The organism is Pseudomonas sp. PS1(2021) (genome assembly GCF_020405165.1).
Taxonomy (GTDB): domain Bacteria; phylum Pseudomonadota; class Gammaproteobacteria; order Pseudomonadales; family Pseudomonadaceae; genus Pseudomonas; species Pseudomonas aeruginosa.
In genome coordinates this window covers 2,655,787-2,707,592 of record NZ_CP084484.1, presented here as the reverse complement: position 1 = coordinate 2,707,592, position 51,806 = coordinate 2,655,787, and the positions used below count along the sequence as shown (strand labels likewise).

Annotated in this window: 68 protein-coding genes and 3 tRNA genes (1 of these 71 running past the window's edge); 62 read left to right on the top strand and 9 right to left on the bottom strand. The window is 59.0% G+C overall.

All coding sequences use genetic code 11. From position 1 onward, the window contains the following. Nucleotides 1-742: 742 nt before the first annotated feature. Nucleotides 743-1,069 carry a DUF1654 domain-containing protein gene (locus tag LE197_RS12870; RefSeq protein WP_023120648.1) on the top strand — a complete coding sequence of 109 codons (327 nt, stop codon included), beginning with the start codon at nt 743-745 and terminating at the stop codon, nt 1,067-1,069. Between the two features lie 52 nt (nt 1,070-1,121). On the opposite strand, the gene LE197_RS12865 is transcribed toward LE197_RS12870, so the two are convergent. The 4 genes from LE197_RS12865 to LE197_RS12850 all read right to left on the bottom strand — a co-directional run bounded on the left by LE197_RS12865 (nt 1,122) and on the right by LE197_RS12850 (nt 4,413). Then, a complete protein-coding gene (locus LE197_RS12865; protein ID WP_033945903.1) occupies nt 1,122-1,700 on the bottom strand; it encodes a hypothetical protein in 579 nt (192 codons plus the stop codon). A 396-nt stretch (nt 1,701-2,096) separates the two neighbouring features. Beyond that, complete coding sequence (locus LE197_RS12860) at nt 2,097-2,630, bottom strand: type II toxin-antitoxin system VapC family toxin (RefSeq protein ID WP_071536824.1); 534 nt, start codon at nt 2,628-2,630, stop codon at nt 2,097-2,099. Then, entirely contained in the window at nt 2,620-3,456 is an 837-nt protein-coding gene (locus LE197_RS12855; protein WP_033950304.1) for a hypothetical protein, read from the bottom strand. The genes LE197_RS12860 and LE197_RS12855 overlap by 11 nt, the downstream gene beginning before the upstream one ends. Nucleotides 3,457-3,579: 123 nt before the next feature. Then, nucleotides 3,580-4,413 (bottom strand): XRE family transcriptional regulator, encoded by an 834-nt coding sequence (locus LE197_RS12850; protein ID WP_031657199.1) that lies wholly within the window; start codon nt 4,411-4,413, stop codon nt 3,580-3,582. An 89-nt stretch (nt 4,414-4,502) separates the two neighbouring features. Between LE197_RS12850 and LE197_RS12845 the strand changes: the two genes are divergently transcribed. The 46 genes from LE197_RS12845 to LE197_RS12620 all read left to right on the top strand — a co-directional run bounded on the left by LE197_RS12845 (nt 4,503) and on the right by LE197_RS12620 (nt 32,972). Beyond that, on the top strand, nt 4,503-4,682 hold the full coding sequence (locus LE197_RS12845) for a Cro/CI family transcriptional regulator (RefSeq protein ID WP_023082532.1): 180 nt from the start codon (nt 4,503-4,505) through the stop codon (nt 4,680-4,682). Between the two features lie 32 nt (nt 4,683-4,714). Then, nucleotides 4,715-5,059, top strand: a complete 345-nt coding sequence (locus tag LE197_RS12840) for a hypothetical protein (RefSeq protein WP_034049497.1) — start codon at nt 4,715-4,717, stop codon at nt 5,057-5,059. A gap of 128 nt (nt 5,060-5,187) precedes the next feature. Beyond that, a complete protein-coding gene (locus LE197_RS12835; RefSeq protein ID WP_023464591.1) occupies nt 5,188-5,358 on the top strand; it encodes a hypothetical protein in 171 nt (56 codons plus the stop codon). A gap of 37 nt (nt 5,359-5,395) precedes the next feature. Further along, a complete protein-coding gene (locus tag LE197_RS12830; protein WP_012614004.1) occupies nt 5,396-5,860 on the top strand; it encodes a YmfL family putative regulatory protein in 465 nt (154 codons plus the stop codon). Nucleotides 5,861-6,053: 193 nt separating this feature from the next. Further along, nucleotides 6,054-7,043: a replication protein gene (locus LE197_RS12825; protein WP_096247743.1), complete on the top strand. Its 990-nt coding sequence runs from the start codon at nt 6,054-6,056 to the stop codon at nt 7,041-7,043. After that, the gene (dnaB, locus tag LE197_RS12820) at nt 7,040-8,380 is read left to right on the top strand and encodes a replicative DNA helicase (RefSeq protein WP_033946923.1); all 1,341 of its coding nucleotides are present in this window, start codon (nt 7,040-7,042) and stop codon (nt 8,378-8,380) included. The genes LE197_RS12825 and dnaB overlap by 4 nt, the downstream gene beginning before the upstream one ends. Further along, the gene (locus LE197_RS12815; RefSeq protein WP_034010407.1) at nt 8,380-9,066 is read left to right on the top strand and encodes a hypothetical protein; all 687 of its coding nucleotides are present in this window, start codon (nt 8,380-8,382) and stop codon (nt 9,064-9,066) included. The genes dnaB and LE197_RS12815 overlap by 1 nt, the downstream gene beginning before the upstream one ends. Before the next feature lie 139 nt (nt 9,067-9,205). Then, the gene (locus tag LE197_RS12810) at nt 9,206-9,688 is read left to right on the top strand and encodes a hypothetical protein (RefSeq protein ID WP_010792323.1); all 483 of its coding nucleotides are present in this window, start codon (nt 9,206-9,208) and stop codon (nt 9,686-9,688) included. 1 nt (nt 9,689) lies between these two features. After that, nucleotides 9,690-9,890, top strand: a complete 201-nt coding sequence (locus tag LE197_RS12805) for a TraR/DksA C4-type zinc finger protein (protein WP_003140691.1) — start codon at nt 9,690-9,692, stop codon at nt 9,888-9,890. Next, nucleotides 9,890-10,087: a ClpX C4-type zinc finger protein gene (locus tag LE197_RS37130; protein ID WP_003140689.1), complete on the top strand. Its 198-nt coding sequence runs from the start codon at nt 9,890-9,892 to the stop codon at nt 10,085-10,087. The genes LE197_RS12805 and LE197_RS37130 overlap by 1 nt, the downstream gene beginning before the upstream one ends. Next, nucleotides 10,087-10,338, top strand: a complete 252-nt coding sequence (locus LE197_RS12795) for a hypothetical protein (RefSeq protein WP_003140687.1) — start codon at nt 10,087-10,089, stop codon at nt 10,336-10,338. Before LE197_RS37130 ends, LE197_RS12795 begins: the two co-directional genes overlap by 1 nt. Continuing rightward, complete coding sequence (locus LE197_RS12790) at nt 10,331-10,918, top strand: DUF1367 family protein (protein ID WP_003101074.1); 588 nt, start codon at nt 10,331-10,333, stop codon at nt 10,916-10,918. The genes LE197_RS12795 and LE197_RS12790 overlap by 8 nt, the downstream gene beginning before the upstream one ends. Beyond that, a complete protein-coding gene (locus LE197_RS12785) occupies nt 10,915-11,184 on the top strand; it encodes a hypothetical protein (protein WP_034049883.1) in 270 nt (89 codons plus the stop codon). Before LE197_RS12790 ends, LE197_RS12785 begins: the two co-directional genes overlap by 4 nt. Then, on the top strand, nt 11,181-11,444 hold the full coding sequence (locus LE197_RS12780; RefSeq protein WP_226034064.1) for a hypothetical protein: 264 nt from the start codon (nt 11,181-11,183) through the stop codon (nt 11,442-11,444). Before LE197_RS12785 ends, LE197_RS12780 begins: the two co-directional genes overlap by 4 nt. Beyond that, nucleotides 11,441-11,665, top strand: a complete 225-nt coding sequence (locus tag LE197_RS12775) for a hypothetical protein (protein WP_042854107.1) — start codon at nt 11,441-11,443, stop codon at nt 11,663-11,665. Before LE197_RS12780 ends, LE197_RS12775 begins: the two co-directional genes overlap by 4 nt. Then, complete coding sequence (locus LE197_RS12770) at nt 11,662-12,306, top strand: recombination protein NinG (RefSeq protein WP_226034063.1); 645 nt, start codon at nt 11,662-11,664, stop codon at nt 12,304-12,306. The genes LE197_RS12775 and LE197_RS12770 overlap by 4 nt, the downstream gene beginning before the upstream one ends. Continuing rightward, the gene (locus LE197_RS12765; protein ID WP_010792327.1) at nt 12,306-12,623 is read left to right on the top strand and encodes a hypothetical protein; all 318 of its coding nucleotides are present in this window, start codon (nt 12,306-12,308) and stop codon (nt 12,621-12,623) included. Before LE197_RS12770 ends, LE197_RS12765 begins: the two co-directional genes overlap by 1 nt. A 70-nt stretch (nt 12,624-12,693) precedes the next feature. Continuing rightward, complete coding sequence (locus tag LE197_RS12760) at nt 12,694-13,380, top strand: hypothetical protein (protein ID WP_003140680.1); 687 nt, start codon at nt 12,694-12,696, stop codon at nt 13,378-13,380. Nucleotides 13,381-14,284: 904 nt separating this feature from the next. Continuing rightward, nucleotides 14,285-14,791: a hypothetical protein gene (locus tag LE197_RS12755; RefSeq protein WP_033942789.1), complete on the top strand. Its 507-nt coding sequence runs from the start codon at nt 14,285-14,287 to the stop codon at nt 14,789-14,791. 89 nt (nt 14,792-14,880) lie between these two features. After that, nucleotides 14,881-14,956, top strand: a tRNA-Gly gene (locus LE197_RS12750). A 27-nt stretch (nt 14,957-14,983) separates the two neighbouring features. Next, nucleotides 14,984-15,505 carry a hypothetical protein gene (locus LE197_RS12745; RefSeq protein ID WP_057386052.1) on the top strand — a complete coding sequence of 174 codons (522 nt, stop codon included), beginning with the start codon at nt 14,984-14,986 and terminating at the stop codon, nt 15,503-15,505. A 65-nt stretch (nt 15,506-15,570) separates the two neighbouring features. Then, nucleotides 15,571-15,939, top strand: a complete 369-nt coding sequence (locus tag LE197_RS12740; protein WP_010792329.1) for a putative holin — start codon at nt 15,571-15,573, stop codon at nt 15,937-15,939. Next, nucleotides 15,932-16,216, top strand: a complete 285-nt coding sequence (locus LE197_RS12735) for a phage holin family protein (RefSeq protein ID WP_003101053.1) — start codon at nt 15,932-15,934, stop codon at nt 16,214-16,216. Before LE197_RS12740 ends, LE197_RS12735 begins: the two co-directional genes overlap by 8 nt. A gap of 350 nt (nt 16,217-16,566) precedes the next feature. Beyond that, complete coding sequence (locus LE197_RS12730; protein ID WP_010792332.1) at nt 16,567-16,728, top strand: hypothetical protein; 162 nt, start codon at nt 16,567-16,569, stop codon at nt 16,726-16,728. After that, nucleotides 16,728-16,979, top strand: coding sequence for a hypothetical protein (locus LE197_RS12725; protein ID WP_010792333.1), 252 nt, complete (start codon nt 16,728-16,730; stop codon nt 16,977-16,979). Before LE197_RS12730 ends, LE197_RS12725 begins: the two co-directional genes overlap by 1 nt. Further along, on the top strand, nt 16,976-17,221 hold the full coding sequence (locus LE197_RS12720) for a hypothetical protein (protein ID WP_016046819.1): 246 nt from the start codon (nt 16,976-16,978) through the stop codon (nt 17,219-17,221). Before LE197_RS12725 ends, LE197_RS12720 begins: the two co-directional genes overlap by 4 nt. After that, entirely contained in the window at nt 17,214-17,528 is a 315-nt protein-coding gene (locus LE197_RS12715; RefSeq protein ID WP_016046820.1) for an HNH endonuclease, read from the top strand. Before LE197_RS12720 ends, LE197_RS12715 begins: the two co-directional genes overlap by 8 nt. A 212-nt stretch (nt 17,529-17,740) precedes the next feature. After that, on the top strand, nt 17,741-18,121 hold the full coding sequence (locus LE197_RS12710; protein ID WP_119537196.1) for a hypothetical protein: 381 nt from the start codon (nt 17,741-17,743) through the stop codon (nt 18,119-18,121). Between the two features lies 1 nt (nt 18,122). Next, nucleotides 18,123-19,814: a terminase large subunit gene (locus LE197_RS12705; protein WP_226034062.1), complete on the top strand. Its 1,692-nt coding sequence runs from the start codon at nt 18,123-18,125 to the stop codon at nt 19,812-19,814. Beyond that, nucleotides 19,811-19,975, top strand: a complete 165-nt coding sequence (locus LE197_RS12700) for a hypothetical protein (protein ID WP_003088450.1) — start codon at nt 19,811-19,813, stop codon at nt 19,973-19,975. The genes LE197_RS12705 and LE197_RS12700 overlap by 4 nt, the downstream gene beginning before the upstream one ends. Continuing rightward, on the top strand, nt 19,968-21,230 hold the full coding sequence (locus tag LE197_RS12695; protein WP_226034061.1) for a phage portal protein: 1,263 nt from the start codon (nt 19,968-19,970) through the stop codon (nt 21,228-21,230). Before LE197_RS12700 ends, LE197_RS12695 begins: the two co-directional genes overlap by 8 nt. A 131-nt stretch (nt 21,231-21,361) precedes the next feature. Beyond that, nucleotides 21,362-22,252 carry a head maturation protease, ClpP-related gene (locus LE197_RS12690; RefSeq protein ID WP_181129404.1) on the top strand — a complete coding sequence of 297 codons (891 nt, stop codon included), beginning with the start codon at nt 21,362-21,364 and terminating at the stop codon, nt 22,250-22,252. Beyond that, nucleotides 22,249-23,436 (top strand): phage major capsid protein, encoded by a 1,188-nt coding sequence (locus tag LE197_RS12685; protein WP_226034060.1) that lies wholly within the window; start codon nt 22,249-22,251, stop codon nt 23,434-23,436. The genes LE197_RS12690 and LE197_RS12685 overlap by 4 nt, the downstream gene beginning before the upstream one ends. Before the next feature lie 358 nt (nt 23,437-23,794). Further along, complete coding sequence (locus LE197_RS12680; RefSeq protein ID WP_169309829.1) at nt 23,795-24,199, top strand: hypothetical protein; 405 nt, start codon at nt 23,795-23,797, stop codon at nt 24,197-24,199. Continuing rightward, entirely contained in the window at nt 24,180-24,500 is a 321-nt protein-coding gene (locus tag LE197_RS12675; protein WP_012614021.1) for a head-tail connector protein, read from the top strand. Before LE197_RS12680 ends, LE197_RS12675 begins: the two co-directional genes overlap by 20 nt. Next, nucleotides 24,501-24,857 (top strand): phage head closure protein, encoded by a 357-nt coding sequence (locus tag LE197_RS12670; RefSeq protein WP_003158975.1) that lies wholly within the window; start codon nt 24,501-24,503, stop codon nt 24,855-24,857. 23 nt (nt 24,858-24,880) lie between these two features. After that, nucleotides 24,881-25,693: a hypothetical protein gene (locus tag LE197_RS12665; protein WP_058332117.1), complete on the top strand. Its 813-nt coding sequence runs from the start codon at nt 24,881-24,883 to the stop codon at nt 25,691-25,693. Beyond that, entirely contained in the window at nt 25,644-26,264 is a 621-nt protein-coding gene (locus LE197_RS12660; protein WP_226034058.1) for a class I SAM-dependent methyltransferase, read from the top strand. The genes LE197_RS12665 and LE197_RS12660 overlap by 50 nt, the downstream gene beginning before the upstream one ends. After that, nucleotides 26,257-26,730 (top strand): HK97-gp10 family putative phage morphogenesis protein, encoded by a 474-nt coding sequence (locus LE197_RS12655; RefSeq protein WP_023110743.1) that lies wholly within the window; start codon nt 26,257-26,259, stop codon nt 26,728-26,730. The genes LE197_RS12660 and LE197_RS12655 overlap by 8 nt, the downstream gene beginning before the upstream one ends. Further along, nucleotides 26,730-27,095, top strand: coding sequence for a DUF3168 domain-containing protein (locus LE197_RS12650; RefSeq protein WP_226034057.1), 366 nt, complete (start codon nt 26,730-26,732; stop codon nt 27,093-27,095). The genes LE197_RS12655 and LE197_RS12650 overlap by 1 nt, the downstream gene beginning before the upstream one ends. Before the next feature lie 63 nt (nt 27,096-27,158). Next, nucleotides 27,159-27,662, top strand: a complete 504-nt coding sequence (locus LE197_RS12645; protein WP_023110742.1) for a phage tail tube protein — start codon at nt 27,159-27,161, stop codon at nt 27,660-27,662. Between the two features lie 9 nt (nt 27,663-27,671). Further along, complete coding sequence (locus tag LE197_RS12640; protein ID WP_003088469.1) at nt 27,672-28,022, top strand: phage tail assembly chaperone family protein, TAC; 351 nt, start codon at nt 27,672-27,674, stop codon at nt 28,020-28,022. Between the two features lie 29 nt (nt 28,023-28,051). After that, complete coding sequence (locus tag LE197_RS12635) at nt 28,052-28,318, top strand: hypothetical protein (RefSeq protein WP_003088470.1); 267 nt, start codon at nt 28,052-28,054, stop codon at nt 28,316-28,318. 97 nt (nt 28,319-28,415) lie between these two features. Further along, a complete protein-coding gene (locus LE197_RS12630; protein WP_125477933.1) occupies nt 28,416-28,745 on the top strand; it encodes a hypothetical protein in 330 nt (109 codons plus the stop codon). Nucleotides 28,746-29,234: 489 nt separating this feature from the next. Then, nucleotides 29,235-32,624, top strand: coding sequence for a tape measure protein (locus LE197_RS12625; protein WP_226034056.1), 3,390 nt, complete (start codon nt 29,235-29,237; stop codon nt 32,622-32,624). After that, nucleotides 32,625-32,972 (top strand): phage tail protein, encoded by a 348-nt coding sequence (locus tag LE197_RS12620; RefSeq protein WP_033993154.1) that lies wholly within the window; start codon nt 32,625-32,627, stop codon nt 32,970-32,972. It abuts the gene before it with no gap. 140 nt (nt 32,973-33,112) lie between these two features. Here the strand turns inward: LE197_RS12620 and LE197_RS12615 are convergent, their stop codons facing one another. Then, on the bottom strand, nt 33,113-33,349 hold the full coding sequence (locus tag LE197_RS12615; protein ID WP_226034055.1) for a hypothetical protein: 237 nt from the start codon (nt 33,347-33,349) through the stop codon (nt 33,113-33,115). Nucleotides 33,350-33,543: 194 nt separating this feature from the next. Between LE197_RS12615 and LE197_RS12610 the strand changes: the two genes are divergently transcribed. The 14 genes from LE197_RS12610 (at nt 33,544) to LE197_RS12545 (ending at nt 43,880) form a co-directional block, all read left to right on the top strand. After that, nucleotides 33,544-34,245 carry a phage minor tail protein L gene (locus LE197_RS12610; protein ID WP_058332113.1) on the top strand — a complete coding sequence of 234 codons (702 nt, stop codon included), beginning with the start codon at nt 33,544-33,546 and terminating at the stop codon, nt 34,243-34,245. 2 nt (nt 34,246-34,247) lie between these two features. Next, nucleotides 34,248-35,030, top strand: coding sequence for a C40 family peptidase (locus tag LE197_RS12605; RefSeq protein ID WP_034050696.1), 783 nt, complete (start codon nt 34,248-34,250; stop codon nt 35,028-35,030). Next, nucleotides 35,027-35,605 carry a tail assembly protein gene (locus LE197_RS12600; protein ID WP_023110737.1) on the top strand — a complete coding sequence of 193 codons (579 nt, stop codon included), beginning with the start codon at nt 35,027-35,029 and terminating at the stop codon, nt 35,603-35,605. Before LE197_RS12605 ends, LE197_RS12600 begins: the two co-directional genes overlap by 4 nt. Nucleotides 35,606-35,660: 55 nt before the next feature. Further along, complete coding sequence (locus LE197_RS12595; RefSeq protein WP_226034054.1) at nt 35,661-39,368, top strand: phage tail protein; 3,708 nt, start codon at nt 35,661-35,663, stop codon at nt 39,366-39,368. A 958-nt stretch (nt 39,369-40,326) separates the two neighbouring features. After that, nucleotides 40,327-41,118 (top strand): hypothetical protein, encoded by a 792-nt coding sequence (locus tag LE197_RS12590; RefSeq protein WP_226034053.1) that lies wholly within the window; start codon nt 40,327-40,329, stop codon nt 41,116-41,118. Next, nucleotides 41,118-41,420 (top strand): hypothetical protein, encoded by a 303-nt coding sequence (locus tag LE197_RS12585; protein ID WP_043547159.1) that lies wholly within the window; start codon nt 41,118-41,120, stop codon nt 41,418-41,420. The genes LE197_RS12590 and LE197_RS12585 overlap by 1 nt, the downstream gene beginning before the upstream one ends. Then, nucleotides 41,417-41,656 (top strand): hypothetical protein, encoded by a 240-nt coding sequence (locus LE197_RS12580; RefSeq protein ID WP_055327995.1) that lies wholly within the window; start codon nt 41,417-41,419, stop codon nt 41,654-41,656. Before LE197_RS12585 ends, LE197_RS12580 begins: the two co-directional genes overlap by 4 nt. Before the next feature lie 126 nt (nt 41,657-41,782). Further along, nucleotides 41,783-42,217, top strand: coding sequence for a lysozyme (locus LE197_RS12575; protein ID WP_033988066.1), 435 nt, complete (start codon nt 41,783-41,785; stop codon nt 42,215-42,217). Continuing rightward, nucleotides 42,214-42,582 carry a hypothetical protein gene (locus tag LE197_RS12570; RefSeq protein ID WP_226034052.1) on the top strand — a complete coding sequence of 123 codons (369 nt, stop codon included), beginning with the start codon at nt 42,214-42,216 and terminating at the stop codon, nt 42,580-42,582. The genes LE197_RS12575 and LE197_RS12570 overlap by 4 nt, the downstream gene beginning before the upstream one ends. Further along, a complete protein-coding gene (locus LE197_RS12565) occupies nt 42,579-42,842 on the top strand; it encodes a hypothetical protein (protein ID WP_047712927.1) in 264 nt (87 codons plus the stop codon). The genes LE197_RS12570 and LE197_RS12565 overlap by 4 nt, the downstream gene beginning before the upstream one ends. Before the next feature lie 35 nt (nt 42,843-42,877). Further along, on the top strand, nt 42,878-43,141 hold the full coding sequence (locus LE197_RS12560; protein ID WP_003098120.1) for a hypothetical protein: 264 nt from the start codon (nt 42,878-42,880) through the stop codon (nt 43,139-43,141). An 81-nt stretch (nt 43,142-43,222) separates the two neighbouring features. Next, nucleotides 43,223-43,327: transfer RNA gene (locus LE197_RS12555), tRNA-OTHER, on the top strand. A 66-nt stretch (nt 43,328-43,393) separates the two neighbouring features. Next, a tRNA-His gene (locus tag LE197_RS12550) sits at nt 43,394-43,469 on the top strand. A gap of 189 nt (nt 43,470-43,658) precedes the next feature. Next, nucleotides 43,659-43,880: a hypothetical protein gene (locus LE197_RS12545; RefSeq protein ID WP_003087901.1), complete on the top strand. Its 222-nt coding sequence runs from the start codon at nt 43,659-43,661 to the stop codon at nt 43,878-43,880. Between the two features lie 286 nt (nt 43,881-44,166). On the opposite strand, the gene LE197_RS12540 is transcribed toward LE197_RS12545, so the two are convergent. The 4 genes from LE197_RS12540 to LE197_RS12525 all read right to left on the bottom strand — a co-directional run bounded on the left by LE197_RS12540 (nt 44,167) and on the right by LE197_RS12525 (nt 49,227). Next, nucleotides 44,167-45,999, bottom strand: a complete 1,833-nt coding sequence (locus tag LE197_RS12540; protein ID WP_023108915.1) for a serine hydrolase domain-containing protein — start codon at nt 45,997-45,999, stop codon at nt 44,167-44,169. 104 nt (nt 46,000-46,103) lie between these two features. After that, nucleotides 46,104-47,390: a sensor histidine kinase ParS gene (gene parS / locus LE197_RS12535; RefSeq protein WP_003087912.1), complete on the bottom strand. Its 1,287-nt coding sequence runs from the start codon at nt 47,388-47,390 to the stop codon at nt 46,104-46,106. Next, the gene (gene parR, locus LE197_RS12530; protein WP_023108914.1) at nt 47,391-48,098 is read right to left on the bottom strand and encodes a response regulator transcription factor ParR; all 708 of its coding nucleotides are present in this window, start codon (nt 48,096-48,098) and stop codon (nt 47,391-47,393) included. A gap of 148 nt (nt 48,099-48,246) precedes the next feature. After that, a complete protein-coding gene (locus LE197_RS12525) occupies nt 48,247-49,227 on the bottom strand; it encodes an IS5-like element ISPpu21 family transposase (RefSeq protein ID WP_019437692.1) in 981 nt (326 codons plus the stop codon). A gap of 1,319 nt (nt 49,228-50,546) precedes the next feature. Here LE197_RS12525 and ltrA point away from each other — a divergent pair. Next, nucleotides 50,547-51,806 carry the 5' portion of a group II intron reverse transcriptase/maturase gene (ltrA, locus tag LE197_RS12520; protein ID WP_034004593.1) on the top strand. 444 nt of this gene lie beyond the right edge of the window, so 1,260 of the gene's 1,704 nt are visible here — the first part of the coding sequence; the start codon lies at nt 50,547-50,549; its stop codon lies beyond the right edge, outside the window.

The window sequence follows — 51,806 nt, the reverse complement described above, 5'->3', positions numbered from 1 at the left end:
GGTTCCTCCTATTGGTGTCATCTCGGTCGCTTCTCCTTGTCGGGGTTCGTTCCCACTCCTGCGTTCGCCTGCTGGGCTTCTACAACCCGCGGGTGGTGCTGTCCTCACCACTGCCGATAGCAGCTCGGACTTGATGTGTTTGGCCTTGGGCTTCCCTCGCAACGCCTTCAATCGGCATACAGCGCTGGTCGTCGGGGACGGTGTTTCACTCCACGCTTGACTACAGCCCGGTGGCCTGGTGAGTAGGGCAGGTATGCGTGGGTTGCCGATCCGAACATCGGCTGGGCTTAGTGCTTCATGGGCTGTTTCCTCCTATTGGTTGTGTTCACCGCAAGCCTTTGCGAGGCCTGTCCGCTGTGCCCAGGAATGCGCCAATTCATGGCCCGAGCAGGGAGCGTTAGCAGTGCAACCCTCAGCCCGCTTTGCGCTATCTGCTCGATGTTCTGAGCTGAGGGAGCGCGACGCCTGGCGTTGAGTTGGCCGGGATTACCCGGCATCAGCAGTCGTGTTTATCCACCGTCGCTCAGTCGCGGTGACCTGCGGCTGTCGGGACTGCGGTGGGGTCTGACTTGTTAAAGAGCGGTCGGCTCGGTGGCCTGGCCAGCGGTGTTGCGCCTTCGCTGTATTGCTTGTGCTGTTCGCAAGCCGGCTTGCATTTATAAAAGCATGCTTGTTTTTAGAATGCAAGCAATCTTGTGATGATTTTTAATACTGTATGAATGAACAGTATAAGGAGGGGCTTATGGCCAAGCAGAAGAAAGCGCAGCAACTCCAGCAGGAACTCACGGCTGCGGATCGCCTAGGACTGAGGGTATCGGCAATGATCAATGCGCCGAAGGCGCAGCTAGAACGCGCGGTGACTGTTCACCGGCTAGATACTGATACGGACGAGGCGTGGGAGGCCGTGATGGAGCTGATTGCGGAGGAGGATGGAGTTGAGCTGATTTTCAACGATGATGGCTCAGTGACCTTGCGGTGGGCGCTTAGGAACGAGGGTGAGCATCAAGCTATCTGTCCCGAGGTTGAGCCTGTGGAAGAGGGCGCGGAAGAGGATGAGACCCCATTCTGATTCCATGAAAAAGCCCGCGCTAAGCGGGCTGCGCGATCACGTTCAGGGGAGGCTAGAGCTTGGAGGCATCACTCTTGGTTTTTTCAGCGGCGGCCCGAGAGTTGGCCTCTGCGGCCGGCTTGTTGAGCACTATTGCGCCGAAGGTATTTATGTCTGTCGAGAATCGCTCAAGCGTAATGCTGACGCGCGCACCATCCCATACCAGAGTGTCGTTGGTGAAGGATGCCCCGGCCTTGGTTTTCACTGATGGTGCGGTGCGGGATGTGGGCTTTCCGTATTTCTCGGTGAAAAGCTCGGTCACTTTATCGAAATCATCGGTATTACCCGTAAGCATGAAGTATTCCACCTGGCTTTCGTTCAGCTTGGCGGAAAGGTGGTAGTTGTATCGAAGACCGATCGAGGGCTTTCCCTCAATCGTGTAAAGATTGCCATATGGTTTTTCCCGGCAAAGCTGTGTCTGCTGGAAACCAATCACGCCTGGCGCGCACTGAGGGAGCGCCATGATGCTGCTACTTTCGAAGGTCAGACCAAGGAAACTTGATGGCTCATGGGTCCATGCCTTTGCGGATGGCTTTGCGGCAAAGGCCGAACCTGATGCGAGGATAACTGCAAGGATGACTGCTGACTTCATAGGTACCTCCCTGTGAATTGAACCGCCATCCTACCACCCTGGCTCGTCGCCATCACGCGGGCGCGGACCTGCTCAGGTAGGCTCAGGATTCGGTGTCAGGCGGGAGGGCAGCGCTGGGGCGAGTTCAGCGCCTGGGCATGGCTATCGTCAGCTCAGCGCAGAGCCGGGAGGGAAGGGCAGGAACGAAAAGGCCGCGCCGGGGAAGGTTCCGGCGCGGCCTGGTCGTTTCGGTGTTGTGCCTTCAAGGACGCCTGAATGTATCAAATGTGCGGATGATGTGAAAAGGCCGCACTGGAATCGAGGTGCGCCCCGTGCCGGACTGCTGCCTTGCCAGGGCGGCGGAGGGAATCTGTCAAAGGCTTCGGAGCCGTAAAGCCCCGCAGGTGCGAGGCTAAGTCAAAACATTGAAACCCCTGGGAGCCCAGTGGATGGGCGTTCGATTCGCACAGAATGCAGACCGGCTATTGGATAAAAATCACTAACAGCTGTCATTGCAAGTTCTTGCTTCCTCGCTTTATTCCTAGAGTCAAGAGTAATTAAAATATCTGACTTTACAACCATTGCAGATGTGACATGGATAGCGTCAGCAGGACTGATAATATATTTTTCTAGGCCGCGTGACTTTCCATTGGTGTAGCAATGCTTGCGCAGGATTGCTGCGCTCCTTGCAACTCCCTCATTCGCGTTAACGAGCTGGAAGTTGCTACGCTTGATCATGCTCTCAAAGCGATCTCTGACGGCGTCTGATATTTCTGCCGACAAGACCTCCATAATGCCGATTGTCGAAGTGACAAGCGTAATTTCAGCTCTGTCAAATGCGCCAGCTTGAGAAACCAGAGCGTCAAGTACTCCTGGTCCATGATTTTCAGACTTCAGAAGTGCTAAAAACGCCGATGAATCCCAGTACACGATCGACTGCTTACCAGCCACTACGCAGCTCCCTTACATAGTCTTCGGCGCTCTGATCACCTGTAGCATCAGGCGCGGATCCCTTCATTTCCGCGAGCGATGGCAGGTCGCAGTCTTTTGGATGGATCTTGATGTCCTTGACTTTTATTTCAAAAGGCCAGAAGTCGTCGTTATAATACTTAAGCTCGCCTTCAACGGTAGCATTATGCTCAACTGCTGCTGCCGCTTTTTCTAGAAGCTCTTGCGTAAATATGCACTTAATTTCGATACCGCCAATAGGCGGGACTATCTTGAAGTAGTATCTATTATTTATGGCGGAATATTGTTTTACTATGCCTTTTAGGCTTCCAGTCTCGCGCCTGGTATTTGGCATGGCATCTTCGAATGCTTGGGCGGTGTTCGCATCCAGATGTATAGTCTTAATGCCGATGCCATCAAGCCATATCCTTGTGAAGCGCTCACCGATACCGCTTGCAAGCTTCTTCAAGTGTGCAATTAGCTTGGCCTTTTCAGAAGTTACTATTTCTGTTCCAGACCTGACTCCGTCAATGAAGCGTGTTAGCTCATCAATGACGCTCTCTGCGTTTATGGCGCTATCTACTTCGCCAACCCCGCGCAGGCCTATCATGGCAGGGCTGTTATGGCTGAGTTCGCTCACAACAAAATCAAGCTTGCTTCGCTTACCGTGAGCTAGCAGGTGCTCGGTTTCGCTAAGCGCAGCCTTCAAGCATGCAAGCTTTTCGATGAACGAGCCAAGGCGGACGTCCCCGCTTAGGTCGTCAATTCCTTCCATGTGTAACCTGAGCACCTTTCCAGGGGCTGCTTGGTCAAGGCTGTTTCTGTCCATGTGCTGATTCTATCGCACCAAGCCCTTGGCTCCCATAGCTGGCTCATTCCCCCATGATCCGCCCATAGCTACAGATCCCCACCCCTCCAGATGACCTTGCCTATGATGCGGTGCCTCTGCCCATCACAGCCTTTTCGCGTTCCAGACCAGCAACACTCTGGCCTGGATGTAGGTTTCATCCACTCGAATATCCTCTGGAGGGTGGCTTGTATTGTCCGAGATCATCTTGAAGTGGTCTGACCCTTTCAACTGTAGGCGCTTGATATAGAAGAGTCCCTGCCAGGTGAACGCGTAGATACCGTCGCCGGTGAACTCGCGAATGCTGGCATCGACGATTAGCGGATCTAGGTTCTGGATGGTCGGGGCCATCGACTGTCCGTCGCCAGTGATTATCTTCAGATGTGATGGATCCTTGTACTTAACGCCAAGTTCGCGCAGATGCTGCTGGCTGACCGTGACATCGCGGAACATCTCTGGGAAATCTTGAACAACCTTTCCATTGCCCATCGCCCCCTGAACATCGTAATGAGCGATGCGAATCTCATCGCCCACCAGTGGCTTGCGGGAGAAGTCGGCGATGATCACATTGTCTGCGGCCTCCACCACGGGCTGATCATCCAGAGTGTCTAGCACTGCCTGCTCCAAGCGCTGCTGCTGATCGGGACGAAGCTTTTTGCCTTGCAACATTTGAAGGAACTTCTCTGCCGCACTGCTCGTTGCTTTTCGTCTAGGTGGCTCTCCTGAACCAGATAGAAGCCAGTCCACCGTCGTGTCATAGCCCTCGGCCAGAGCGGTCAAATTTTCATTTCTGATGTTTTCAGTGTCGCCGGCAAACCATTGCCTCACGGCCTCATAGCTGATGCCGCACGTGTTGGCGATATCTCGCTTTACCCCGCGGGGGCCGATCTCCGGCTTTCTGGCGAGTACGAGCTTGGTAATCCGGTCTGTGGTTTTCATGTTGAGAAATCTACAAGGTAGCTTGCCAAGCATGCTTGCTTTGTAATTGCAAGCATGCTTGAATTGGTGCGAGTGAACTGGAGTCGCCTATGACCAAGACCCAAGTGATCAGCCACTTCCGCGGCGTTTCGAAGGTAGCCAAAGCCCTCGGCATTACCTATGAGGCGGTGCGCCAGTGGCCAGAAGAAATTCCAAAACTCCGCCAGTACGAGATTGAGCGCATTACGAAAGGCGCCCTGAAGGTCGCTACTGAGCAGTCCGCCGCCTAACCCGATCCAATCTACCGGCCGGGAGGCCAGCCATGACCGAATTCATGCAAATCCTGATCTTTGGGACCTCGTTGGCGATGGCCTACTTCCTGGGCGCCACCTCGTCGAGGAAGAGCTCCAGTGAAATCCGGCTGATCGACAAGTGGCCAACGGCCTACATCCAGTTCGACTCAGGCATGAGCCAAGAGGATGCGCTGCGCTTCCTTGAGCTGGCCCGCGAAATGGTTCTGGCCGGGCCAGAGAAAGTGACTGCCGAGAATGCGCTGAAGGATGACGAGGAGAGCCGAGACGCTTTCTGGGCGCAGTCTCTCAAGACTGGTTTGGCCTCGTTCGAATCGCGTTCCAAGTCTTCACATAGCCCTCGAGACCCCCAATGACTTCGTCCGGCAGTTGCGAGTACGCCAAGAACGATCGCATGTGCGCAATTTCGTTATCGAACCCGTCGAGAACCCTCCCGAGTTCCGCAGGTGTTAGCGAGCGTGCCATTGCCATAAGGAAGGCGTTGATGCCCATCAGTTCGCCTTTCTGCGCGTTGATCGTCGCAACGATCTTGTCGATTTCGTCAGTCATGTCCGGCCTCCGCGGCCTTTTCGTGTGGAAGCAAAAAGCTACCACGGTTGCGCCGGACTCCACATTCGAAGCGCTGGCTTTCGCCGTCCCCTCAATTCACGGCTGACAGCGTATAGCACCGACCTCAAGGGAAGAACTAGAGCATGAAAACGCCCGTACTAGAGACCCGCAGAAAGGTAATGACCACGGTAGCCAATGCCTATCCGGGAGGTCGCGATTGCGCTGCTGCGCGTCTGGGGATTCCGCTCAAGCGCCTGGAAAACCAGATGTACGAAACGGCGGGCGTGAAGCCCCTGAGCGACGGCGACCTGCACGTCCTGGAGCAGGAGATGGGGACTTCCTATCTGCCGGACTACATCTGCGCGATGTACGGGGGAGTGTTTGTGCGGACGCCGGAAGCGGGCGATCTGGACAACGTAGACCTGCACCACCGTTCGCTGCGTACAGCGGTTAAGCGTGGCCGGGTTGATCAGATGATCGCTCTGGCCCTGGAGGACGGGGAGATCAGCGCTGACGAAGCGAAAGAGATTTTGGCCTTGCATGCCAAGCACATGGCCGCCAGGCATGAAGAGGTTCGGGCCGTGCTCGAACTGCACAGGGCGAAGTGACTATGCGCTCTCGTCTCACGAGCTCTGACTACGCCGCAATGGCTAACGCTGCTGAAGAGCTGGCGGATATGGGTTCGAGTGAGTGGAGGCGCAGATACAACAAAGCCCTGAGCGACTACTACAGGGCTTTGTCGGTGCGTGGATCGGTGGCAGCCGAATCACGCGTGGGAAATAGCAAACGGACGGACCGAGTATGAGCAATATCGTTTCTTTACGCAACACCGGGGGGTTTACCCGGATGGAAAACAGCTTGATGGAGTCGCTGGCCAAGGTTGACTTGCCTGCCCGCGAGTTCCGCGTACTTTTCGCGATATGCCGCCAGACGATTGGGTATCAAGTTGAGGCAAAGCGCCTAACCGCCGACGAGATTGGCGCGCTGACCAACATGCGCCGCGACGTTGTGTCCAAGGCGATCAGCCATCTGCTGGAGAGGCGCATCCTGTTCCGCATCGGAGGAAGCCGTGGCGAGCTTGGTGTTTCTCCTTCCAGCGAATGGGTATTCCACGAACAGAAGAAAGACAGTCTCAGTGAGACCAAATCATCTCACTCAGACAATGTGATCTCAATCGGCGGAAAGGTGAGTGAGACCAAAATTGCTCACTCCCTTCTCTATACAAAGAAAAAAGATCTACCCCCTGAAACTGTTCCTTCGGAACAGATTTCCGCCCCCCAGGGGGCCGATCACCAGCCCGTCGAGAAGTCCAATGGGGTTTCGTTCGATGGTGAGGACTTTCAAGTCGAACCAGCCCTGATTACCAAATGGGCTAAAGCGTATTCTCCGGTTGACGTTGAGGCGGAGATTGCTCGGGCTGCTGTGTGGGCCGCTGCAAATCCCCGCAAGGCCAAGAAGAACTGGCGCATGTTCCTGGTCAAATGGCTGGCAAGGAGCGCCGAAAAGGCCGTGAGCGAGGCTGGCGTTCCTGTCGACAAGATCATCGACCTGTACCACCGCTCCTGTCCGAACCTGCCGGCCGTTTCGGTGGCTGGTGACAAGGTTCTCCGCGCCCTGATCGTCGAGCGCTGGAACGAGAGCGATAAGCACCAGGCGAGCCCGCTGTGGAAGACCGTGTTCGAGCGGGCCAATCGCTTGAGCCAGGTCTGGTATCGCGGAGCCAATGTCATGCCGCGCCTTGAGGTGATCTGCTCGCGTGCCGTGTTCCGACAGTTGGAGGAGCAGGCATGATCGAACTTCACAGCCTGGAGGCGGAGCACGGCGTGCTTGGCGCCATGCTCAAGCAGCCTCATCTGATCAGCGTTTTGTCGGAAGAGCTTTCCCCTGATGCGTTCGCATACAGCGTCAACGCAGACCTGTACCGGCTGATTCTTGATCTCGAGTCCGCCGGCACGCCGATTGACATCATCACCCTCGCAGAGGCCAAAGAGTTCCTTTGCGACGACACGCGCACGATGGCTTACGTCGGAGAAATTCTAACCAACATCGTCAGCGTGGCGAATGCCAAAGAGTACGCGCGGATCGTTCGTGAGCGAGCTATCTCGCGCCAGATAGTTGATGTAGCCAGCGGGATCGAGGAGGTTGCCCATCAGAATTGCTCAATCGAAGACAAGATCGCTCAGGCTCAGGCCCTTGTACTCGGTTTGGATGCGGGTGGTACTACCGGTGAGTGCCAAATGGTTGGAGACATTCTGCGCGACCACGTAGAGGTACTTCAGGAGCGCCATGACCGAGCGCAGAAAGGCGATATGTTGGACGGTTTGAGCACTGGGATTCCCGACCTAGACCAATATACGCAAGGCCTGAAGTCTGGACAGATGATTGTCATTGCTGGCCGCCCTGCAATGGGTAAAACCACCCTGGCAATGAATATCGCAGCAGACGTGGCCATCAAGCAGGGAAGGCCTGTTCTGGTGGTCAGCCTTGAGATGACAAAGGCTCAATTGATGGATCGCCTGATCGCGGCTGTCGGAGGCATCTCTCTGCAAAACCTGAAAGATGGTTCCTGCACTCACAAAGATTACACCGAGCTCAACGCGGCAGTCCTCAAGCTCCGGGACGCAAAGATCGCCGTGAGCGACGTGCCTGTAATGACGATGCCACGCATACGGTCCATCGCCCGCCGACAGAAGCATCGCATGGGCGACCTGGGGCTGATCGTCATCGACTACCTAGGACTCGTAGAGGGCGATGGCAAGGGTCGTGTAGATGACGTAACCACCATGTCGCGTCAGATGAAGCTGTTGGCAAGGGAGATTGGGTGTCCTGTGCTTCCCCTCTGCCAGCTCAACCGAGGGTGCGAGTCTCGCCCCGACAAGCGTCCGGTCCTCAGCGACCTGCGCGAGTCCGGCGCCATTGAGCAAGACGCCGACATCGTCATGTTCGTGTACCGCGATGAAGTCTATTTCCCGAACAGCGACAGGAAGGGTATCGGCGAAATCCTGATCCGGAAGAACCGGGACGGAGAGATCGGCAGCGTATTCACCTCCTTCCAGGGTAGCAAATCCCGATTCGTCCCGCTTGCAAGCCACTACCGCGAACAGCCCGAGCAGAAGGAGGACTGGTGATGAAAGGTGATGAAAGGCGGCGGACTATCTATCAGCACCAGGGATACAAACTGCGCTCCTACACCGAGTTGATGTGGGCTCGACTCATGGACGCGGCGGACATCTTCTATCTCTACGAGCCGCATCTTATTCAAGTCGAGGGATGCAAGTACTTGCCGGATTTCTACCTTCCAGCGGCAGATATCTATCTCGAGGTCAAAGGCACGCGACCGACCGAGATTGAGGTGGCCAAAGCAGATCAGACGCGCAAGTCCACGGGGCGCCCAGTGGTATTTCTGGTTTCCAGGCCACAGAGCGACACGCGCGGGTTCATGAATTGTTACCTGCTGGTTCCGCGCAACGAGGAGTGGGTGGAAATGTCGCTTGATTGGTTAGGTCAGATATTTCTTACAGCCGCGGGGGAGGGCGCATGGCTCAAGGCAATTCTATCGGTCCGTGAAGACATTCTGGATTGCCTGCGTCCAGCTAGCGAAGTCGTTGATGAGGTCCTGCTCGAAATGATGGGCAGGAGTGAGGCGGAGGACTACCTCCGGCTTACCCATAGGCGAACCAACGATGATCGTTGCTCGGTTGATCGCGAGCTGTCTATGTCAGATCGAGGCATCGCTTGGTGGCGCAACCGTTACTTCCCGGCCGTTATGGAGTGCGCAGAGTCCGATCCAGAAGAGATGAGGGCCTCCAAATGAAACGCTCTTGGACCGTAATCGTAGGCGCCAAGCGCTTCACGATGATCTTGATGGAAGACTGCGACCCGGTTGATGTCGTGAAGAGCATTTGGCCGGAGGGGAGGGTTGAACAGTGACTCCCGCAAAACAGGAATCCCTCATGCAGGGCCAGACCGGAATCGCGAAGAAGGTCTACGAGTGCGTACCGATCTCTGAGCCCTGGCGTTCGTTCCAGGTGCTCACCGCACTTCGCAACATGACCGGAAGCACGCCGGACGTTCGGATTGTCCAGGGCTGCCTGCGCGATCTAGTCGATTCCGGACTGATCCGCCGCACTGGTACTGACCACTACCAACGAATCCAAGTCGAGAAAAAGACCAAGCATCAGGAGCCGAAGATGGCGGAGCCCGCGAAGAAGATCGAAACCCAGTCCGAGCCGAAGCGCTCCGCCTCCCCGCTGGAGATGCTAGGCGAACTGGCAAACGAGCTCGCCGGCATGGCCGAGCACATGAAGCGCCTGTCTGATCGCATCGAGGACGTCGCGCTGGCAGTCGAGCAGGAGCGCGAATCGAGCGCCAAGTCGATGGAAAGCTATCGCCAACTCAAGGCACTGCTGAAGAGCCTGCAAGGGGAGGGCGAGTGACATGGATATCGTAGACATCGCCAACGATTACGCCGAGCGTGAACTCGCTGAACGCCTGTACTCCCGAGTCAAGTACGTCGGCGAGAGCCTGTCCGAATGTGAAGACTGCGGCGAGGAGATCCCGGTAGCGCGGCGTTCGATCATCCCTGGCGTTCGTAAATGCCGGGACTGCGCTGAACGGGCTGAGCGGAGGGCTGTGTAATGAGCGAGAAAACTCACTATTGCTCGTTCTGCGGAGAGTCCGAGCACGACCTCAAGGCTCTCATCAAAGGCCCATCGGCGCTTATCTGCGATGCGTGCGTCGCGCTGTGCGTGGACCTGCTCGAGGACAAGGGGCACTGGCCGCCAGCTGCTTGCAGTTCTGAGGTTCCCGGCGCCAAGCCGGAGGAGGTCGAGTGATGCCGAACTATCGCAAGCCGGACATGTACTCGGACGCCGATTGGGAAATGGTTCAGGGCTACATGGCCGGCAAGGACGGCCTGCGCGCCCAGCGCTCGACGGCTGCCTACATGCATGGCTATCGCAACGGGGTTTCTGATCGGACCGGAGTCCCGCATGAGCGGGCAGAAGTTCTTCGCCGTCGCGCAGAGATGATCCCTGGCATCACGCCCGATAAAGTTTGGTTCCAGGGGAGGGTAGGCCGTGGCTGAACTCGCCCTTATCCGTACCGCCCAGGGATTGGTTCCGGCCACCGAGGCTGACCGTGAAACTGTCCAGAAGTGGAAGGCCGGCCAGGTCGTCCATGGAAAATTCACTCGGATGCGCAACGCCAAATTCCACGGGAAGTTCTTCGCGATGCTGGATTTGGCGTGGGAGTACTGGGAGCCGAAAGGCGGGCTGGTGCCGCGCCAGGAGATGCGCGGTATCCGCGGGCTTGCCAAGTACTTCGAGGATCTGAATGGCCGCCCTGGCCAGTTGCAGAACGCCGTCGCTGCGTATATCGCCAAGCTTGAGGCTGATCGCGCCGACCGCTTCCCCGCAGTCGAGAAGAGCCGAGAGGCTTTCCGGGAGTGGATCACCATCGAGGCCGGGCACTTCCACCTGATCCACACGCCTGACGGCGTTCGCAAGGAAGCCAAGTCGATCAGCTGGGCCAGCATGGACGATACGGCCTTTGAGCCTCTCTATCGGGATGTGTTCGCGGCCTGCTGGCGGCTGGTCCTTTCCTCTCACTTCGAAACCGAGGCTGACGCCATGGCGGCGGCTGATCAGATGGGGACTTTCGCATGAGCAAGTTCAAGGCAGGAGACCTGGCGCTTGTGATCAATCACACCTTCCCTCCGGTGGTTGGAACCTGCGTTGAACTGATCAGCCGCCATTTGGTTGGGCCGGTTGATCGTAGCGATCCGATGGACCCAGGAGTTTATGAAACCCCTGACGGCGAGCCGGTGTGGGTAGTGGACGATCAAGGCGCCATCGTTTGGGAGAAGTGGCTCATGCCGCTTCGGGGAGACTTCCAGCCCGAGCAGAAGAAGGCGAAGGAGGTGGAGGCATGAGCAAGTTCAAGCCTGGCGATCTCGCTCTTAATCTGCAAGACATCCCCAGCTGCATCAGTGCGGGAGTGGTAGTCGAGTTGATGTCTCGACTTGCCCCTGGTGATCTGTTTGCCGAAGACGGCCAGACCTTTCGGGTGATTCGGCCAGCTTGGTGGGTGCTCCATGAAGGAGACCGGCTCTACATACCTGAACGGTATCTCATGCCCCTGCGCGGCTACTTCCAGCCCGAGCAGCAGAAGGCGAAGGAGGAGGTGGCTTGAATACTTTCATCGGCATCTGCCTAGGCTTTTTCCTGTGCATGTTCTTGAACGCTGCCATGCGCAATGAACGTGACAGCACCGATGCGCCTGGTGGGCGCAGTGGAATGCGCCTGCACACCGACCACGCTACTGGCTTGCAGTATCTCAGCGTTCCAGGCGGCGGTATTACCCCTCGTCTCGGACTGGATGGGAAGCAGATGCGCGCGGATGGTGCCGAATGACGCCCTCCACCCGTCAGCGCAAGCCCAGGAAGTGCCAGAACCCTGCATGCAGCCAGGAGTTCACCCCTCGCTTCAGCAGCACGCAAAAGGTCTGCTCGCCAGCCTGCGCCCTGGCCATCAAGGACAAGCACGCCAAGCCGGCACGGAAGGCCATCGCTGACCGCGAGCGGAGGGAGATCAAGGTTCGGAAGGAGAGGCTGAAGACGCACAGCGACCACATCAAAGATGCAGAGAAGGCCGTTCGGGACTACCGGCGAACCTACGAACTTTCCATCGGCAGCGGCTGCATAAGCTGCGGCAAGTCTCAGGCCGAGGTACTGGCCGAACAAGGCTGGAAGACTGGAGGTGCATTCGACGCAGGGCATTTTCTCGGCAAGGGGGCAAGGCCCGAGCACCGCCTGGAGCCATCCAACATATGGCTTCAATGCAAGGCCTGTAACGCCGGCTCCAGCAAGTACGCCAGGAAGGGGCTTACCGTTTCCCAGGGCTTCCGTGAGGGCTTGATCGAACGCATCGGCCTGGAAGCTGTAGAGGCTCTGGAAACCGATCACCGTCCCCGCAAGTACACCAACGACGAACTGAAGGCGATCACCGCCGAGTACCGCGCCAAGCTGCGCGAGCTGAAAAAGAGGACTGCCTGATGAAAACCACCATCTCGATCATCATCAGCATGACGCTGAGCCTTTCCCTGCTGTCCGGCATCGGCCAGCTATCGCAGTTCGCCTTCTACGTCTGCGTCATCATGAACGTTCTTTCCTGGATCGGGATGCTCCTCGGCATGGTCAAGGACGAGGTCAGTGCGCGCATCCGCCGGACCTTCTGGATTCAGCTCCTACCATCCATCTTCTACGTCTATGCCCTGATCTTCAGCGGGCATCCAATGCTTGGCGCCTCCGCCTTCATGGTGCAGTTCCTGATCGTCGCCACCGCCTTCTGCAAGGAGGCAAAGCCGGCATGACGCTAGCCGAATACATCGCCCAGCAGTGGGCAATCCTTCGTGAATACGGGCTGATTAAGGGGGAAGGGAAATGAATCTGAACAGCGCACGCATTGCCTGGCACGATGCGTTCTATACCCCTTGGAACAGCGGCATGGCTGAGGCGGCGGAGCGAGCTGCTCTTGGAATTGTCGAGGCTGGCGGATATGTCCGGCGCCGTATCACCGAGATCGATGATGATGGGGAGGCTGTCTCCTACAGCCAGCACGCCTTCGTGCCAGGAATCCACCAGACCAGAACTGAGCGCGACATTAGCACTCCTCGGGCTGTTCATCAGGCGCTCGCCGGCGTGATTCAAAAGGCGATCGATACCCTCCCGGCGCATCTGAAGGTGTTCGGCAATCACATGTACAGCCCTATGGCTGGCGAAGACGACAAGGAGGCTGCGGAAGAGATCGTGTTCAGGGTCGCTTACGAAACCGGCCCAAGGATGTACACGAAGAAATTCGAGAAGGCGCGCTATGTCGCTGCGGGAGTCTTGTTCCGGTACCGTCGCATGCACCAAGGCGGCCAGAGCGAAGGCGTTGATCCCTGTCCAAGCCCTGAGTCGTTCCGCGCATGGCTGCTCCAGATTCACGGACTTGAGCTGTCGTCAGAGCAATGGACCAGGGAGTGGGAGGGATTCATTCAGTCCTGTTTTGATGCCTGCAATGACCTCGACAAGGCAGCGCTTGTGCCTGTCTCTTCGGCGATAAAAATGATGAAAAATGCTGCTTGACGACAAATGTCCGGCTGAGGCAGACTTATCTCCATCGTGACAAATTCGCCTCTGGCGAAAGTCACCACCGAAGCCCTGGCATCTGCCGGGGCTTTTTGTTTCGACGCAGGGTGGAGAAGCGGTAGATGGAGAAGGAGTGCACCAAGTGCGGCACCCTAAAACCATTGGCCCAATTCCCTCTCAGAGGTGAAGGTCGTCGGCATTCCCAATGCAACGCCTGTAAGGCTTTCGCTACAAAGCTGCACTACCAGAGAAATAAAGAGGCGTATGTGCGACGGGCGAAAGCCAGAAAGTCAGCACTCAAGGATGATTTTAGAAAGCTGGTTGACGACCTTAAAAGCCATCCGTGCGGCGATTGCGGCCATAGCTTCCCGCCATTCGTGATGGACTTCGATCACCGCGAAGGTGAGTTGAAGATTGATAATGTTGCGAATCTTGTTGCCAGCCCTCACAGCATGAAAAAGCTGTTAGAGGAAATAGCGAAATGCGATCTAGTCTGTGCAAACTGCCACCGAATCAGGACGCATGCGCGCCGCCACAAACCAGCACCTAGCGCATAAGTCAGCCCTTGCTACCAAATCCTTCTGGGTTGCGACTACGCGGCCGGGATCGCCTTGGACACGCAGGCGTTAAAGTGAAGTGGGAGCCGGTGGAAGCCCGGCACGGAGTGAATGCGCAGGCTGATGCGCAGCAAGGAATACCCGACTGGATACGATGCTATCCGACACCGCCTTAAGTGGGGGTGACAGCAGGGCCAGTCATGCCGGAGATCAGCACCGGCCACTCCAATAATTCAGAGCCCAGCCTAGCGCTGGGCTTTTCATTTCAGCGGCTAGGGTCATTCCCGAAAAGCAGACTGCTCCACTGCCTGCCGCACCTACCCTGGAGCATTTCGGAGCAAGACATGAGCGACAAGGTTGAAGAGGCCGTGAAGGCCGTTATCAATGGCGTTATCGGTGGTGATGCGGTTGCTTTCGCGCGCGGCTTGCGGAAGCTGTCGGAGGCAAGCCCACGCCGGTTCCTCGAGGTCGGCTCTAAGGTTCTCAATCCGTCACGGAATGAGTACGTTCACTTCCCGGAAGTTGACCCCCTGTTCGCATTCGACGATACGAAGGTATACGGAGCAGTGCTCACTCCCGTGCCGGATGACTCATTTATTTTATTTTCAATGAAGGTTCATCTCTCTGGCTCAGGCCTTGACCTGGACGTGGCCCAAGAGATGGTTCGCAAAGAGCGGGCCGAACTCGACGCGCGAGGCGCTGCCGTGATCGAGAATACGAAGGTGGCGATCGACTCGGCACTGGAAGTGCTATCGGGTCATTCCAATGTTGATCGCAAAGCGCTTGCATATGCGCGAGACGAACTCGAACGAGGTATTGTCATGCTGAGGGGCGCAGTCGCCGCGAAGTAACCCTAGAGCCCGCTCATGGGCGGGGCTTTTCGTTTCCGCCCGGCTCCTTGCTCTGCGGGCGTGACGCCGGCTAGTCCGGCACCTATTCCGCGGCTCTAGCTCAACTGGCAGAGCGCTGTCCTTCCAAGCCAGATGTTGCGGGTTCAAGTCCCGCGAGCCGCTCCATGCACATAGATGTCAGGGTGACATATCATGGCCATTCTCGTTGATCTGCTAGAGGATGGCGTGATGACTGATTTTCTCGAAATACGTGAGGCATACACGAAGTACAAGGCCGCTCAGGACGCCTACTGGTCTGACCTTCAGAAGAAGGCGTGGGCCATCTATATTGGATTCGAGCGGCATCTCCGTCTTGACCAGCACAAGGTGACGGTTCCCGGCGAGGATGCGCAGCCTTATGTCCAAGTCGGCAGCATGGATGGAGACCGCTTCGTAAGGGCTCTGGCCCCTCAGTTCAGCGGAGCGGATGGAAAGGTGGAATTCACGATCAGCCTGTTGGTTGACGAACACCCCAGCTCCTACCCCAAAAAGAGAATCCTTATTCAGGCCTCTATCGGAAAAGAGTCGGGCCGGTACATGGTGGAGATTAAAGGCAGGTCGGGGCCTATCACTGTTTCCATTGGGCCTGATTTCCCAAGCGATCAGCTTGGCGATTTGTACGAAATGATCGCTAGAGACGTGATCGCGTCGATGGACCCATCGGCATTCGCCTAGGTTACATCTGAAATTCTAAGGCCCAGGCAATGACCTGGGCTTTTCTGCATCTGGAGTACGTGAATATGGCCGAGCCGAGTGGTGCGGTAGCAGTCGCCGGCTTGGTCGGTATTGGTGCGTCCGCGTTGATCCCTGGCATTGATGCCAATGCAGTGATCGGGGCTTTTGCTGGGGCTATCTTCTTCGTGGTGTACGCCAAGGACATTTCGGCCTGGGCGCGCCTCGGTTACTTCGTCGTGTCCTGGATCGTTGGCTACTACGTCGCCGGCGAAGTCATCGGGCGAGAATGGGCCAGAACATCGGGCCTGGTCGCCTTTGGCGGGGCATTGTTCTGCGTCGCAGTGGGCACCAGCTTGCTGGAGTGGGTGCAGGGGGGGAAGACGCCTGGTTGGCTCCGCTTCATAGCGGACCGCTTTGGAGGTCGTAATGGTTGACCCTTGGACTCTGGTAGCCGCGATGATTTGCGGCGCCATCTGCATGCGGCTGGCGACATACCGCCGGCAAGGCGCGAGGTATCGCCGGGGAGTGTCCTGGCTCGCATACCTGCTGTGCGTTGGCAGCGGGTGTTTCGCCCTGAGCGTGATGCTCGATGCACTCCACGGCTACAGACTGAATCCTGTCTCCCCCTGGCTGACCCTGGTCCTGGCAATCCTGCTCGGCCTTGTCTGTCGCGCTCGGGGGAACCTGGCCCACATTCTGAGGGTGTACTGATGGATGCTCCGCTTCTGCTGAAGAACACTGGCACATGCCTGATTTTGTGTGACAGCAACGGGAAGCCGCTCCCTGGACAGCTTTCGTTGAGCGTCAGCAACGACGGCCCTATTCCAACCGTCACGGTCACGTTCGCACTCGTTAACAAGCGGGTAAGGCTTTGCGGCGAAGAGATGGAGTCGCGCATCTCATACGATGCATATCTTGAGACAATTAAGGGAAGGCGCAGCTGATGACCAAGTGCACCTTCTGCAACAAGACACGCGAATGGGCGAAGAAGTGGGCGCGGGTTGCCGTAGAGCGGGCGGCCTCTGCTATGGCCAGTAACCCAAAGCGACCGGAGGTGCGTGATGACTGATACCGGCGAAGAGGCTCGAGTCATCCTACGCAACCTGCTCGAAGAACAGCGAAAGACCAACCAACTGTTGCATCTGCTGATCCAGGCCCTCGCCGAGGATGGTGATGATCCTGAAGCCGTGCCCACCAGCTACCTGAGTGGAGAGCCGATCTGATGTCGGCATTTATGGGATCCGCCAGGGAGACCCAGATAGCTTCTGTCCGGGTGCGCCGCGGCTGGTTTGGCAAGCTGGTTGTCCAGGTTCGCTACAAGATCGAGCGGCCCGAAAGCCCGCTCCCTGGACGGGAGTTGATCTACCACGTATGCGGGCTATCCCGTTGGCGAGATGCCAACGCAAATGATTTCGCCGAAGCCCTGATGGTCGCGAAGCTCATCGGGATGTCTGATGAAGGAAAGCCGACATGAAGAACCGTCCAATTCCTGCTGGCGTCGAGATCAACCCCGGTCGTGCCTGGGCCCGCGATGACGTAACCGGATACAGCGAAGAAGTAGAGAGCGCGATAAAGATTCTGGAACCCCTACTGCGATCTGGCCTCCTGGCTCTCCATCCTGATGAATGGCAGGGTGGCAAGCTCTCATTCCTCAGGCCAGCACAAGCCAGGCTTCAAGGTTGGACTCCGCCGAATCGGGAGCGCCTCAATGCCTGACCTCCCTCAGCGTCACACCAAGCCAAAGGCCAAGGGAGTGACCAAGCACGAGGTAGAGGACAAAGCATGGGGGAATGGGCGCGGTGGCAGGCCGTGGCGCCGCAAGCGTGAGCGCATCCTCAAGCGAGATGGCTACATGTGCCAGTGCTCAGAGTGCAAGGGAGTGAAGAGGATCGCCACAGAGGTGGACCACATCATCCCGCTGAGCCAAGGCGGCACTGATGATGACTCGAACCTGATGGCTATTGCTGGCCACCCATGTCATGCGAGGAAGACGGCGAGGGAGTCGGCGGCATCTAGGAGATAGTCGGGTTCCATAAGCGATTGTGCACGACGATTCGAGATATTTACGAATAATGGCAGTGGTTTTCACTGGATTCGTGCGGTTTTACCGAAAAATCGAGTTAAATGAGAAAAAGTCTCATTTATAGGGGTGGGGCGGGTCAAAACCTTAGAACCTTTCGTTAGGACACCGCGCCCCCAAGTCTTTTTCCATTTCCACAGAATTTAGGTTCCCGAATGGCCCGTCACAAGCAGCCTGCCGAGGTCGCAAAGTTCAAGGGCGCGGACAAGAAGAACCCTCAGCGCTACCGGCAGGAGCCAGCAAAGGGCGAGGGGGATGTCGGCGAAGCGCCCATCCATCTGCAAGGCCCCGCTCGTCTCGCATGGAAAGAGTTGTGCGCTCAGTCGATCAAGGGCGTTCTGACGGGATCGGACCGGATCATCCTCGAGGTCACCGCGAACCTGCTTGCTGAATACCGCGCCAATCCGACTGAGTTCGCGGTTGGCAAGTACACCCACCTAATCGGAAACCTGGCCCGGCTTGGACTAACGCCGTCCGACCGCCAGAAGTTCGGCCTGGAAAAGCCGAAGGAGAAGGACGAGTTCGAGGATTTCTGAGATGACCCCCAGCGACATTGCGCGACAGTACGTTAGCGATGTCGTGGGTGGGGGCATCGTTGCGTGCCGGTATGTGAAGCTTGCATGCCAGCGTTTCCTGAATGACTTGGACCGCCAGGGCGATGACGATTGGCCATACGTTTTCGATGAGTCCAAGGCAGATCGTGCTGTCAAGTTCATGCAGCTCATGCCTCACACCAAAGGCAAATGGAGCGCTTCGAAGTCGAAGCTAGTGTTCGAGCCTTGGCAGGTATTCATCGAGGCCAACATCTTCGGCTGGGTGAAGAAGGACACCGGCAAGCGCAGGTTCCGCGAGGCCTACGAAGAGATTCCCAGGAAGAACGGGAAGTCGGCCCGTCTTGCCGCACGAGGCATTTACCTATTCGCCGCAGATGGCGAGTCGGGAGCCGAGGTCTACTCCGGCGCCACCACCGAGAAGCAGGCCTTCGAGGTTTTCCGTCCAGCGTGGATGATGGCGCACAAGCTGGAGAACCTGCGTAGCCGATTCGGTATCGAGCTTTCTGGCAACCAGAAGAACCCTGGCCCCATGTTCGTCATGGAGGACATGTCGAAGTTCGAGACGGTGATCGGCAACCCAGGGGACGGTGCAAGTCCCCATGCGGCCCTGGTGGACGAGTACCACGAACACGACACGGATGCCCTGGTTGACACCATGCAGACCGGCATGGGGGCACGAGAACAGCCATTGCTGTCGATCATCACGACGGCGGGATCGAATCTCGGCGGACCCTGCTACGAGAAGCGACGGGATGTGATCCGCATTCTCGAGGGTCAGACGATCGATGAGACGATTTTCGGGATCATCTACACGATCGACGAGGATGACCCGTGGGATGACCCGGCCAGCCTGATCAAGGCCAATCCTAATTACGGAGTGTCGGTCTTCCCTGACTTCCTCCTAGCCCAGCTCCAGCAGGCCAAGCGTTCGGCGTCGAAGCAGAACGCCTTCCGCACCAAGCACCTGAACCAGTGGGTGGGGGCTAGGACGGTCTGGATGAACATGCTGGCCTGGCAGCGGCAGAAGCGCGACTTCACGATTGCGGACATGGCCGGATGTCGCTGCTGGATGGCTTTGGACCTTGCCAGCAAGAAAGACGTGGCCGCCCTGGTAATGCTGTTCGAGAAAGCTGGTCAGTTCTACTGCATTCCCCGCTTCTACGCTCCAGAGGCTGCCGCCGAGGAAAACGAGAAGTATCAGAACTTCGCGCTCGAGGGCCATCTGACCCTGACGCCAGGGAGCATGACGGACTACGCATTCATCGAGGCAGACATCCTTGATCTGGCAAAACAGGTCGACCTGCAAGATGTTGCCTTCGACGACTGGCAGGCCAACTACCTGATTACCCGACTCTCCAACACATCCATCCCGGTCGTGGACTTCAACCAGACGGTGAAGAACATGAGCGACCCGATGAAGGAGGTGGAGGCGAGGGTAATAGCGCGGACGCTCTGGCATGACGGGAACCCAGTCATGGCCTGGATGATGGGCAACGTGGCGGCAAAGATCGACGCCAAGGAAAACATCTACCCGCGCAAGGAAAACGACAACGACCCCAACTGCAAGATCGATGGTCCAGTGACCTTGATCATGGCTATGGGGCGCGCCCTGGTTGCCGGCGTTGATGACGGCGACGACTTCATGAATGCCATACGGAATCCCATCATCGCATGAACATCGCAACTGGCCTCTACCTCTTCTTCGGCGTCCTTGGTCTGGCTCTTTTCGTAGCCGGAACCTTCGTGCTGCTGGGGCTCGGCTGGGCGCTCATTTCCGGTGCAGCGTCAGCATTCGCTATCGCGGCGTTCATTCGCAAGGGGCTGACCAGTGAGTAAGAGTCTCGGAAAAGTCCTGAGCAGTGCTACGTCTGCGCCCAGGTCTTCATTGTTCGGTTGGGGGGATAAGACCATCCGCCTGACTGATGGCGCGTTCTGGTCGCAGTTCTTGGGGCGAGAGTCCTCAAGCGGGAAGAAGGTCACTGTCGACAAGGCAATGAAGCTGTCCGCGGTATGGGCTTGCGTTCGCTTGATCTCTACTTCTGTCGCCGGCCTGCCGCTTGGAGTGTACGAGCGGAAAGCGGACGGGAGCAGAGTCGATGCTCGGTCGTTCCCGCTCTACGATGTTGTTCACAACAGCCCCAATGACGACATGACGGCCTTCCAGTTCTGGCAAGCCATGGTCGCATCGATGTTGCTTTGGGGGAACGCATACGCGGAGATTCGTCGTGCTGCCGGTAGGCCTGCTGCGCTGGACTTCCTGCTTCCGTCGAGGGTCGACCTGGAGTGTGATGACAACGGTCGGCTGAAGTACTTCTACACGCCAAAGAAGGGTGCCCGTAGAGAGATCGAGCGCGCAAACATGCTGCACATCCCGGCGTTTACGCTGGACGGCAGAGTCGGTCTCTCTGCCATCCGGTATGGCGTCGATGTCTTCGGCTCGGTCATGTCGGCGGAGGATGCCGCCAACGGCACATTCAAGAACGGACTGCTCCCCACGGTCGCATTCAAGGTCGACCGCATTCTCCAGCCTGCGCAGAGGGAGGAGTTCAGGGAGTACGTGAAGTCCGTATCTGGCGCCATGAACGCCGGGAGGTCCCCTGTACTGGAGCAGGGTATTACCCCTGAGACTATCGGCATCAACCCAGTTGATGCTCAGTTGCTGGAGACGCGAGAGCATGGGGTGATCGAGATTTGCAGATGGTTCGGGGTACCGCCCTGGATGATTGGCCAGACCGACAAAGGGAGTAACTGGGGGACCGGGCTTGAACAGCAGATGCTCGCGTTCCTGACATTCTCGATCAGTTCGATCACCAATCAGATTCAGCAGTGCGTCAACAAGCGGCTGCTAACTGCGCCCGAGCGGATTCGCTATTACGCCGAGTTCTCCCTTGAGGGATTCCTGAAAGCTGATAGCGCGGGTCGCGCTGCCTGGTACAGCACCATGGCGCAAAACGGATTCATGACCCGCAACGAAGGTCGCCGGAAAGAGAACCTTCCAGAGCTTCCCGGCGGCGACATCCTGACTGTGCAATCCAACCTAGTCCCCCTGGATCAACTGGGGGGGGCAACGAAAGAAAGCTCTCCGCCGTAGAGGCGGTCCAAAAGGCCTATCTCGGCGTTGGGAAGATGATCACCGCCGACGAAGCGCGACAACTCGTAAACCAGCATGGCGCAGGACTGAAAGTTCCCGGGCCCGACTTCGAAGAAACACAGGAGTAACCCATGACTCTGCGAAATCTTCCGGCAGCGCCGGAGGCTCGCCCGCGCTCGGGCGTCCAGTGCGACCTGGCGCCAAAAGCGCTGGATGCATGGCGTCCTGAGCTTCGCGCCGCGGCCGGCGATAACCCCGACACCACCATCACCATCTACGAACCCATCGGTTACGACTGGTGGACCGGCGAGGGCGTAACCGCGAAACGCATTGCCGGTGCGCTGCGCGCCATCGGCGGCGATGTCGATGTGACCGTGAATATCAATAGTCCGGGTGGCGACGTGTTCGAGGGGCTGGCCATTTACAACCTGCTGCGCGAGCACAAGGGCAAGGTCACGGTGAACATCATCGGATTGGCTGCCTCTGCCGCCTCTTTCATCGCCATGGCGGGGGATGAGATCCGCATTGGCCGCGCCGCCTTCCTGATGATCCACAACGCCTGGCTGATCGCCATGGGTAATCGGAATGATCTCCGCGAGATAGCCGATTGGCTGGAGCCATTCGACATGACGCTGGCTGACATTTACGCGCAGCGCACCGGCATCGATATCGACGACATCGTGAAGCAGATGGACGCCGAGATCTGGATCGGCGGGCGCGAAGCCGTCGACAAGGGGTGGGCAGATGCCTTCCTGGAATCCGACGAGATCTCCAGCGCTCCCAGCAACCGCAGCGAAGCCATCTTGGCCAAGCGCCGGATGGATGCCGCTCTGGCTCGCAGCGGCATGCCGCGAAGCCAGCGCAATGAACTCATCAATGACTTCAAGACCAGCATGCTTGGCGCTGCTGGCGGGGGTGGTGACACCCCGACCGATATGCCTGGCGCTGTCGCTCCTGACCTCTCCGCTGCACTACGGGCAGCACAAGACATCACTAAATTCCTCCAAGGAGAATCGCAATGAGCGACTTCGAGAAACAAATCGGCGAACTGAACACCAGCCTCAAGCAGGTCGGCGATCAGATCAAGGCCCAGGCCGAACAGGTCAACACCCAAATCGCCAACTTCGGCGAGATGAACAAGGAAACCCGAGCCAAGGTCGACGAACTGCTGACCGCTCAGGGCGAACTGCAAGCACGGCTGAGCGCCGCAGAACAAGCCATGCTGGCCAACGAGAAGCGTGACGGCGGCGAGGAAGCACCGAAGACCGCCGGCCAAATGGTCGCAGAGAGCCTGAAAGAGCAGGGTGTAACCAGCTCCCTGCGCGGTTCGCATCGCGTATCCATGCCGCGCTCGGCCATCACCTCCATCGACAGCTCTGGCGGTGCCCTGGTTGCTCCTGATCGTCGCCCCGGTGTCGTTGCCGCTCCGCAGCGTCGACTGACCATCCGCGACCTGGTTGCGCCGGGCACCACTGAATCGAACTCCGTCGAGTACGTTCGCGAGACCGGCTTCGTCAACAATGCCGCTCCTGTTTCGGAAAGCACCCAGAAGCCGTACTCCGACCTCACCTTCGAACTGGAAAACGCGCCGGTTCGCACCATCGCACACCTGTTCAAGGCAAGTCGCCAGATCCTGGACGACGCTTCGGCCTTGCAGAGCTACATCGATGCGCGCGCTCGTTACGGCCTGATGCTGGTCGAAGAAGGTCAACTGCTCTACGGGAACGGGACCGGCGCCAACCTGCACGGCATCATTCCGCAGGCACAGGCCTACGCTCCGCCGAGCGGCGTAGTGGTGACTGCCGAGCAGCGAATCGACCGCATCCGCCTGGCGATCCTTCAGGCGCAACTGGCCGAGTTCCCGGCCAGCGGTATCGTGCTCAACCCCATCGACTGGGCGCTGATCGAGCTGACCAAGGACGCCGAGAACCGTTACATCATCGGTAGCCCGCAGAACGGCACCACTCCGACCCTCTGGCGTCTGCCGGTGGTGGAAACCCAGGCCATCACTCAGGACGAGTTCCTGACCGGTGCGTTCTCTCTCGGCGCCCAGATCTTCGACCGCATGGACATCGAGGTTCTGGTTTCCACCGAGAACGACAAGGACTTCGAGAACAACATGGTCACCATCCGCGCTGAGGAGCGGCTGGCCTTCGCGGTCTATCGCCCCGAGGCTTTCGTGGCTGGTTCGCTGACCGCCAGCTGACTGGAAGGGGCCGGGAGACCGGCCCCTCTTTCTTTGAGGTGGTTATGCCTGACGTAATGATCAAGCCAATTCGCTCATACCTGGACGGCGGTCGCGTGAGAAAGGCTGGTGGTGATGCATACCTTGCATCCGAGCATCTGGCTCGCCAGTTGGCGGCGCGCGGTCTTTGCCAGATTGTGGAATCAGAGATCCCAAAGCCTGTGGCTGGCGAGTCGCTGTCTGCCTCGCAAGTGGCCCCAGCCTCACAGCAGAAGACTGCGAACGAGTCAGAGAATGGCGGGACTCCTCGCCGCAGAGGGCGGCCATCTGCACGAACACAACGTTCCGACTGACCCCATGGGCTGATGCACTGTGGGCAATGGATAAGGCCTGGTGGGAGAGATACGCCGCCGAGGCTAAAGCAAACTTCTGTGGTGAGCTTCTGACACTGAGCGCCAATCCCTTCGGAATAAAGACGGCGCGCATCGAGCACTACAGGAACTCAGGCGGCGGCGCAGTTTCCTTGGCCATCGCCAGGGGTGCTAAACGCATCATCCTGCTGGGCTATGACATGCAGAAAACCAATGGGCAATCGCACTGGCACGGCGACCACCCGAAAGGGCTCGGGAGCGCCGGCAAGATCGCCGAATGGCCGTCCGAGTTCGAGCGCCTGAAGCGCAACAACCCGACAATCGAGATCATCAATTGCACTCGCGAAACAGCGCTGACCTGCTTCGCTCGACGCCCGCTGGAGGAAGTGCTGAATGAGCATGATCCCGCTTGATACAGCAAAGTCCTTCCTTGATGTGATCCACGACTGGGATGACGCCAAGCTCCAATTGCTGCTGGACGGGGCCGAAGACGAGGCCTGCCAATTCATGTGGCGCCAGTCTCTTGATGGCCTTTGCAATTGCGAAGAGAGCAGTGAGGTAGTCAGCAGCGAGCCAGGCATTCCGCCTAGCGTGGTCATCGGAGTGCTTCTCTTGCTTCAGGCCAGCTATCAGGCTGCTCCAGAAGAAATCGCAACTCTGCGCAAGGCGGCCGAAGTGAAGCTGATGCCGTACAGATGCGGCTTGGGGGTTTGAATGCTGGCCTACCGTATGCGCCACCGCATTCAGTTCCAGCGGCAGGTACAAACACAAGACCCTGATACGGGGGAAATGGTGACGACCTGGGAGACCGTTCTGTTCTCCGGTCGCGCCGACCTGCCCGCCGAGGTTCTGACTGGCCCAGGTCGCGAGTTGATCGCTGCCGATGCTACGCAGGCGGAGACCACTGCCAGGATCAATTGTCGATGGTTCCCCGTTGAGCGGCTGGAACTCTACACCTGGCGGGTCATCTGGGATGGACGGGTCTACAACATCACCAGCGCGGAGACCGATGTCACAGCTCGGCGTGAATGGAGACTGCGCTGCTCTGATGGATTGACGGACGGACGCTAGGAGGTCACTTGTTCATCCGCGGAATGCTTGGCCTTGGTGACAATATCTACGCCCGCGCGTTCGTGAAGAAGCACCTTGGAGCCTATCTCGAAACGCCGTGGCCCCAGCTCTATGCAGACATCGATGTGAAATGCGTGCGTCCGAGCACGCAGCTCCGCACGCAAGCGAAGAACGTCCAGCGCCCGGCGCAGTGGCATAAGCCATTCGGTGGCGGCCAGCTCCGAATCGCCTACGGCCAGATGCCGATCATCCAGGGCTTGCGCCAAGCGTTCCGGTGCGAGCCCGGTGTGTTTGATTTGCCCCACTTCGGCCCGTCGCCGGTCAATGGCCGCTATGTGCTGGTTCGCCCAGCCACGGTTCGCGCTGAGTGGCGTGCAGACACGCGCAACCCACTGCCTGAGTACATCGCCAGCGCTGCCGAAGAGATGCGCCGCAGGGGCTGGAAAGTGGTTTCCGTGGCGGACCTGGAGCCGGGAAAGGAGTGGGCGCTCGATCCACTTCCGCCGGCTGACATCCAGTTCCACAAGGGCGAACTTCCGGTTGAACAACTGCTGGCGCTGCTCCAGCACGCAGATGCCGTGATTGGCGGCATCGGCTGGATTGTTCCGGCCAGCATCGCCGCCAAGGTTCCGGCCTGGATCATCTGCGGCGGTCAGGGCGGCTACAACTCGCCTGAACACATCACCGACAAATGCATGGACCTGTCCCGCATCACCTTCGCGGTTCCCGACAGGTTCTGCCGCTGCACCATGAAACAGCACAACTGCGACAAAAGGATCACCGATCATGACCAACGCTTTGCCGCCTGGGCTGACCGACTGCCTGCTCTGGTCTGAAGAGCTTGGCATGGGCTTCCACCCGCGTCCTCCGATGGACTATAGCGGGCCGTATTTCGAGAAGTACCAGCTGCTTGACGCTACCCCGATGGGCGCTGCGCTGACCCAGGCCCGTATTGATCTGGTGCGCAAGCACTTCGCCGGCGGCGTGGTGGACATCGGCATCGGTGGCGGCCGGTTTGTACTGGAGTGCGAGGGATCGGCCGGTTTCGACGTTAATCCCGAGGCCGTCGCCTGGCTGGATTCGCGCGGCCTACTCTACGACATCAACGCGCTTCCCTTGCGAGCGATCACCTGCTGGGACAGCCTGGAGCACATCCCAGACCCCGAGGCGCTGGTGGCCAAGGTCAGCGAGTGGGTATTCGTCTCCATGCCCGTCTACAAGGACCAGGTCGATTGCCTGAGGTCGAAGCACTTCAAACCTGGTGAGCACCTGCACTATTGGAGCGTTCGGGGTCTAGTCGGGTGGTTTGCAAAGATGAACTTCGGCTGCGTCGAGATCAACGAGCGAGAATCAGAACTCGGTCGTGAGGGTATCACCAGCTTTGCGTTCCGGAGAGTCCATGGCTGACGGCGTTGAGTTCAGCATCACCGGGCTTGAAGGCGTGCTCGAGAAACTCAGAACTCTTGGCCCGCGCCTCCAAAAGAACGGCCTGAGAAAAGCAGCCCGCAGGGCGATGAACATTGTCAGGGATGCCGCACGAGAAAAGGCGCGACTTGTCGATGATCCCGAAACACCAGAGAAAATCTGGAAGAACATCATCACTCAAGAGTCCGCCAAGCAGGGGCGGCGTGAAGGGGGGGTGGTGATGAAGGTTGGAGTGCGCGGCGGCGCTGGTCGAAACCAGTACAGCAAGGATGCAAGCGGAAATCCTGGTGGCGACACCAGGCACTGGCGCTATCTGGAGTTCGGCACCAAGTACTCGCCGGCGAAGCCATTCATGCGGCCTGCTCTGTCTCAAAACATTGAGCCCGTTACTGAAAAATTCATATCCGAGCTTGATGGCGAAATAGACAAGGCTCTAAGGGGGAGGTGATGCATCCGCCAATCTTTAAGGTCTGCTCAAGTAGTCCCGCTGTTACCGCGATTCTCGGTGCGTCCCCGCTGAGGATGTATCAGTTTGGCCTGGCCCCCCAGCTCGTCGTCAAGCCGTACGCAACATGGCAGACCATATCTGGATCGCCGGAGAACTACCTATGGGGGCGCCCTGACGCCGATGGGTTCACCCTCCAGGTGGACATTTTCTCAGCCACCGCTGCGGAAGCCAGAGATGCAGCAAAGGCCATCAGGGATGCAATTGAGCTTTCAGCCTATGTAGTCCGCTGGGGAGGGGAATCTGTTGATCCTGATACCAAGACCTACCGAGTCAGCTATGACATCGACTGGATAGTCCAGCGATAGACACCTAAACCAATCAGCCCGCCACCGCGCGGGTTTTTATTGCCTGCTACAGGAGAAGACGTTATGTCGATGCTTACCCAAGGAACTCAGGTCTATGCCCTTGTTCCGCCCCGCTCTGGATCTGGTCCTTTTACGGTGATGGAGATCGAGTGCGCAACCTCCTTCAACCCCGGAGGAAACCCGGCGGATCAGATCGAGGACCCGTGCTTGAGCGAGACCTCGCGCAAATACAAGAAGGGCATGCGTACCCCTGGTCAAGCCACTCTCGGACTGAATGCAGATCCGCGGAATGCGAGCCATGTTCGGCTCTTTCAGCTCTCAGAGGATGACAGTGACCAGGATATTGTCTTTGCTGTCGGCTGGTCAGATGGTGTCGGTGTAAGCCCGTCCGCAGACCAAGACAGCAATGGAGACTGGGACTTTGATCTTCCGCCGACGCGTACATGGTTCGTTTTCCGTGGTTACGTCAGCGACTTCCCGTTCGATTTTGCAGCCAACACCCTGGTCGCCACCCAGGCCACGATCCAGCGCTCTGGCGCAGGGCAGTGGATTCCGAAAACCGCGTAAGGAGCAGACATGAAACTAGCCGATCTGGTGGCCGCTGGCGCGGTCCTGGGCGATGGACTGGTGAAGAAAAGCATCACCTGGACGCACACTCCGCCGGGTAAGAAAAAGGCGGTCACGGACACCTTCGATGTATTCATCAAGCGCAGCAGTTTCGGCGCCATGGAACGCCTGTTCGCTCAAGACGACGACAAGAAGAGCCAGAATGCGCGTTACCTGGCTGAGAGCGTCAGACTGGGCGAGGGTGGCGAGGAAGAGATTCCCTACGAAACTGCGTTCAACCTCGACCCTGCGTTGGGCTTCCTGCTCTTGCAGGCTGTCGCGGAGGTCAATGGCACTGCGCCTGGTGACGAAAAAAACTGACGCCCGCCGATGAGGTTTGGCATGAACTCGTGCTGAACGGCATCGGCGGTTGCACCATTCGCGAGGCGAAGGAGCGCATCGACTACGATGAGTACAGGGCGTGGGTTGCCTACCTGAAAAAGCGTGGCTCCCTCAACGGGAGCTATCGCCTGGAGTGGGTGCTGGCTCAGTTAGCCGCGATTCAGGCCAAGGTAGGGGGTGTGAAGTGCGAACCCGACGACTTCCGTCCCCATGTTCGGGGGCCGGTAGAGCCGGTGGGTATCTCGCTCGAGCAAGCCATGGCCGCATGGGTTTGACCTGGCAAGGATGCTGGGTTCCTGTGCTGGCGCTCCGGTTGGCCAGGATGCTGGCTCCGTGCTAGATTCCGAGCGATCACCACCGGGAGGGTTGTTAATGCGTAAGATATTGGTTGCTTCAATAGTTCTAACTGCTGTTTTAAGTGGATGCGCCTCTAGTGGAAAAGAGATTACGCAGGAGCAGGTGGATAGAATTGTGCAGGGACAAACAACTCAGGATCAGTTGATTTCGATTTTTGGCAAGCCCATGGCGGAACAATACAATTCAGATGGGAGCCGTGTACTTACCTGGGGGTATGCCTATGTTGGGTTTATGGGGGCTGGCACCGAAACCCAGGGGCTTTCGGTAATTCTTGGTCCAGATGGAAAGGTTACAGGGTATAGCAGGGCAGGTTCCTCTCCATCCCCTGCAAGATTTGGTCGGTAAGCTGTTTTAGTTTCTGATTTAATCGGCAGGTAAGATATGTTTGAGGAAGTTTATAATAATTGGGTTTCTATTTTGTTTTTCGGGGTTTGGTTGGCGTCAATCTCTGCGTATCTGGCAGCATCTCGCAGAAGAAGTATAGCCCTATGGTTTGTCTTTGGTTTCTTCGCTCCGATAATCGCCATACCTCTTATATTTATTCTAGGGGAAGATAAGCAAGCATCTGAACGCTCGTCTCGTCAGGCTGCAGTGGATGTCGGTATATCGAATGGTTTTAAGAAATGCCCATATTGCGCGGAAGCCGTCAGAGAGGAGGCTAAGCTATGCCGACATTGTCGGTCTGAGATATGAGATATGGGCATGTCTGTACTGGCATCGGCCAAACTAAAATTGGCCGAAAATCATATTCAATGGGGATGATTATCTGAAGAAGTAGAAAATCCCTATGCAAGCCGCCTTCGGGCGGTTTTTTATTGTCCGGAGAAAAGCTAAATGGCCTCTCGCTCGCTTGGTGTGCTGACGCTCGACCTCATTGCGCGCATTGGGGGATTCCAGCAGAACATGAGTCGAGCCGCCCAAGACACTGCGCGCAGTATGGGGCGGATCGAGCAAAGCACGCAGCGGGCGAGTTCGACAGCAGTTAGCGCTATCAAGTCTATTGGTGTTGCGGCGGCTGCTTATCTGAGCGCCCGAGAGCTTGTTGGATATTCGCAAGCCTGGGTCTCTATTGAGAACCGCATCAAGCAGGTCAGCGAAAGTCAGGCTCAGTTCAGTCAGTCGATGGATGCAGTGTATTCCGTCGCTCAGAATGCGCAGTCATCCTTGGAGGGCACTGCGGAGCTGTACCAGAGGATTGCCGCTTCGACTGGTGAGCTCGGCGTAAATCAACAGCAAGTTGTCCAGGTTACCCAGAACATCAGCAAGGCTATGTCGGCCAGTGGTGTTTCCGCTGCCGCTGCGGAAGGTGCGCTGGTGCAACTCGCACAGGCCTTTGCCTCTGGCGTGCTCCGAGGCCAGGAGTTGAACTCGGTACTCGAGCAGGCTCCGGGCTTGGCCCAGGCCATCGCAAACGGTCTCGGGGTTGCGGTTGGAGACCTTCGAAAGCTTGGCGAACAGGGCAAGCTGACCTCCAAGCAGGTCTTTGAGGCGATCCTGTCTCAAACACGCGCTATTGATGACCAGTTTGCGCGCGCCCAGACCACTATCGCTGGCGCGTTTCAAGTGTTGGAGAACAGCGCGACCAAAGCGATCGGCAGCCTGGATAGCACTCTCGGGGTGTCCAAGGCCTTTACGGAAATCATGGTTTCCTTGTCGAAGTCGCTTGACTCTACGGGCGTGCAGGCCTTCGTCCAGGTCCTGAATACTGGGCTATATCTGGCGATCGGACGTACTGCTGGCGCTCTGGTAAGCGCGACGGCTGCCAAGATCGCAGACGTCAAGGCGACCCAGGAGCAGACCTATGCTGCGTCGGTTGCTGCGGCCGGAGAGGTGCGACGCGCCCAGGCGGTGAAGGCTGAGGCCGTTGCCGAGTTAGACAGAGCACGCCAGGCCGTGGCTTCTGCTCGTGCGCAGGTGGCTGCTGACCGGGAGCGACAAGCCTCCGAAATCTCTCGTTTGCGGGCGGTGCAGGCATCGCTTGTGGCTGAGCGCGAACTCGAAGGCCAGCGGCTGAAGGCCCAAATCACAGAGATTGGCCGACAGCAGTCTGTCGCTCGAATGGCCGAGTTACGGCTAGCCGAAACGGCCATCATCAAGCAGCTTCAGGCTGCGGAGGCGCAATTGACGGCCACCACCGTGGCGGGCTCGCAGGCGGTTACTGCAGCCCTTGCTCAGCGAGTGTCTGCAACCGAAGCGCTTTCTGCGGCGAACTTGCAACTTACCGCAGCTCAAACTGCCTCGACGGCCGCAATGGGCCGATGGTTCGCGGCCAGCACAGCTTTGGGGGCAGGGTTAAATGCCCTGAGAACAGCAGGCGCGGGGATTCTCAGGATTGCTGCTGGATGGCCGGGGCTGATCATCTCGCTGGGGATGGTAGCCTTGTCCTTCGTCGACTTCGGGGACAAGGCCGAGAGTAATGCTGGTCGTGCGGCCAATGCTTTCGAAGACGCCTCCACCCGCATCCGCCAGGCCGCTCGGACGATGATTCCGGAGGATCTTTCCGGGCTCAGCTATGACCAGTTGAAGCAGCAGTTGGCGGGCCTTCAGGATCAATTGAAGGATGCTGAGGCGCTTCAAGAGCGGTTCCAGAAGGGCGTTGACGACAATACCGACATTCCGTTTGGTCCTTCGCTGGACGAGGCAAAGGAGAAAGCAGAGTCCTTGCGCCTTGCCATCCAGAAGACACAGCGAGAACTGGACGGTGCAAGGTTCGCTTCGGAAAAGGCTGGCGCGAGCTATCTGGATAATTTGCAGAAACAGAGCGTTGTCGCCGGCAAGCTGACCGAGGTAGAGAAGCTCCGCGCCCAGATCAACGCTGGAATCCTGAAGCTAAGTCCTGACGATGAAAAGCGCGCCCTGGCCTATGCCGCAGCCGTGGACAAGGCGAATGCCTCGACCAAGTCCCAGAAGGACCTGTTGAAGGACTCTACGAAGGGGCTGAAGCAGGCTGAGGAGCGGTATCGGGACCTCAAGAAGGAGATCGACCCTACCGCGACTGCGACGGACGAGTACAGGAAGAACATCGAGGCCCTCAACACCCTGAAGGACAGGGGAAAGATCACGAGCCAGGAGTATGCGAAGGGAATCGAGTGGGCGGCCAAGTCGTTCAACTCCGCAGTGGACGCGGCCAATCCGTTCGTGAAGCGGCTCAGAGAGATCAAGTCCGCGATGGACGAGAGCCTGGGCAATCTCAAGCTCGAAGGGCAGCGCGAAATCCTCGGGATGGGGATGAGCGATAGCCAGAGGGGGCTGTTCGACAAGCTGAACGAGGAGAATGACCGTTACGCCAAGGCCCGCAGGGATCTTGCCGACCGCTATGCAGACAGATCGGTCGGGATGAGCGACGACGAGTACCAGCAAGAGCTCCAGGCTCAACAGAAGCACCATGAGCAAATGCTGGAGCAGTTGCAGGCAAACTACGATGCTCGACTTGAGGCCCAGGGGGACTGGGTGTCCGGAGCCCGCTCCGCATGGGAAACCTACGTGGAGGATGCGCAGAATTACTCGAAGCAGGCCTCTGACTTCGTATCTGGTGCACTTGGCGATGCTACCAACGGCTTGGGCGATGCAATCACCGATATCGTCACGCGGACCAAGAGTCTCGGAGATGCGTTCGGTGACATGGCTGCGGACCTGGCTAAGTCGGTCATCAAGGCCCTGGCTGACATGGCCGCCCAGTGGCTTGTCTACCAGGCGGTGCAGTTGGTCGTAGGGAAGACGGCTCAATCGACTGCGGCAATCGGGCTGGTCGCCAATGCTCAGGCAACGGCGTTTCAGGCACAGCTAGCAGCGTTTGCCTCGACGGCTGCCATCCCGATTGTTGGCCCTGGCCTGGCTGCTGGTGCTGCTGCGGCTGCCGCCGCAGCTACCGCGCCAATGGTTGCTGGAGTTTCTTCGGCGGCCTTCGCGGGCATCGCGCACGGCGGCATCGACAACATCCCGAAGGAGAGTACCTGGCTGCTTGATGCTGGTGAGCGGGTGCTCAGTCCGAATCAAAACAGGGACCTGACTGCTTTCCTCAGCAGGGAAGGCGGCGCGAGTGCTGGGGCTGGACAGGCGCCGTCGATCACTATCAACGCTCCGGTCACGGTTAATGCCCAGCCCGGCATGAGCCAAGAGGAAGCTCGAATGCAGGGAGAGGCTGCCGGGCTGGCCTTGCGGGAGGAGGTCCGGAGCGTCATTCGGGAAGAGATGGGGCAGAACGGTCTGCTTTGGAGACGATAAGTGGCTGAGACCTTTTCTTACTGTACGCGCCTTGGAGCTACCGGCGAGACTGCTCAACGCACCTGGCAGAACGACTTCGGGGATGGATACGTTCAGTCCGGCGGAACGGGGATCAACACCAGATCCGAGACCTGGGATGGAATGACGATCATCGGGCGCCTGGAGGCTGGTGATGATCTCCTGGGCGCCCGCGCATTTTTGGACCGGCACGAGGGGTATAAGTCGTTCCTATGGACACCCCCTGGCGGCGTACAGGGTCGATACCGGTGCAATGGATACAAACTGAGGCCGTTGGGGGGAGGCCTGTACGAACTGGGCTTCACGTTCGTTCAGGTCTTCTACCCGTAACAACCAACCATGAGCGGCTATGCCGCGGGAGAAAATTATGAGCAGAGAAGCAGGAAAAACCGAAAAGGATGGCAAAGAAAAGAAGCTTCAATATCGCATCCTTTTCGATAAGTCAGGGAGATATATGGCCGGTATTAAGCTTATCTCTCAATAGCTTCTATGAAGTTGTCGATTAGTTGGTTGTAATGCTCTTGGCTTCCGCCTTCGATGCTTACCGATCGAGCATCAAGCAGCCCCTTCTTAAGTGATGCCGCCTCGAATCCTGGAATTTCCTTCACGGCACTGATGAGCTCGATAATCGCATTAGTGTTGGCTGAGGCATGCGTGGCAAAAACGGCCTCAATTGCTGCTATACGTTGTTCCAGATTAACGCTCATTTCGACCTCCTAGGTCTTTAACCGCGCCGACATTGGCGCCTCCCGATCCCTGGGCCGGCACGCTCAGGGTCGGGAAACCCTTGCATGAAGGCACGACGCTACTACCCCGGTAGGGCGGTTGCCACTGGCATTTCATCCACGCTGTACAACCTTCCAGCCCGCCTCGCGCGGGCTTTTTCATATCTGGAGAACGCATGGCCTTCAATGCTGATGTGCAGAAGCTTGAGCCGGGGAACCTGATCCGGCTGTTTGAGGTGGATGCGACGCGCCTTGGCGGAAATCTCTGGCGATTCCATGGTCACGCCCAGGAAGGGGAAATCATCTGGCAGGGCAATGTGTACGAGCCGATCCAAATCACCGCAAAAGGCTTTGATATCCGCGGCGATGGTCGACCCGCGTCGCCGACCCTCCAACTGGCAAACGAGCTCGCCGGCATTCGAGGAGCGATATCGGCCATCTGCCTTCAGTTGCGAGACCTCTGTGGCGCCAGGGTGCGGGTGATCGAGACGTGGCGGCACTATCTGGATGCCGCAAACTTCCCTGATGGCAACCCCGATGCAGCCGACGAGGCTCGGGTGGGGATCTGGTTCATTGAGCAGAAGACCGAGGAAACCCGGGAGCAGGTCACCTTCGCGCTCAGCAGCCCTATCGACATGGAGGGGCAGATGCTACCGGCCCAGCAGATCACCAAGCTTTGCCGGTGGGCGTGCCGAGGTCAGTACCGTGGAGAGGCTTGTGGTTATACCGGCGCCGCCCTCTTCACGAAGAAAGACGAGCCTACCGACAACCCAGCTCTCGACCGGTGTGGTGGCCGCTGGAGCAGTTGCAAGCTGCGTGGCAATACCAACCGCTTCGGCGGTTCCTTGGGGGCAAGTTTGATCGTTTCGTCGAGGTAAGCATGCGCATCAGTCAAAAGCTGCAGTGTCAGATCCTGGCGCACGCCGAAAGCGTCTACCCAAGCGAGGCGTGTGGTGTATTGCTCAAGACCGACAGCGGCCGAGAATACGTGCCTTGTGGCAACCTGGCGGTCAGTGATCGCGAAAACTTCGTCATGGATCACCGGGACTACGCGGCAGCAGAGGACCGCGGCGAAGTGATTGCCGTCATTCATAGCCATCCGGACAAGGCTCCCACCCCGAGCATGGCTGACAGGGTCAGTTGTGAGCTTCACGGATTGCCGTGGGGCATCATCGGTCTGCCGGGCGGGGAGATGCTTTGGTTCAGGCCCTCCGGTTATCGTGCTCCGTTGCTTGGTCGAGAGTTTTCCCACGGCTTGCTCGACTGCTGGGGGGCCTGCAGGGATTGGTACGAGCGAGAAGCTGGGTTGGCGCTGCCGAACTTTGAGCGCAAGGACCTTTGGTGGGAGGACAAGGAAGGCTCAAGCCTGTACGAGGACAATTACGAGAGGGCCGGCTTCTATCGCGTTGACGACCTGCGGCGAGGGGACATGTTGGTGTTTCAAGTGCCAACTCCGGGGCGGCCTTGCTATCACCCGAACCATGCCGCGATCTACCTTGGTGCCGAGCCTCATTTGCGAAGCGAAGAGGCCCCGGCGCTGGGCGGATCAGGGCCGTTCATCTATCACCACATGGCGGGTCGCGCGGCTGCACGCGAAATCTATGGCTGGTCCATGGCCAACAGGCTCCGGCTGATCCTTCGTCACAAGGACTTCTCCGAATGAAGACCATCCGACTGTATGGCGCGTTGCGCCGCGAATTTGGCCGTGAGTATGTGCTCGATGTATCAGGGCCGCGAGAGGCCACCATTGCCCTGGCCAGCATGGTGGATGGTTTCGAGAAGTTCATGCGAACAGCAGAAGAGCGTGGGATGCGGTTCGCGGTCTTCGTAGGAAGGCGAAATCTTCGCGAAGAGGAGCTTGACCTGGCCGGAGCCGGCGAGTCGGTCATCCGCATCGTGCCAGTCATCCAAGGCAGCAAGAGTTCCGGGATTTTTCAGACGGTCCTAGGGGCGGCGTTGGTCGTTGCGGGCTATTTCACGTTCGGCACCACTTCGGCAATAGGCGTTGCAATGATGGCTGGCGGCGCCGGCCTGGCACTTGGTGGCGTTGCCCAGATGCTGGCCCCGTCAACTCAGGCTTCCGCCGCGAAGAACGAGGATGGGAATAACCCGAGCTATGGATTCGGTGGTGCCATGACCACTATCGCTCAGGGCAACCCATACCCAGTGCTTTACGGCGAGCGAGAGATCGGCGGCGCCGTCGAGTCGGGCGGGGTTTACACGGAAGACCAGCTCTAGCACGACTGCTGCCAGACCCCGCTTCGGCGGGGTTTCTTGTTTCTGGAGATCGAAAATGTCTGTTGTGACCAAAAAGCGCCATCAGCCTTTGCGTGGAAGCAAGGGGGGCAGTTCCAAGCCGAAGCAGCCGCACATTGCCCAGAACGGCGTTGCCTCCCTGTCCACTGCTCGGATCGTGTATCTCCTGAGCTGGGGGCCGATTGTTGGGCCAGTCAATGGACTCAAGTCGATCAAGCTTGACGGTACTCCGATCCAGGCAGAAGACGGCACGCTGAACTACCCCGACGTGAAGTGGCAGTTTCGTCCAGGTGAGTTAAATCAGGAGCGACTAGAGGGCGTAGCGGAATCCAGCAATGAGATTGCGGTGGGTCAGACCTTGCTCAGCACGCAGCCCTACATCTACACCGTCACGAACGCTACGGCGGATGCGGTACGCGTGCGCCTGTCCTGGCCCAACCTGCAGGCGCAGGACTCGTCCGGGAACATCAATGGGGTGCGCATTGAGTACGCGATCGATGTCGCCACGGATGGTGCTCCTTACCAGACTGTACTCAGCACGTTTGTCGACCGGAAGAACGTTACGACCTACTACCGATCCCACCGGATCAACCTGCCGGCAGGAGGGCACTGGGCGGTACGCGTGCGGAGGATCACGCCGGAGGCGAACAGCTCTCTGGTCCAGGACACCATGGTGCTGACTGCGATAGCTGAAGTTGTCGACAGCAACCAGGAGTTTCCGCTCACCGCCCTTGGCTGCGTGGAATATGACGCCCAGCAGTTCGGGGGTGACTTTCCGAAGTTCTCTGCGCTCATGCGCGGGCGGATCGTGCGGGTTCCGATGAACTATGACCCTGAGACTCGGACCTATTTTACCGGCGGCCCCGGTACCACGAATGGCGTTTGGGACGGCACCTTCAAGGAGGCTTATTCCAACAATCCGGCCTGGGTTTTCTATGACCTGGTGTTGAACCCCTATTACGGCCTGGGTGAGCGCATCGACCAGAGCATGGTCAACCGTTGGGCCCTCTATCGCATTGCGCAGTACTGCGACCAGTTGGTTCCGGATGGGAAGGGCGGTCAAGAGCCTAGGTTCACTTGCAACCTCTATCTTCAGAAGCAAGAGGAGGCGTATGCCGTTCTTCAGGATCTCGCTGCAATCTTTCATGGGTTGGCGTTCTGGGATGGTAGCCAGATCACTGTCAACGCCGACATGCCTCAGGACCCGGTTTACACCTATACCACGTCGCAGATTCTGAACGATGGTGTGGTTGCGTATTCGGGGACACGGACGCGAGACCGCCATTCGCTGGCGATGGTCTCTTGGGACAACCCGGCCAATGCGTTCGAGACAGACAAGGAGCCGGTCTTCGACGAGGATGCGATTATCGAGCTTGGCGGGATCGTCAGGGAGGTATCGGTCGGGGCTCTCGGCTGCACCAGCCAGGGTCAGGCGCAGCGGGCGGGGCAGTGGGCGCTTATGACTGAGCAGTTGCAGACTCGTGGGGCCGTCTGGAAGGTTGGCCTGGATGGATTCATCCCTCGCCCTGGGCAGGTGGTGGCTCTGGCAGACCCCATGCTTGCCGGTCGTGCGAACGGCGGCAGGATCTCGGCGGTGTCTGGACGAGCAATCACCGTTGATCGAGATGTGGATATCCCGCTCGGCGCGCGACTGCGGGTCAACTTGCCCAGCGGGCGCTCGGAAGCCAGAGCGATTCAAGGCCTGGATGGGCGCGTCATAACAGTGGTGGCCGACTTCAGCGAAGAGCCTTCCCCTGAGAGCGGGTGGGCGATCGACTACGACGACCTGGCCCTGATGCAGTTCTATGTCAAGAATGTGACCAGGCCAAGCTGGGAGCAATTTCAGCTTGAGGTCATCCAGCACGAGCCCGGCAAGTTTGATGCGATTGATCACGGGGCGATCATCGACTCTCGACCGATCAGCGTCCTCCCATCCGGCGTGCAAGATCCGCCTGCACGCGTATTGATCTCGCAGCACATCGCGGTCGAGCAAGGCCTGGCGGTCACGATCATGACCATCGCCTGGGACGCGGCACCGGACGCGGTAGCGTACGACGTAGAGTGGCGCTGGGGCTCGCGCGAGTGGGTCAGGGTTCCGCGTACGGGGGAGCTGATGGTGGAAGTGCGTGGGGTATACACCGGCCAGTACCTTGCGCGCGTGCGGGCTGTGAACTCCATGAACGTGTCGTCGATCCCAGCGAACTCGGTGTTGACCAACATCACCGGCAAGACCGGCGCGCCGCCGGCGCTGGCGTTCCTGCGTACCACCAGCGGACCGTGGAAGATCGGCCTGGAGTGGGGATTCCCGGCCAGTGGCGCGGCGGACACCGCCTACACCGAGATCCAGCAGTCGGTCACCCCGGGCGGCAGCGAACAGAACGCAACTGCCATGGGCTTGTTCGCATACCCGACCGACACCCACACGCTGACCTCGCTGGCGGCCGGCGCTCGCTTGGCCTTCCGCGGGCGGCTGATCGACCGGACCGGCAACGTCGGCCCATGGTCGGCCTGGGTCGACGGCATCAGCTCGACGGATGCGAGCGAGTACAACGAGCTGATCACCAAGGAGTACGTCGAGTCCGCGCTGGGCGAGCAGTTCTTCGCCGACATCGATCAGATGCAGGTCGATATCACTGGCTTGCAGGACCAGATCGACAATCTGACCGATGTGCTGGCCTACGACCCGACGAAGACCTACGCGAAGAACGATATCGTGCGTGTTGGCAGCCGGCTGTATCAAGCGAAGCAGGCGGTGCCGCTCAACGCCTCTCCGCCGAATGCGACCTACTGGGCCGACATCGGACAATCGATCGAGACGGCCAACGGTTTGGCCCAGCAGGTGGCCACCAACACCGCGGATATCACCGAGCTCGACGGCAAGGTCGAGGCGGCGGCTTCGAGCCTGGATGTTCTGCAGGCTGCCGCCCGCCGGGAGCCGGCGACCGGAGAGAAGGCCGATGCGCTGAAGGGCTGGGACACCATTGCTCGAGCCGCCACCGAAGTCACCGTGCGGGCGAACGAGGATGAAGCGCAGGCGAAGCGGACGAGCTTGCTTGAAGCGCGTACCGGGACCGCGGAGGGCAGGATCGCCACCGTGGAGTCGGTCGTTGCGTCGAACAATGCCGTGACCGTCCAGCGGCTGGATCAGCTCACCGGCCAGGTTGCGAGCAATGCCTCGGCGATCAGCACCGAACAGACCGTCCGCGCCAACGCAGACAGCGCCCTGGGGCAGCGGGTGGATACCGTCAGCGCGCGCACCGATACCAACGAGGCGAACATCCAGACCACATCTCAAGCGGTTACCTCGCTGGATGGAAACGTCAAGGCGCTCTACAGCGTGAAGCTCCAGGCGCATGCCAATGGCCAGAAGTACGCCGCTGGCTGGCAACTGGGCTTCGACAGCGGCACGAGCGTGACGACCATGGCGTTTCAGGCTGATCGGTTCCTCTGGTTCAACAGTTCCAGCGGGCAGACCGTGGCGCCGGTCTCGATCGTCGGCGGACAGATGTTCATCAACAACGCGATGATCCAGGACGGATCGATCACCAACGCGAAGATCGGCAACGTGATCCAGTCGACAGCCCTAGGTGCCAACGGTGAGCCGCTCTGGAAGCTGGATAAAGCGGGGAGCTTGACGATGAACAGTTCCACTAGCGGAGGTTTTATGCGGCAAACGGCAGAGGCGATCAAAGTGTATGACGGAAACTTAGTTCTACGCGTCCAGATTGGGAATCTGGATGTATGAGTTTCGGGATTCGGCAGCGCAACGCTAGCGGTAGCATTGTGTTCGATAGTTCCTCGTACGCCATGCGCATGGTGTATCGACTGGTTATAGGAAGTATTTCGCAAGGTATGTCGGTTGCTGTGCCGGGGTTCGATTCATCAAGGGGAGTGCTGTTCTTAACGGTCGAGGGGAATCCCTATGCATATATACCGTCATACACAATATCTGGATCCACTATAACATTTATGCGAAATGGTTCGTCTAACTCTATATATACATTATATGCGGTGATGTTCTCATGAGTTACGGTGTGAAGTTTGTAGGTGATTACGGTCAGGTAATAATCGATCAAGATCACCCATGCATGCATGTCGTTGCAGAAGGAACATACAGCGGAGGGAGTGTCACGTATCCCGCACCTATAGCTAGCGTAGTTCCTCCGTTTGTATTCTTCTCGCCAAACGGTTCCCATCTAATATCTTTTTTTAAGCATGTGGGAGTTCCCGGTAGGTGGACCGGGTTCACGTTCTCTCAACTTGTGTTCTCGGCAATGACTGGAGTTGCGTATGGCGGTAAGTGGAAAGCCTGCGCCGTGTATTTGCCTAGAACCTCTGGATGGGGAATGCAGGTGTTCGATAATGAGTCACGGGTTGTATTTGATAGCAATCGTCAAATTGCTCGATATTTAGGTGGAAGCCAGAATTGGAACTACGCTGGTAGGGATACAGGAGCGTTGCCTGGCTACACTTTGAACACTTGGGCTACTCCGTGGACGTGGGGTGGGGCATATTTTTTAGTTAGTCATTTCAATGCGCAAACGGGCCATACGCCTGATCCTTCTGACGTAGGGATAGGGTTTGTATTCTCAGGGAATTCACGCATATACGTGACAGCCTACATGCCGGGGGGTGGTCAACCTGCTATCCCGGTTCCGTTTAACACTCCGCTTTTAGTCATGGCGTGATTACAAGGAGGCAGTATGGCTTGGTATTCCAGTGGCACAGTAACTGTGACCGCAAATAGCCCGACCGTTACCGGTGCCGGCACACAGTTCTCGTCCAATGCCCGAGTCGGCGATGCATTTCGCGGACCCGATGGACGTTGGTACGAGGTCACAAACGTCGCCAGTTCGACGGTCATCTCGATCAAGCCCAACTACCAGGGCAGCACGGCCAGCGGCCAGGCCTATGCGGTGGCGCCGATCCTGGGCTACGACAAGGACCTGTCGGATCGATTCAACTTGATCGCCAACCAGTGGGGGGCAACCCTGGCGGGGATAAAGCCCTGGGCGCTCTCTGCAAATGCGGCAGCAGCGCGGGGGGATCTCGGCCTCGGCAGTGCGGCTGTACGGGAGGCGCTCGGTAGTTCGGGCGCGCTGTACTCTCGAGACAGCATTCTGGGCGCCGTTTCGCAGTCGAGCGACGTACCGACCGGCGCGGTGATCCAGCGGGGTAGTAATGCGAACGGTGAGTTCGTGCGGTTCGCTGATGGGACGCAAATATGCTGGCACCGGTACGCTGCTGCGGTAGACGTAACCGGCGTATCCGGAAGCCTGTTCGTAACAGGCGGCACGACTCTGACATTCCCGGCCGCGTTCGTTAGCGCGCCCGTAGCCTCCGACACTACGATCAGAAATACCGGATACTATGGGCGTGGTTGGGGAGCTATATACTGGGCGAGCGCGTCAAGTTGTGAGTGGTACGGATTTTCGACAACATCTGCGCTTGCGGCATTGCTGCCGGGCTTTATCGCTACGGGGAGGTGGTTCTGATGATTATCAAGTTGTCGCCGTACGTTCCGTTACCGGGAAGCGGCGAGCGCTTAGTGCTGAGCAGGGCTGGCGATGTACTCACCGTGAACGGCCAGGCGTTCGACTTCACTCCGCTCCCGGAGGGCGGCGAGTTGCCGACCGAGGCCATTGGATCGGAGTTATTCGCTGGTCCTGTGGCGCGAAGGGATGGACGGCTGGAACTAACCCTGCGGTTCCCGCTGGCCGCTGATGCCAGTGCCGCTGCTCGCTTCCCTGAACCGTTGCTGATCGAGGCCGACGGCCCGGTGGAGTTACCGCGATGATCGACTGGGGCCAGGTAAAGACCGCTGAACAGCAGGCGCAAGAACGCTGGCAGGCTGAATACGATGCTGCAGCCATGGCTCGGGCAAATGCCTACCGGCTGGAGAGTGACCCGCTCAAGACCGAGGCCGAGTTCGACGCTATCAAGGCCGGCGTGGAACCGGACTACAGTGCTTGGGTAGCCAAGGTCGAGGAGATCAAGGCCAGGTATCCGCTGCCGGAGGCGGGCGGCGTGTAGACTACCCATTTTGAATGGGAGCATGGCCGTGCTGGTGGTGATCCTGGCCGGTAGCTGACCCGAACACCTTTCCGACGAAGATAGGCCCGCCATTGAGCGGGCTTCGTCGTTTCTGGAGACCCGTAAATGCGTACTTCCCAACGAGGCATAGACCTCATCAAATCGTTCGAGGGCCTGCGCTTGTCCGCCTATCAGGACTCGGTGGGTGTCTGGACCATCGGCTATGGCACTACGCGGGGCGTGACCCGCTACATGACGATCACCGTTGAGCAGGCCGAGCGGATGTTGGCCAATGACATTCAGCGCTTCGAGCCTGAACTGGACAAGCTGGTGAAAGTGCCGCTGAACCAGAATCAGTGGGATGCCCTGATGAGCTTCGTCTACAACCTGGGATCGGCCAATCTTGCGTCGTCCACGCTGCTCAAGCTACTGAACAAGGGTGACTACCGGGGGGCGGCGGACCAGTTCCCGCGCTGGGTGAATGCGGGAGGTAAGCGCCTGGAGGGACTGGTTAAGCGTCGAACGGCGGAACGGGCGCTGTTCCTGGAGCCGCTGTCGTGATCTCGTCCCGTGTTGTCTCGATCGCGCTGGCCTGCCTGCTACTGCTCGGCCTCGGCGCCGCCGGCGGATTCTGGATCGGCGCGCGGCACTACCGGCCGCAGTTGGATGCCGCGAGCGCGGATCTGGCTGCCTGCCGTGCCTCCCGGGGAGAGTTGGAGTCCGCAGTGGCAGAGCAGGTCCGGCAGGTTGCCGCGCTGCGCATGGCCGACGAGCAGCGCGCCAGGGAGGCAGCCCTTGCGGTGGAGCAGGGGCGGCAGCAGGCCGCGGAGCAGTATGCCGGAGCCCAACGCCTGCTGAGTCAGCGAACCGCCGGTGAGCAGTGTGCGGCCGCCGAGGCGGTCATCGATCAGGAGCTGGGTCTATGAGGGTGGCGCTGATGCTGATGATTGTCGCGCTGGTGGGATGCGCCGGCCGGCAGGAAGCCGAGCCGCGCACGGTGCGCGTAGAAGTTCCGGTGGCGGTGCCGTGCCGAGCGCCCGCGGTCGAGGTGCCGGCCTGGGCAGCGGCTGGGCTGAAGAAGAGCGACGACCTACAGACCAAGGTCCGCGCGCTGCTGGCAGAGCGTCGGCAGCGGATCGGTTACGAGGCGCAGCTACTGGCTGCGAACCAGGCCTGTCAGGATTAGGAGTAGACTACGGCCTTTTCCTACGGAGCAGGGCGATGCTGGTGATTCGATTCAAGGGCTGGTCGGTGAAACTCGACCACCAGGTGGGCAGCGCTGGGAAACATGGCATCTGGTCGTTCCACGGCTCGGAGAGCAGCTACGTCCCAGACATGCAGACGATTCTCCGGCATGCAGCTATTCGGCCTGCGGAGCCGAAAGAAGGCGGGGAGGTCGAGGTATTCATCTGTGATGCACGGATGGCGCAGGACGAATGGCGGGCGGTAGGGACCGGCGTTGCGGCCTATGAGTCGGACCGCTGAATATTGACCGTGACGGAAACGTGAAGCACGGAAATGGAAAACGTGAAAAGGAATTTCACGATTGGCACAGTTTAAGTGATTGCGGTCGGCGTAAACTGTTGTAATATAAGCGCTTCCGAGGTGCGAGACAGGATTTAGGTTCCAGCGCCGCAAGGCGTGAGAGTTCGAGTCTCTCCGTCCGCACCACCTTCAGGCTCGGCTTGTCCGGCCGCTGCGGTTGAAGCCGGAACGTCCGGCACGATTCACGATATGGTGGGCGTAGCTCAGTTGGTAGAGCACAGGATTGTGGCTCCTGGTGTCGTGGGTTCGATTCCCATCGTCCACCCCATATTTCGAAGCGCCAGGCCTTGTGCCTGGCGTTTTCGTTTGCGCTTCACGATCTCTTCTCCGCTTGCCTTTCCGGTACCCAATCCGCCCTCATGGGCGCGACGGCAGGTTGAACTTGTTCCGGGTCCGGCGCTCTTAAGCGAGCCTGTCGTTCCTGGCGGGTCCGTATATGCAGTCTGGGTGAAGCGACATGTCGATGAAATGGACCGAGCAGCGCTTGCGCAAGGCTCTCAAGCAGATGGCGAACAATCATGAATCGGCTGCGGTCGAGGTCATGCGCGCCGTCGAGCGGGCGAACGATCCGAAGCTGGCGCAGCGCCTGCTCGAGGTGATCGAGCAGATGCACCAGGATGCCGATGCGCTGCGCTCCATCGACGACGAAATCGCCAGCGGCGTGATCCGTTGCCAATGAGGCCGTAGACGCTCCGCAGTTCAGGACTTCCCGGCGGAAGCCGGCGCATCCGGCCGGTTCGCCAGTTTCGGGCGCAAGGTCGCGCCCTGGGCTGTGTTCCGGCGAACGGTATAAGGTTGGCGGCCGCGGAAGGCGAAGGCGGTGAACATGTTCGTATTCTCTCTCGGTGTGTTTCAGAAACGGTATTCCACCAGGGCGCTCGGGCCGATGCTGTCATGCCACTCTTCGGCGACAGCGGCGGAGCAGAGGCTGGCGAGCGTGCCGGCGAGGCACAGGGAGGGGCTTCTCATGGGGACTCCTTCCGTTGCAGCCAGGGACGTGCCTTGGTGTCTTGCTGGGCGAAGCGGTAGCCGAGCGCGTTCAGACCGTCGAAGTCGCGACTGAAGGTGTCTCCCAGGCCCTGGCCGCTGCCGGCCAGGACGGCGTGTGCGCTGTCGATGGGTTGCAGGATGAACTCGCCGGAGCGGGTTCCTCCGGCTTGCCCGCGCACCAGCAGGAAGCCGTCTTCGATCCTGATGCTCAGGCCGTTCAGGTAGCTGTGCCGGCCCGTGCTGGCGACGCGGTAGGTGCCGACGGCTTCGGTCCAGGCCTGGGGCAGGGGTGTCGGCTCGATGCGCTCGCCGAGGTAGGCGGCCTGGCCGTGGCGGCGGGACACCAGGATTCGGCGTTGGCCGTAGCTGACCACGTCCAGTTGCAACTGTCCGGCGCTGTCCACGCCGACGGGCCAGAATCCCAGCAGTCTTTTTCTCATCTGCAGCCAGCCCGAGGTGTCGCGCAACAATTCCACGCGTTGTTCGCCGAAATCCGCGTACAGGCGACCCCTGCGCTCGTACAGGCGAACCTGGCCTTGGCGGGTTGCGTAACGACCGTATAGCTGTCGCCGGTCCTCCGGGCTCGGCACCTTCAGTGCGGGGGCGCGCGCGGGGGTGGGCTGTACGGCGGGGCGACGAGCGCCCTGCCTGACCTGCAGCATGAGCGACGCCGCTTGCCGGGCCAGGGAGGCGGTGAGCGAACCGCGGTCATCGGCGTTGCTCATGACAATGGCGGCGAGGCGCTGTTCCGGCAGCAGAACCAGGTGGGCGCTGAATCCTGGGGTGGCGCTGGCGTACTCATAGTGACGGATGCCCCCTTCCAGCGGCGCGGAGCCGCACGGGCTGAGGAACCAGGCCAGGCCCACCTGGCAGTCGAAGTCCAGGGCATTGCCGGCGTTCTGCTGGCGGAACATCTCCTCGACGGAGTGTTTCCTGAGAAGCTGGCGCTCCTTGTGGCGCCCGTTGGCGAACAGCATGCGGACGAAGCGGCTGAGGTCGACCGGGCTGCTCCACAGATCGTTGACCGGGAGGTCGCTGGCGGAGCCGGGGCGACCGCCGCCGCTGTAGCCTTGGGCGCGTTGCGCCTGGGGCAGGGCGTTCCTGGCGAAGCTGGAGCGAGTCATCTGCAAAGGGTCCAGCAGGTGCTCGCGCATGTGCTGCTCGAAGTGCTTTCCGGTGTTGCGCTCGATGGCCGCGCCGACCAGTTCGTAGCCAAGGTTGGAATGGGCGACCTGGGTTCCCGGCGGATTGCTCAGCCAGACACCGGATACTTTCGCCGGCAGTTGGCCGAGTGAGTTCGGGCGTTCGCCGAACAGGGGCGGCAGGTGTTCGCCAGGAAGGCCGGACTGATGGCTGAGCAGCCGGCGGAAAGTGATCGCGCGATCCGCCTCGCTCTGGTCGGCATGGAAGCGTGAGCGTACGTAGAACTCGCGCAAGGTGTCCTGGAGCGGAGCGTCGAGAGAGAGTTGGCCGCGTTCGGCCAGTTGCAGGGTCGCGCTGGCGATCAGTAGCTTGGACAGGTCGCCGGCGTGGAATGCGGTGTGCTCGCTGGCGTTGATCCTGTGCTGTCGGTCGGCATAGCCGAAACCGCGAGCCCAGACCAGTTGCTGGTCGTCGACCAATGCCAGGGCCAGGCCGGGCACGTCCTGCCTTTCCATTTCCCGGCGGATGTGGCGTTGCAGATAGTCGATGACCTCGCCGTAGTTGCCCACGGCGGCGCTCGGCGCTGGCGGGGCGGGTGGCAGGCCGTGGCAGCCGCTGGTGCCGAGCAGGCAGCCGAGAAGGGGAAGGTGCATGGCGCGAAACATGGAAAACCTGGCGGAAAGGCGAGGTGTCCCATGCTAGGGCGGGCCTGGCTGGCAATCCTTACGGCTTTGTCAGCAATCTGTGAAAGATTGTTAAGCCTCCGCTGTCAACGGGGCCGCTCCCAGGTCAGGCGGAAGGAGGCGCCTCCCTGCGGCGTTTCCAGCGCTTCCGCATAGCCGCCGTGCCATTGCGCGACCCGGCGGACGATCGCCAGGCCCAGGCCGAAGCCGCCGGTGCTGCGATCGCGGCTGTCGTCCAGGCGCGAAAAGGGTTCGAAGATCTTCTGCCGGGCGTCCGCCGGTATCCCGGGGCCGTCGTCGTTGACCCGTATCTGACAGCTGTCGCCTTGATCGAGGAGGGCGATTTCGACGCGCGAGTGTGCGTGGCGAATGGCGTTGCGCAGCAGGTTGATCACGGCGCGCGCCATGAAGCGAGGCTCGATGCGGATCTGTTCGACCTGGCAGGCGCTGATCTCGCAGGTGACTCCGGCGGCTTCGGCTTCCAGGGCGACGTCGGCGACGACGCTATCCAGCCAGCTCGCGGCGTCGACGATTTCCCGGTGGCTCCCGACGTTGCCGTGCTCCAGGCGGGCGTAGGTCAGCAGTTCGGAGACCATTTCCTCCAGTTCGCCGAGGTCGGCGCGCATGTCCTCTATCAGGTCGTGGCGTACTTCGGCGTCGACCTGCTTGTTCAATTGCTCGAGTTCGAAGGACAGGCGGGAGATCGGCGTGCGCAATTCGTGGGATACCGCGTTGGTCAGTTCGCGCTGGTTGCTGATCAGGCTTTCGATGCGGTCGGCCATCTGGTTGAAGTGCTGGGCCAGGGTGCGGATATCGGAGCGTCGGAAAATGCGCGTGCGCGATGACAGGTCGCCATCGCCGAAGCGTTGCGCGGCCAGGCGCAGGGTCTCGAGGTCGCGCCAGTGCGGGCGGACCCATACCAGCAGGGCGATGCCGACCAGCACGCCGAGCAGGATGTAGGCCAGCACGGTGAACAGTGGGGTCAGCGAGGGTTCCGGCGGCAGCTTGATGTCGAGCAGCTGCGGACCCGCGTCGATGCGGCTGATGAATTCCGTAAAGTCCTCGCGTACCACCAGCAGGTTCTTGTCGAGGAGGGCCTGCTCTTCCTGCGTCAGCTTCGCCTGCCTGGCATCCGTCAGGCTCAGCTCGAGCCCGTAGTGGGGACGCCAGTCTTCGAGCTGTCGCTGGCGTCCGGCCTGGTCCAGCGGGGCCAGCTTTTCCACCAGCGAATAGGCCTGGCCGCGAACGGCGTCGCGGTGATAGTTCTCGACGATGCTGTCGTAGAACGCGTCGATGACATGGTCGACCACGAAGATCGCGGCAGCGAACCCCAGGGCCAGCAGCAGGTAGAGGCGCAGGAACAGGCGCAGCATTCAGAGTTCCCAGCCCAGCGGGTTGAACAGGTAGCCCTTGCCCCAGACGGTCTTGATCCGGACCGGCTCGCGCGGATTGTCCTTCAGTTTATTGCGCAGCTTGCTGATGCAGACGTCGACGCTGCGGTTCAGGCCGTCGAAGCCGATGCCGCGGATCTGGTTGAGGATCTCGTCGCGGGAAAGTATTTCCCCTGCCTGGTTGGCCAGCAGCCAGAGCAGCTCGAACTCCATCGTGGTCAGTTCTATGCCGCGGCCTTCGAGTTCCGCTTCGCGCCGCCGTCGGTCGATGTTCAGCTTGCCGAATGTCAGGCTTTCCGGGGAGGCGGGAAGGGGCGCGTGCCGGCGCATCAGGGCGCGCAGGCGGGCGAGCAGCACCGGTGGCTCGATCGGCTTGATCACGTAGTCGTCGGCGCCGGACTCCAGGCCGAGGATGTGATCAAGATCGTCCTCCTGGGCGGTGAGTATGAGGATCGGCAGGTTCGCGACCCGGCGGATCTCCCGGCACACCTGCAGACCATTCTGTCCGGGGAGCATGCGGTCGAGAACCACCACTTGCGGCTTGAAGTCGAGGAAAGCGGCGAACGCGGCATCACCGCGATGCACCTGGCGCACTTCGAAACCATGCTGGGAAAGGAAGCTGGCAATCAGGCGGGCGAGCTTCTGGTCGTCTTCGACGAGCAATACCTTGCTGAGGGTAGGGCAGTCCATAGGGATGGTCTGAAGTAGCCACGTATTTCTGGCCGACTACAGACCTCGCTGTTTTTTGAAGCGATCCATCGATCAAAAAGCGCTCAGATCGTCGTCTTATGTAGGGTTTTTAGCCGCTACGCGTACCCCGTAGCGGCTATTCGCCGTGTTACAGGCGCACCTCTCCTGTGTTCGCGAGTAAATGCCGCCGCGCCATCCACAGATTCGACAGCGCAAACAGCGTAATCAGTTGTGCGGTGTTCTTGGCCAGGCCACGGAAGCGCACCTTGGTGTAACCAAACTGGCGCTTGATCACCCGGAATGGATGTTCGACCTTGGCACGTACCTGCGCCTTGGCCTTCTCGATTTTGCGCTTGGCCTTGTACAGCGGGCTGCGCTTGCTCAGTTGCTGGTAAGTGCTGCGCCGCGCCGCAATCTGCCAGATGACCGAGCGGCCTGCATGCTCGGCACGCTTCTCGACGCCGGTATAGCCGGCATCGCCGCTGACCAGGTTCTCTTCGCCGTGCAGCAGCTTGTCCACCTGGGTGACATCGGCCACGTTGGCCGCCGTGCCCACCACGCTGTGTACCAGGCCGGATTCGCTGTCGGCGCCGATGTGCGCCTTCATGCCGAAGTAGTACTGGTTGCCCTTCTTGGTCTGGTGCATCTCGGGATCGCGCTTGCCGTCCTTGTTCTTGGTCGAGCTCGGCGCATGGATCAGCGTGGCGTCGACGATGGTGCCCTGGCGCAGCGACAGGCCACGGTCGCCCAGGTAGCCATTGATCACCGCCAGAATCCCGGCCGCCAGCTCGTGGCGCTCCAGCAGGCGACGGAAGTTGAGGATGGTGGTTTCGTCGGGGATACGCTCCAGGCTCAGCCCGGCGAACTGGCGCAGGATGGTCGTCTCGTACAGCGCTTCCTCCATCGCCGGGTCGCTGTAGCCGAACCAGTTCTGCAACAGATGCACGCGCAGCATCGCCATCAGCGGATAGGCGGGACGACCGCCTTCACCCTTCGGGTAGTGCGGCTCGATCAGGGCGATCAGGCCCTGCCACGGCACCACCTGTTCCATTTCGATCAGGAACAGTTCCTTGCGGGTCTGCTTGCGCTTGCCGGCGTACTCGGCGTCGGCGAAGGTCATCTGCTTCATCGGAAAGCTCTGCGGGTGAAGTCGGCGGATTTTGCCAAATCAGGAAGTCTTTTTCAGAGTTTCCATAGGGTTTCATCGGTCGGAGCGGAATCGGCTGGCATTATATGCACCCGCTTCCGGCGAAGCTCCAGCGACTCGTTCGAGACCGGGCTGCGATCGGCGGAAGCGGCCGGAAACACCCCGGGGATCCGCCTGCACCCTGGCGGGTGACTTCTGCTTTTCCCTCTACTAGAATGCATGCCCTTGGTGCGACACGCGTGGCGTGTCTCCTAAACTTCGAGGTGTAGAGTCATCTTGAAGGGTTTTCGAAAGAGAACCGAGAGCTTGGGTGCCCAATCCCAAGAAACAAAACCCTCCCAGAAGTCCAATGCCTTCAAGGACTTGCCGCAGCGGCGGTGGCAGACCCAAGGTCGATTAGCGCTCGGTGGCTCGACCACAGTACTGGATTTCCGGTATTGGAGTGCCTACTACATAACAGCCCTATTCAGGGCTAAACCCATGCGGGAGAGAATCCCCGCTGGGGTTCCCTCCTGCTTTTGAAACAGGAGGTAACAATTCTTTGAGCATGCTGCCTCGGCAGTCCCTGTTCACATCAAACCGGAGACATGAGCGAAAGCTCTGTCTGTCATTGTCCAACCATTGCCTGTTTGGAGTGGCAGCGGACTCGTTGTGCGACCAACGATAGCCTAGGAAGACATGCGTCACTGGTAACGGTGGGGTGTGAAGCTCTTCCAACAATGTAGCCCCCTGTATGGGTGCGTCTTCGCCGTGAGGCGGAGCGCAGATGCTCGGAGCAGTACCGGGTTGAGGCGCTAGGCTGGCTGGTATGGGTAACACAAGTGAACTGCTAATAAACGTCGTCAGCATTACGGTGCCTAATCTGCTGATAGGCATTAACCAAAAAGGTGATGCGACCGGTTGTTCTGGTCAAGGGTCGGAACACGTCGTCACAAAAGGTCGCCGGCGAATAGGCAGACTCTAACCCAGTCGTGTGACAGGCAGGGAACGTGGTAAGCCCGTATAGCTGCCTTCGGGCAGGTGAGCCGCAAGGTGATCCGTTGGCTGTGCGGGTATGGGATCGCAGAGAAAGCGAAAGCCGGGCTGTAATGGCCCGGATAGGGGCTGGAACATTGCTCCACGGGAAACCGGGCAGACTTCTGCGTGGTCTTTCGTCGCATGAACTCTGAGTGAACCTGTCTCAATAAACCTAGAGATCCAGTTGTAACGGATCTTCTATTAATCCAACCCTGGCGGGAGCGTCCATTCCCGTCAGGGGATGTGTGCGTCTTTCGCTTGGGGCAACTTGAGAGGAAGGCAGCATGTTAGAACATAGCCAATTGGCCGTGTCTGCGCCTTCCGGCGCTCCGCAACAATGGCATGACATCGATTGGTGGCGTGTTCAGCGGAATGTCCGGGCGATGCAGATACGGATTGCGAAGGCTTGTCGGGAAGGCAACTGGCGCAGGGTGAAAGCCTTGCAGCGGATGCTGACCCGCTCACGCTCGGCCAGATACTTGGCCGTACGGCGAGTCACTGAAAACCAGGGTAAGCGCACGGCGGGAGTCGACCGCGTGCTCTGGGATACACCCGATGCCAAATGGAAGGCGGCAAATGGGTTGAAGCGCCACGGTTATAAGCCACGGCCTTTACGACGTGTGTTTATTCCGAAGTCAAATGGAAAGGAGCGCCCTCTGGGCATTCCGACCATGACGGACAGGGCAATGCAGGCGTTGTATTTGCTTGCTCTGGCACCCATTGCAGAAACCACCGGCGATCCAAACAGCTACGGCTTTAGGATCGAGCGATCTACGGCGGATGCAATGGGGCAGTTGTTCGTATGCCTATCCAAGAAGGTTTCGGCCCAATGGGTTTTGGAGGCGGACATCAAAGGCTGCTTTGACCATATCAATCATGATTGGCTTATCACCAACGTCCCAACGGATAAGGTGATTCTCCGAAAATGGTTGAAAGCTGGCGTGATTCATAAAGGCCAGCTACAGGCAACGGATGCCGGTACGCCACAGGGCGGGATTGTCTCGCCCAGCTTGGCGAATCTGGTGCTGGATGGGCTGGAGTCACAACTTAAGCAACATCTGGGTGTGACCAAGGCCAAGAAGCTGAAAATCAATGTGGTGCGTTACGCGGATGACTTTGTGATAACCGGAACCTCGCGAGAGGTGCTGGAAACTGAAGTCAGACCTTGGGTAGAGCAGTTCCTAGCAGTGCGGGGGCTGCAGTTGTCACTCGAGAAGACGCGTGTCGTCCATATAAAGGAAGGCTTTGACTTTCTAGGTTGGAATTTCCGCAAGTACGATGGGAAGCTTCTGATCAAGCCAAGCAAGAAAAACGTGAAAGCGTTCTATAGCAAGGTAAGGGAGGTCATCAGTACCAGCAAAACGGTAAGGCAGGAGGATCTGATCCGACAGCTGAATCCGATACTGCGTGGCTGGGCGTTCTATCACCAGCCTGTGGTAGCCAAGAAAGCGTATAGCCGCATGGATTACATGATCTTTCTGGCTCTATGGCGTTGGGCAAAACGGCGACACCCTAAGAAAACACTCCAGTGGATCGGAGCAAAA

What these genes read in the sequence shown, in the direction of transcription:
- LE197_RS12870 (WP_023120648.1), top strand. Translation starts at nt 743, where the DNA reads ATGGCCAAGCAGAAGAAAGCGCAGCAACTCCAGCAGGAACTCACGGCT.
- LE197_RS12865 (WP_033945903.1), bottom strand. Translation starts at nt 1,700, where the DNA reads ATGAAGTCAGCAGTCATCCTTGCAGTTATCCTCGCATCAGGTTCGGCC.
- LE197_RS12855 (WP_033950304.1), bottom strand. Translation starts at nt 3,456, where the DNA reads ATGGACAGAAACAGCCTTGACCAAGCAGCCCCTGGAAAGGTGCTCAGG.
- LE197_RS12850 (WP_031657199.1), bottom strand. Translation starts at nt 4,413, where the DNA reads ATGAAAACCACAGACCGGATTACCAAGCTCGTACTCGCCAGAAAGCCG.
- LE197_RS12845 (WP_023082532.1), top strand. Translation starts at nt 4,503, where the DNA reads ATGACCAAGACCCAAGTGATCAGCCACTTCCGCGGCGTTTCGAAGGTA.
- LE197_RS12840 (WP_034049497.1), top strand. Translation starts at nt 4,715, where the DNA reads ATGACCGAATTCATGCAAATCCTGATCTTTGGGACCTCGTTGGCGATG.
- LE197_RS12835 (WP_023464591.1), top strand. Translation starts at nt 5,188, where the DNA reads ATGCCCATCAGTTCGCCTTTCTGCGCGTTGATCGTCGCAACGATCTTG.
- LE197_RS12830 (WP_012614004.1), top strand. Translation starts at nt 5,396, where the DNA reads ATGAAAACGCCCGTACTAGAGACCCGCAGAAAGGTAATGACCACGGTA.
- LE197_RS12825 (WP_096247743.1), top strand. Translation starts at nt 6,054, where the DNA reads ATGAGCAATATCGTTTCTTTACGCAACACCGGGGGGTTTACCCGGATG.
- dnaB (WP_033946923.1), top strand. Translation starts at nt 7,040, where the DNA reads ATGATCGAACTTCACAGCCTGGAGGCGGAGCACGGCGTGCTTGGCGCC.
- LE197_RS12815 (WP_034010407.1), top strand. Translation starts at nt 8,380, where the DNA reads ATGAAAGGTGATGAAAGGCGGCGGACTATCTATCAGCACCAGGGATAC.
- LE197_RS12810 (WP_010792323.1), top strand. Translation starts at nt 9,206, where the DNA reads ATGCAGGGCCAGACCGGAATCGCGAAGAAGGTCTACGAGTGCGTACCG.
- LE197_RS12805 (WP_003140691.1), top strand. Translation starts at nt 9,690, where the DNA reads ATGGATATCGTAGACATCGCCAACGATTACGCCGAGCGTGAACTCGCT.
- LE197_RS37130 (WP_003140689.1), top strand. Translation starts at nt 9,890, where the DNA reads ATGAGCGAGAAAACTCACTATTGCTCGTTCTGCGGAGAGTCCGAGCAC.
- LE197_RS12795 (WP_003140687.1), top strand. Translation starts at nt 10,087, where the DNA reads ATGCCGAACTATCGCAAGCCGGACATGTACTCGGACGCCGATTGGGAA.
- LE197_RS12785 (WP_034049883.1), top strand. Translation starts at nt 10,915, where the DNA reads ATGAGCAAGTTCAAGGCAGGAGACCTGGCGCTTGTGATCAATCACACC.
- LE197_RS12780 (WP_226034064.1), top strand. Translation starts at nt 11,181, where the DNA reads ATGAGCAAGTTCAAGCCTGGCGATCTCGCTCTTAATCTGCAAGACATC.
- LE197_RS12770 (WP_226034063.1), top strand. Translation starts at nt 11,662, where the DNA reads ATGACGCCCTCCACCCGTCAGCGCAAGCCCAGGAAGTGCCAGAACCCT.
- LE197_RS12765 (WP_010792327.1), top strand. Translation starts at nt 12,306, where the DNA reads ATGAAAACCACCATCTCGATCATCATCAGCATGACGCTGAGCCTTTCC.
- LE197_RS12760 (WP_003140680.1), top strand. Translation starts at nt 12,694, where the DNA reads ATGAATCTGAACAGCGCACGCATTGCCTGGCACGATGCGTTCTATACC.
- LE197_RS12755 (WP_033942789.1), top strand. Translation starts at nt 14,285, where the DNA reads ATGAGCGACAAGGTTGAAGAGGCCGTGAAGGCCGTTATCAATGGCGTT.
- LE197_RS12745 (WP_057386052.1), top strand. Translation starts at nt 14,984, where the DNA reads ATGGCCATTCTCGTTGATCTGCTAGAGGATGGCGTGATGACTGATTTT.
- LE197_RS12740 (WP_010792329.1), top strand. Translation starts at nt 15,571, where the DNA reads ATGGCCGAGCCGAGTGGTGCGGTAGCAGTCGCCGGCTTGGTCGGTATT.
- LE197_RS12735 (WP_003101053.1), top strand. Translation starts at nt 15,932, where the DNA reads ATGGTTGACCCTTGGACTCTGGTAGCCGCGATGATTTGCGGCGCCATC.
- LE197_RS12730 (WP_010792332.1), top strand. Translation starts at nt 16,567, where the DNA reads ATGACTGATACCGGCGAAGAGGCTCGAGTCATCCTACGCAACCTGCTC.
- LE197_RS12725 (WP_010792333.1), top strand. Translation starts at nt 16,728, where the DNA reads ATGTCGGCATTTATGGGATCCGCCAGGGAGACCCAGATAGCTTCTGTC.
- LE197_RS12720 (WP_016046819.1), top strand. Translation starts at nt 16,976, where the DNA reads ATGAAGAACCGTCCAATTCCTGCTGGCGTCGAGATCAACCCCGGTCGT.
- LE197_RS12715 (WP_016046820.1), top strand. Translation starts at nt 17,214, where the DNA reads ATGCCTGACCTCCCTCAGCGTCACACCAAGCCAAAGGCCAAGGGAGTG.
- LE197_RS12710 (WP_119537196.1), top strand. Translation starts at nt 17,741, where the DNA reads ATGGCCCGTCACAAGCAGCCTGCCGAGGTCGCAAAGTTCAAGGGCGCG.
- LE197_RS12705 (WP_226034062.1), top strand. Translation starts at nt 18,123, where the DNA reads ATGACCCCCAGCGACATTGCGCGACAGTACGTTAGCGATGTCGTGGGT.
- LE197_RS12700 (WP_003088450.1), top strand. Translation starts at nt 19,811, where the DNA reads ATGAACATCGCAACTGGCCTCTACCTCTTCTTCGGCGTCCTTGGTCTG.
- LE197_RS12690 (WP_181129404.1), top strand. Translation starts at nt 21,362, where the DNA reads ATGACTCTGCGAAATCTTCCGGCAGCGCCGGAGGCTCGCCCGCGCTCG.
- LE197_RS12685 (WP_226034060.1), top strand. Translation starts at nt 22,249, where the DNA reads ATGAGCGACTTCGAGAAACAAATCGGCGAACTGAACACCAGCCTCAAG.
- LE197_RS12680 (WP_169309829.1), top strand. Translation starts at nt 23,795, where the DNA reads ATGGATAAGGCCTGGTGGGAGAGATACGCCGCCGAGGCTAAAGCAAAC.
- LE197_RS12675 (WP_012614021.1), top strand. Translation starts at nt 24,180, where the DNA reads ATGAGCATGATCCCGCTTGATACAGCAAAGTCCTTCCTTGATGTGATC.
- LE197_RS12670 (WP_003158975.1), top strand. Translation starts at nt 24,501, where the DNA reads ATGCTGGCCTACCGTATGCGCCACCGCATTCAGTTCCAGCGGCAGGTA.
- LE197_RS12665 (WP_058332117.1), top strand. Translation starts at nt 24,881, where the DNA reads ATGCTTGGCCTTGGTGACAATATCTACGCCCGCGCGTTCGTGAAGAAG.
- LE197_RS12660 (WP_226034058.1), top strand. Translation starts at nt 25,644, where the DNA reads ATGACCAACGCTTTGCCGCCTGGGCTGACCGACTGCCTGCTCTGGTCT.
- LE197_RS12655 (WP_023110743.1), top strand. Translation starts at nt 26,257, where the DNA reads ATGGCTGACGGCGTTGAGTTCAGCATCACCGGGCTTGAAGGCGTGCTC.
- LE197_RS12650 (WP_226034057.1), top strand. Translation starts at nt 26,730, where the DNA reads ATGCATCCGCCAATCTTTAAGGTCTGCTCAAGTAGTCCCGCTGTTACC.
- LE197_RS12645 (WP_023110742.1), top strand. Translation starts at nt 27,159, where the DNA reads ATGTCGATGCTTACCCAAGGAACTCAGGTCTATGCCCTTGTTCCGCCC.
- LE197_RS12640 (WP_003088469.1), top strand. Translation starts at nt 27,672, where the DNA reads ATGAAACTAGCCGATCTGGTGGCCGCTGGCGCGGTCCTGGGCGATGGA.
- LE197_RS12630 (WP_125477933.1), top strand. Translation starts at nt 28,416, where the DNA reads ATGCGTAAGATATTGGTTGCTTCAATAGTTCTAACTGCTGTTTTAAGT.
- LE197_RS12625 (WP_226034056.1), top strand. Translation starts at nt 29,235, where the DNA reads ATGGCCTCTCGCTCGCTTGGTGTGCTGACGCTCGACCTCATTGCGCGC.
- LE197_RS12615 (WP_226034055.1), bottom strand. Translation starts at nt 33,349, where the DNA reads ATGAGCGTTAATCTGGAACAACGTATAGCAGCAATTGAGGCCGTTTTT.
- LE197_RS12610 (WP_058332113.1), top strand. Translation starts at nt 33,544, where the DNA reads ATGGCCTTCAATGCTGATGTGCAGAAGCTTGAGCCGGGGAACCTGATC.
- LE197_RS12605 (WP_034050696.1), top strand. Translation starts at nt 34,248, where the DNA reads ATGCGCATCAGTCAAAAGCTGCAGTGTCAGATCCTGGCGCACGCCGAA.
- LE197_RS12600 (WP_023110737.1), top strand. Translation starts at nt 35,027, where the DNA reads ATGAAGACCATCCGACTGTATGGCGCGTTGCGCCGCGAATTTGGCCGT.
- LE197_RS12595 (WP_226034054.1), top strand. Translation starts at nt 35,661, where the DNA reads ATGTCTGTTGTGACCAAAAAGCGCCATCAGCCTTTGCGTGGAAGCAAG.
- LE197_RS12590 (WP_226034053.1), top strand. Translation starts at nt 40,327, where the DNA reads ATGGCTTGGTATTCCAGTGGCACAGTAACTGTGACCGCAAATAGCCCG.
- LE197_RS12585 (WP_043547159.1), top strand. Translation starts at nt 41,118, where the DNA reads ATGATTATCAAGTTGTCGCCGTACGTTCCGTTACCGGGAAGCGGCGAG.
- LE197_RS12580 (WP_055327995.1), top strand. Translation starts at nt 41,417, where the DNA reads ATGATCGACTGGGGCCAGGTAAAGACCGCTGAACAGCAGGCGCAAGAA.
- LE197_RS12575 (WP_033988066.1), top strand. Translation starts at nt 41,783, where the DNA reads ATGCGTACTTCCCAACGAGGCATAGACCTCATCAAATCGTTCGAGGGC.
- LE197_RS12565 (WP_047712927.1), top strand. Translation starts at nt 42,579, where the DNA reads ATGAGGGTGGCGCTGATGCTGATGATTGTCGCGCTGGTGGGATGCGCC.
- LE197_RS12560 (WP_003098120.1), top strand. Translation starts at nt 42,878, where the DNA reads ATGCTGGTGATTCGATTCAAGGGCTGGTCGGTGAAACTCGACCACCAG.
- LE197_RS12545 (WP_003087901.1), top strand. Translation starts at nt 43,659, where the DNA reads ATGTCGATGAAATGGACCGAGCAGCGCTTGCGCAAGGCTCTCAAGCAG.
- LE197_RS12540 (WP_023108915.1), bottom strand. Translation starts at nt 45,999, where the DNA reads ATGTTTCGCGCCATGCACCTTCCCCTTCTCGGCTGCCTGCTCGGCACC.
- parS (WP_003087912.1), bottom strand. Translation starts at nt 47,390, where the DNA reads ATGCTGCGCCTGTTCCTGCGCCTCTACCTGCTGCTGGCCCTGGGGTTC.
- parR (WP_023108914.1), bottom strand. Translation starts at nt 48,098, where the DNA reads ATGGACTGCCCTACCCTCAGCAAGGTATTGCTCGTCGAAGACGACCAG.
- LE197_RS12525 (WP_019437692.1), bottom strand. Translation starts at nt 49,227, where the DNA reads ATGAAGCAGATGACCTTCGCCGACGCCGAGTACGCCGGCAAGCGCAAG.